This window comes from Fundicoccus sp. Sow4_D5, assembly GCF_052116365.1.
GTDB lineage: Bacteria > Bacillota > Bacilli > Lactobacillales > Aerococcaceae > Fundicoccus.
Map to the genome: position 1 here is coordinate 1 of NZ_JBQKLF010000011.1, position 57,671 is coordinate 57,671.

Below are 57,671 nucleotides of genomic sequence, written 5' to 3' on the forward strand. Positions count from 1 at the left end.
CACCCATAAACCCAAAGGTGTCACTCCATTCCACTGCGTGACGATTAAATGAAAGCACCCATGCTCTTTATCAAATCGTCCGGTCCGATAGGAGCGGACACCTTTATCTTTCTATACAAGCTGTGCCCGTCAACAAGCGGTTTGCTATAAACTGACCGTCTGACCATCCTACAATTCCAACAAACTTTCGAAATTTTCAATCCCCTCTCAAACTCATCTACCCATCCTAATTACTCGATCTCTCAAAGTCACCATTGTCGCACAAGCCTTCTCTTTCTCCCCTCCATCAAACATAGTCAAACTTTCACCCAGATTTGTTCGCGTCCTAAAAGCTCACTGGAGAAGGCGGGACTGGACTGGCTGGCTCTAGGCCGCTTGGCGCACATGAAGTCCTGGGAGCCAAGCGACCTAGGACTTCAGTAGACAGGCGAGTGGTAATCTCCTTGCCGGCTGCGGCGACCACCGCAGACCAACAAGAGATGAAGACGTGCCCCAGCTAGTCCAGGCACCGCCTTCGCAAGCGAGCCCGCGCCACCCAACAACACCTCAACAACACCCCACCCCTCAAAAAATAAGCTACCAAACTTCTTACAAGACACCATCATAAGGCTAGCAAACTTGACTTTTTGTGGTATGCTTATTGATACGAAAAACTGATGGAATGGAATGAGGAACGCCTATGAAGCAAGAAGCTAAACGTAATACGACCCACTTGTCGCGCTATGTGCCAGACCTTGAGCCGGAAGCACTCCAGGCTCAATTGAAGATTGACCATGCGCCGGTTCGTCTATCGATGAATGAAAATGTCTACGGCCCATCGCCCAAAGTGGCTGAAGCCATCCAGGCATGGACGGGCGCCCATGCCCACCGTTACCCGGATACGCGCTTGACTCAACTGCGCGAGGCGCTGGCGACTTATCACGGCGTAGATCCTGATGCTCTGGTGTTCACCAACGGCTTGGACGAGATGATTCAAATCTTGCCGCGTACTTATATAGAACCGGGCGATGAAGTTCTGGTCCATACGCCAACTTTCCCGGAATATGCCAGCCAAGCGCGCGTCGATGGCGCAAGCATTATCGAGGTGCCGGACAAGCAACTTGCGGTAGATTGGCCGGGCATGAAGGCTGCCATTAGTGAGCGCACCAAGTTAATTTACTTATGTAACCCGAATAATCCGACCGGTAATATGGAGCCCTTGGACCAAATTGAAGCCTTTCTGGATCAAGTTCCAGCCAACATCCTGGTCGTTCTGGACGAGGCTTACTTCCAATATAGTGGTCTAGCAGAGACGCAATCTGGCTTCTCAATTTTTGCTGATTACCCGAACTTGATGATTATGCGTACTTTCTCGAAAGCTTATGGCTTGGCTAATATTCGCTGTGGTTATACGGTTTTACATCCGCAGGCGGCTGAAATTGTTGATGCCACGCGCACACCCTTCAACGTGTCGGGCTTAACTGAAATTGCAGCTCTCGCTGGTTTCCAGGACCATGATTATCTTGCGGAAATTGTCGAGGCGAACCGCCAGGAGCGTGAGTTGTGGCTGGCTTTCTTTGAGGAGCTGGGCCTGACTCATTATCCAAGTTATACGAACTTTGTGATGTTTGAAGTCGACGACGCAACTACTTTAATCAGAATATTCCGTCAAGCCGGTTATATGGTCAGCACCCATAGCTTCCCGAACTGGATTCGTCTAACGATTCCAGAAGCAGGCGATGGTGCCCGCCTACGGACACTGATGCGCCAAGCCCTCTCGTAAGCGAGGGTTTTTTGTGTTAGAATAATGAACGAGAAAATATTCCCATAAGTTGTGTTGAAATATTTTGTGAGGATGTTGAAAAAAGATTTGGGCGTTAGCTACAAGTCACAAGAAATAGGTGAAGAGATTGAAATATTTGGCGATTGATAGTTCAACCAAGGCTTTAAGTTTGGCCTTGCTTGACGATGAGACAGTGCTAGCGGAAAACACGCTACTAGCCGAGCAACAACACGGCGTCCTATTAGTACCAGCGGTGGCTCAATTGATGGAACAATTAAATTGGAAAACGAGTGACCTGGACGGCTTGATTACCGGGATTGGACCAGGCTCTTATACAGGTTTACGTGTAGGAGTGACTTTCGCGAAAACATGGGCGAACTCTAAAAAGCTGCCATTATATACCGTGTCTTCGCTCGCCTTGATGGCAGCGGCGGCGATTGATACGCAAGTCGACACACTGATACCGGTAATGGATGCAAGACGTTTGTCAGCCTACACGGCGGTTTACACGGCACGTGAGGGGCAACTGGAAGTCGTTGTGCCGGATGCTCATGTGGATTGGCGCGAATGGCTACAAGCAGTGGCGGACCAATTGGGCGACGAGGTTGTCTTGGTGGGAGCCGGCATTGATGAGTTTGTTGAAGCTTTCTTGGAGGACTTTCCAGACAAGAAGGTTCGAAAGTTGGATGATTGGTCTACTTGGCCACATGCTAGTAAGGCCCTATTGTGTCCGTGGTCTCGTGTGAGTGAGGCGACGTTGTTGGCGCCGAATTATGCGCATGCGACGTTGGCGGAGCGTGAGTGGGCGCAGAAAAATAATACGACTATTGCGAGTGAAGGCGATCATGAAGAATTTATTGAACATTTTACGTAATCAGGAAGTTTATCAAATGGCGACACAGGCGGTGCATTCTTTGAATTATGAGTTGACGGGTGAGGCGGCGCGTAAGGCGTCTGATGGTGTGAAGCATCCTGTTATGGCGCGGATTGCGGCTAAGTTGGAGGGTGAGTCGGATGTGCGTCTGGCGCGTGAGGGTGAGTCGGATTATGTGATTCATTTGCGTGTGGCGACGGCGGCCGATATTGAGGCGATTACTGCTTTGGAGTTGGACGGTTATGATGGTTATTTGGCTTGGGAGCAGGAGGATTTTGAGCGTGATTGGCGGACGAATCCTTATGCGGTCTATTTGTTGTTGGAGCATCATTCGGTAAATGATGAGGATGTGGCTTTGGTTGGTATGGTCACTGGGCGTTTTCTGGCCAAGAAGGCGCATGTGTCGCATTTGATTGTGCATCCTGATTTTCAAGGGCATGGTCTGGGCAGTTATTTATTGAACCAGTGGTTGACTTTGGCCAAGGACGAGAAGATTCGTCAGGCGAGTTTAGAGGTGCGTGAGTCGAATTTGACGGCGCAGATGTTGTATATGAAGCATGGTTTCACGGTGTCGCAGAAGAAGTATAATTATTATTACAATAATAACGAGACGGCGCTGTTGATGGTGCGGCCATTGAATTAGCGAGTGTGTGCTTGGAATGTTGAAGGAGAGGGGGCTGAGGAAATGAGTGGAACAGAACGTAATCGTGGTCGTGACCTGGAGCGTGAGGCGCTGGAGGAGACGGTATTGAATGTGAAGGTGGTTCCTTTTAGGGGAATCGAGTTGCCGCAAGTCCTGCGCTTACAGATAATTGTGGCCAATGAGGCGACGTTTGCTTGGTCAACGGCGATGAGTGAGGCGGATTTCGCCAACGCGCAGTCTGAGTATTATGTGATGGTGCGTGATCGTGATGAGCTGCTGGCTTATGTCAGCCTCCATCATATTCTGGATGAGGCCACGATTAACACGGTCTTTGTTGAGCCGTCTTGGCGTCAATTGGGACTGGGGCTGCATTTGTTTAACTTTGTCTTGGACCAGTTGGCGGCGCGCGACATTTTAAATTTATTTTTGGAAGTGCGGGCGAAGAATGTGCCAGCGCGTGCCTTGTACAGGGCGGCTGGTTTTGAAGAATTGGTCGTACGTCAAGGCTACTACCAGGACCCGGCCGATGATGCGGTGATTATGCAGAAGCATTTGGCGGGTGCTGGTCAGGGTGCTGGTGCGGGTGTTGTGGAGAGCGACGAAGGCCTAGAGGGCGTGAAGCAAAATCAAGAAAGAGGTGCTGGCGATGAGTCAGATTCTAGCGATTGAATCGAGCTGTGACGAAACGAGTGTCGCAGTCATTGAAAATGGTTCGCTCATAAAATCGAATATTGTGGCGTCACAAATCAAGAGCCACATGCGTTTTGGGGGCGTTGTGCCGGAAGTGGCTAGTCGTCACCACGTTGAACAAATCACGCAAGTCATCGACAAGGCCCTGGTCGGAGCTGGCTTGACCAGTGTAGACGATGTCGACGCGATTGCGGTGACGCAAGGGCCAGGACTTGTGGGGGCTTTATTGGTCGGCTTGACGGCTGCCAAAACTTTGGCTTTTGTCCACGACAAACCCTTGATTCCCGTCAACCACCTGGCTGGTCATATTTACGCAAGCCAGCTGATTCAGCCACTGAAGTTTCCTTTGCTGGCGCTGATTGCTAGCGGTGGACATACGGAACTGGTTTACATGCCGGAGGATGGCGTCTTCGAAGTCATCGGCGAGACCCAAGATGATGCGGTCGGTGAAGCTTATGACAAAATAGGGCGCATGTTGGATCTGCCTTATCCAGCGGGGAAACACATGGATCAACTAGCTCAAGAAGGTAGTGAAAGCTATCAGATCCCGCGCGCAATGTTGCATGAAGATAACTTGGACTTTAGCTTTTCAGGAATGAAGAGTGCAGTCATGAACCTGATCCATAATGCTCGCCAACGTGGCGAAACAGTGGTACCAAAGGACTTGGCGACTTCATTCCAGAACGCTGTTGTGGAAGTATTAGTCGAAAAGACGGTTCGTGCGTTGAAGGAATACGGTGGGGATGTTGCTGGTGAATCTGCTGGTTCTGATAGAGGTTCGGGCGTGCTGCCTGTGCGTCAGTTCGTTCTAGCGGGCGGCGTGGCGGCCAATTCAGGTTTACGCGAAGGCTTGACCTCGCGTCTAGCCGCTGACTTTCCTGAACTAGAAGTGTTGATTCCACCTTTATCACTGTGTGGCGACAACGCCGCTATGATTGGAGCAGCCTCTCACCATCTATATAAAGAGAAAAAGTTTAGTGATTTAATGATTAACGCCAAACCAGGCCTGATGTTATAAAAAAGACTGTAGAAGCCGCCCTTGGGCGGCTTTTTATATTTGGGAAGGTGAGGTGAGTATGGCGAAAGAAAAAGGCGTCCGACCTGGGTGGCCGGACGATTAGGGGTGACGGTGTCCGACCTGTGCGGCCGAACGATTAGGGGTGACGGTGTCCGACTTGTGCGGCCGGACGATTAGAGGGAAGGCGTCGGATTTAGGTTGCTGGATGATGTGAGGGGGCCGACTTGTCCGGCTGGCCGATTTGAGGTGAGGGTGCTTTTGTATAATCGTCACGAAACGTAGTGAAGTGACACCTTTATGTTTTTCTAGATGAAATGAATTTACACTTAGCCAAGTGGTGGCTACTAACCATTCTAATTGTTCCACTCAGACTTTGAGTGGTCACGTTAAAGGTTTAATTGTCCCACTCAGAGTTTGAGTGGGCACGTTAAAGTTTTAATTGTTCCACTCACATCTCGAGTGGAACAATTAAACCTAAAACATCACCTAATAGGTGTAATATCAAGAGGGATTATCAAGAACATTACCTTAATTCCAGACATTCCCATCATATTTCTCCCGAAACCCTTCTAATTGTCCCACTCAGAGTTTGAGTGGGCACGTTAAAGTTTTAATTGTTCCACTCACATCTCGAGTGGAACAATTAAAACTAAAACATCACCTAATAGGTGTGTCATCAAGAGGCATCATTAAGGAAATCACCTGAATTCCAGACATTTCCATCATATTTCCCCCCAAAACCATTCTAATTGTTCCACTCAAACTTTGAGTGGTCACGTTAAAGTTTTAATTGTTCCACTCACATCTCGAGTGGGACAATTAAATCTAAAACATCACCTAATAGGTGTAATAACAAGAGGGATTATCAAGAACATCACCTGAATTCCAGACATTTCCCTCATGTTTCCCCCAAAAACCATTCTAATTGTCCCACTCAGACTTTGAGTGGTCACGTTAAAGGTTTAATTGTTCCACTCACATCTCGAGTGGAACAATTAAACCAAAACATCACCTAATAGGTGTGTCATCAAGAGGCATCATTAAGGAAATCACCTGAATTCCAGACATTTCCATCATATTTCTCCCGAAACCCTTCTAATTGTCCCACTCAGACTTTGAGTGGTCACGTTAAACGTTTAATTGTCCCACTCAGATCTCGAGTGGGACAATTAAAACGACACGAACCCTAATACAAGAATGATAACTAACACAAGACCATTATTTTCCTCTACGAGGTGCTCGAATAGGCACGGTTCCATAAGGCTGACGGAAATATGGATTGATGTAGGCTGCATACTTCCCGCGGCTACTCATCTTGTAGCGGGCACCTAGAATTTGGCGAATGGTTTTGCGAGGCACCTGTCCAGCCAAAAACCACTCGATGTCTGCGACCGTCACGACAGGAGCATCGTGGAATATCTTGCAATAATCCTCGACCGCGTGCCAGATGGCCTCTCCCTTACTAAACCGATAACGCCCACATGGACACTCGAGCGACCGTTGGGTCACCAGCAGGTGGCGGCCGCCACACTCTGGACACAACAGACCTGTTTCGAGCCGCGCCAAATGGGCATCCTCAACACGCGGGGCCCAATACTTGCTCTGACTCTCCAAAGTCAGCAAGCGACTGGCCGCCCACTGAGCCCCGACACTCCCCCGGCCGTGACGACTGCCATAGGCAGCCGCTGATTCTTTCTGCAAGTCTTGCAAGGTTCGCATCACATGCGCGCGAGGGATGCAGCCAAAAGCAGCTGTATCGTCCACCGATACCAACTGATCCGAATTCATGAACATCAACATACCTTCCACAGGCAGATCCAAACCTACTCGTTTGGTCAAAGCGCGCAGACGATCCATCGAAGACTGGAAGGCCGCCAACGGATTACTCTTGGCCTCGTTCCCGCCAAAGTATGCACGCCCTTGAGCATAAGAGAAATCCACCCGATAATACTTCGCATTCAAATTATAAATGCGGTGATGCGTAATTAACAGCACATCACACTCGACCTGCTGGTCCAGCCAAACATTACGCCCGACCCAAGCCTCCTCACCAAACACTGACTTCACCATCTCCAATAACTCAGCCTCGCCGCGCGCGCCACACTCTTCCAGACCCAACTTGAACAACTCGTCCTCACTCAAAGCCCCACGACGTGCCATCGCATGATACCAATACAAATTTCCGGTCATATATTGTCCTCCTTTTTACCATCTATCTATAAATACGTAAAAAGAGACCCAATCTCACTTTAAAAATTTATTAAATTTTGAAAATATTGCAAATACTTTTCCGGCCTGTTAAACTATTCATATGAATAATTAATCATAAGTAGGTGAAAACAATGGAGAAACTGCATAAAATCAAGGAGGCCAGCCGGATATTCAAAGTATTAGCCGACCCGACCCGCCTGGCGATCTTGCGATTACTTGAAGGCAAGGAGCTTAATGTGACGGCGATTTCCGAAGGACTCGAGATGGAACAATCCGCCATCTCCCATCAACTGAAAACACTCAAAGATGCCCGCCTGGTCAAAGCGCGCCGTGATGGCAAGAGTATGATTTATAGCCAACTCGACGGGCACGTCTACGAAATCCTGGCCCAAATGTTCACGCACGTAGAGGAGAAAGACTGCGACTAGACTAATAGCCACAGCCAATACCCACCCAAGACCTAACATGATATAATGCTGAGTGAAGATAAACAGAGGAGACAACCACATGATACTACTACAAGCTAACCAAGTGAGCCGACGTTTTGCAGACGCGACCCTCTATGAGAACGTGTCCTTTAGCATCCAAACGAATGACCGCATTGCACTCGTTGGACGAAACGGTACCGGCAAATCCACCTTAATTAAACAAATCATGGGCGAGGAGCCCCTATCAGACGGCGCACTGTCACGCGCCAAAGGCCTCAAAGTCGGCTACCTAGAACAACACGTAGCCATCGACTCAGACCGGACCATCTGGGCGGAAATGTTAAACGTCTTTGATGACACACTGCGCCTAAGGGACCAGGCCCAGAAGGCGGCCGAACAATTGGCCCAAGAAGCCGAGAATACCGACTCGCCAGCTTACGAGGCGGCCTTGGAGCGCTATGACCAACTACAAGAGCGCCTTAAAGATAAGAATGCCTATGCGATCGAATCGGAAATCCGCACGGTTCTACATGGCTTTCGCTTCTATGAAGAAGATTATGAGCGTCCCGTTCAATCCCTATCGGGCGGCCAGAAGACCCGCCTGGCCTTAGCGCAAATCCTCTTAATGGATTATGACCTCTTGATATTAGACGAGCCGACCAACCACCTCGACATGGAAACGCTGGCTTGGCTAGAGACATACCTATTAGGTTACAAGGGGGCGCTCCTTATCGTATCGCATGACCGCTACTTCCTGGATAAGGTGGCTAAAGAAGTCATCGAGCTGCGCCATCATACACTACACATTTATAAAGGAAACTATTCCTATTATCTGAAAGAAAAAGAGGCCCGCTTGGAACAAGAATTCAAGCTTTATGCGCGTCAACAAGATGAAATTGCAAAACTTGAAGACTATGTCCGCCGCAATCTGGCCCGCGCCTCGACCACCAAGATGGCTCAAAGCCGCCGCAAGCGACTTGAGAAAATGGACCGCCTCGAGCGTCCTAAACAAGACGCCAAAGCGCCGCGCATCCAGTTCTCAGCCCGCAAGGATTCAGGCGAACGCGTGCTAGCTGCCGACCAACTAGCCATCGGTTATCCAAACGACAAGGCACCTATCGCGACAAACATCAACATGGACTTGCGTCGCCAAGAAGCGATCGCCATCGTTGGCCCAAACGGGGTTGGCAAGACGACCTTCCTCAAGACACTTCTGGGCCGCTTAGCTCCCAAAGCCGGCGATGTTACGACGGGCACCGGCGTCGAAGTCGGCTACTACGAGCAGAATGTTAACACACTTGACCCGAATCAGACGGTTTTGGAAACATTGTGGCAGGCCCAGGATAACACTGATGAGTGGATTGTCAGGAGTATTCTTGGCAGCTTCTTATTCAGTGGCGAAACTGTCGAGAAAAAAGTGTCCATGCTGAGTGGTGGTGAAAAGGCCCGCTTGAGTTTAGCGCTGTTGGCGACCGAGCACGATAACACCTTGCTCCTGGATGAGCCGACCAACCACCTGGACATCGACAGCAAGGAAGTCCTCGAGGAGGCCTTGATCGAGTACGACGGCACACTGCTATTCGTGTCGCATGACCGGTATTTCATCAACCGTATCGCCACCCAAGTACTGGAAATCGCAGCTGACGGCGCCACGATGTATCTGGGCGACTACGACTATTACCTGGCCAAGAAGGAAGAACTCGCCCAAATTGCCGAAATGACTCAAGGGAAAATAAGCCCTTCGAAAGGTGGCGACAAAGCAACAACCGCGTCTGCCAGTGGCGAATCTTCAAGTGGGGGCAAGGCGCAGTTGAGCTATGCCGCCACCAAGCAATTGGCGCGCGAACACCGAAAGCTAAGCCAAGCCGTGGACAAAGCTTGGGACGCCAACGAGCAACTGGATGCCCAGATTGCGAGCCTCCATCAGTCGCTTGCACAAGCGGCCGAGGCCAACGATCAAGTCCAACTGGCCGATCTCCACGATGACTTGAAGGCCGTCGAAGAAGACCAACTCCTCGCTTTAGATGCCTGGGAGAGCGCTTCCCTCGAGTTGGAAGCCTTCCTAGAAGACCACCCGGAGTTAGATAAATAAAAGTTTGATGATTTACCCTGCAAAAGCCCTCAAATCCAAGGATTCGAGGGCTTTTTGTCTAGTTAAGAATAAAGTGCTTATTTTAACGTGACGACTCACTGTTTGAGTTAGCACGTTAGATAGGTAACGAGTCGACACATTAAAGGTGATTATGAGAGAGAATCTCATAAAGTTTGAGGTTTTCGGCTCAAATCAGCGTGTTTTTTGTCATAATTTTGGCTTCATATCACGTATAAGGTGATGTTTTTATTTTAATGTGTCGACTCGCGTTTTGAGTTAGCATGTTAGATAGGTTAACGAGTCGACCAATTGGCGAGTCGACACATTAAAGGATGATTACGAGAGAGCTTCTAGTAAAACGTGATGTTTTGTAATCCCTCGATATAAAAGAAAATCTCTACCCACCAAAATATAAAGGAGTCACTCCATTGCATTTCGTGACAATCATAAAGCCACCGCTCTTAATCTAATCGTTCGACTCGCCAGAGTAGGACTCCTTTATCTCTTCTTGCAATCGCCGGCCTAACAAGTCGGCTTGGATCGTCTATCTCTCCTTTATCCTTTTCTTCTTGAAAGCTCTGTCTTAACAAGTAAGGTGGCTTATCAAGCCAATTAAAAAACAGCCTTTTTCTAAAGGCTGTGGGCGTTTCCCTACTAAATATAATGTTAATGGTTGTCGTCTTCATCGTAGCCGAGACGTTCGGAGGCGTCGTGGGCGGCTTCTTTCATAATTTTGATGAATTGTTCAAGCTTGCCTTTGTTGACGCGTGATAAGGGGCCGACAACTGTGATGGCACAAGCAATCTTGCCTGACATATCCCGGACTGGTACGGCAATCGAATAGTTATTCTTGGTGATTTCTTCGATACTCATCGCATAACCTTGACGGCGTACTTTTTCAAGTTCCTTCTTGAACTTGATGGGGTTAGTAATCGTGTGCTCGGTGTAAGCCTTGACACCATCTTCGAACATTTGATCAATCACCTCAGGGTCTGCCTCTGCCAAGATGACTTTTCCGGAGCTGGCTGCGTAAGCAGCATTATGGGCACCGACAGAAGTTAGAATGTTGGAATAGTAGGGGCCAGTGTTTTTGTTGAGATAGATAACATCTTGTCCCTCTAAAACCGCTACGTGTGCACTCTCACCGGTTTGAAGGACGATATTATTTAAAACGGGTGCGACTTCACGGTACAATTCGTTCGTGCTTGTCAAGGCGCCTCCTAAAGTTAAAACGGAGTAGCCGAGACGGTAGCCAGCCGTTTCAGTGTCTGGTGCTAGAAAGTCTTCTGAAACTAAGGTGCTGATTAGGCGACTGACAGTTGATTTTGACACACCGAGCTCTTCGGCTAGATCACTGACTCGCTTAACTGGTTGTGTGGTTGTAAAGCTCTTCAAAATTTTTAGCGCATTTTTAACAGATGATAATTGACCCGACCTTTTTTCACTCATCCAAATTCCTCCTACGATCTAATTTACTAACCATACAGGCAAGACTTACAAGCGACATACTCAAGCGACTTACTCAAGTGACATATTATAGTAGCTTTACCTTCCACACGATCTTTACAAGTCAGGCCCGAAAGCTAGCCGACCCCTCACTTCTCCTAGACTTTAGCGAGGTGCCAAGGTTGCGAGCTATGTGTTGGAGGGCGTATCTTGCTTCTAGCGAAACAAATGGGGAGCCCTATTTTGCCATGAAAGGAAGCGGTTTCTTTGTTAGAATACGCTTTCATGTTAACATTATTTGCGTATGTTGTAAATGTTATTTGTTTGTTGCGTCTATCGCAACAAATGGGTGCATCGGCTTTTGGGATGGGTTATTATGTAGTTGTAGCCAAGAGGTAACGCTTACAAGTTGTAAGTTGTGAAGGCCTCTGATTGAAAGGAGCATATCATGTCGAAAGTTTATGAACCTTATGTGGTTAAGTTGGCACATCACTTGTGTGAGGCCTTTAATCAGCAGGAGGGTGTGTCGCCAGTAGTTTCAGAGCATCCGGCTTTAACAGTCAAGGAGGCTTATGACATTCAATTATATAATATCAATGCTCAGCTAGCTGATGGAAAAACGATTGTTGGTAAAAAAATCGGTTTGACTTCTAAAGCGATGCAGGAGTCATTAGGCGTGGACGAGCCAGATTATGGTCACTTGTTAAATGATATGGTGATTACAAAAGAGTCGCCAGTTATTTATTCGGATCAAGTCTTACAACCTAGAGTTGAGGGTGAGTTAGCTTTTATCTTGAAGGAAGATTTAGTTGGACCTAACGTCACAGTTGAAGAGGTGCTTGCTGCTACTGAGAGTATTGTCGCAGCCATCGAGATTGTGGATAGTCGTGTCAAAGATTGGCAAATTACGTTACGTGATACAGTGGCTGACAATGGGTCATCTGCTTACTATATTCTAGGTGACAAGGCGTTTTCTCCGGCTGAGTTAGATCGTGTCGGCGTGAAGATGCAATTGTTCAAGAATGGCGCCTTCATTAACGAAGGGGATGGTTCAGCAGTTCTAGGCGATCCAGCTTACTGTGTGGCTTGGTTAGCTAACAAGTTACATCAATTTGATATTAGTCTTAAAAAAGGCGAAGTCATTCTAGCCGGTGCGTTATCAGCGGCAATCCCAGCAGAAATCGGGGATGAGTTTGAAGTTAAGTTTACAGAAGGTTTAGGTAACGTCAGCATTAAATTTGAAGAAAGGTAGAGTGAGTGAATTTGTCGAGAAAAGTTACAGCAGCAATTATCGGCCCTGGTAATATCGGTTCTGACTTAATGATGAAGTTGTTAAGATCAGATGTCATTCAACCTATCGCGATGATCGGCGTTTCAGATGATTCACGCGGTATGAAAATGGCCAGAGAAAATGGCCTAACGACAGTGCCAACTGGCATTGATGGTATTAAAGATTTAGAAGTGATTCCTGAATTAATATTCGATGCAACATCAGCTTATGCGCATGAGTATAATGCAGCGGTCGCAAAAGAATTAGGCAGTCGCATGTTTGACTTAACACCCGCCGCAATTGGTCCTTTCGTTTCACCAACGGTTAACCTTGAGGAACATATCGATGCAGAAAACGTCAACATGATTACATGTGGGGGGCAAGCAACGACACCAATCATCTCAGCAATTTCTGATGTGGCTCCGGTTGAATACGCTGAAATTGTCGCAACAATTTCAAGTAAATCAGCTGGTCCTGGAACGCGTGCTAACATTGATGAGTTTACTGAAACAACTGCTAAGGCGATTGAAGAAGTCGGTGGCGCTAAAAAAGGGAAAGCGATTATTATCTTGAACCCGGCTGAACCACCCATCTTAATGCGTGATACGATTTATACTTTGATCGAAGGCGAGTTCGAAGAAGCAGCCGTTATCGCTTCCGTAGAAAAACGCGCTAAAGAAATCCAAGCCATTGTACCGGGGTATCGTTTAAGAACAGCGCCAATTATTGATGGTCAATTGGTAACAGTCTTTGTTGAAGTAGAAGGCGCAGGCGATTACTTGCCAGTCTACTCAGGAAACTTAGATATCATGACTGCTTCTGCAGTGGGTGTTGCCGAACGTGTTGCTCGAGAAATATTAAAAAAAGAAGCATAGGAGGTGCACAAAAGAATGACTAAAAAAGTAACAGTACTAGAAGTTGCCTTACGTGATGGTTCCCATGCGGTGCGCCACCAATATACGCTCGATCAAGTAACATCGATTGTTAAAGGCCTAAATGATGCCAAAGTGCCTTACATTGAAGTCTCACATGGTGACGGTATCGGCGGATCATCTGTTCAATACGGTTTTTCACATACTTACGATATTGACTTAATTAAAGCGGCTAAAGAAGTTGCCGATTATTCCAAAATATCTGTACTCTTATTACCAGGTATTGGAACGGTTGAAGATTTGAAATTGGCGCGCGCAGCCGGTGCCGATATGGTCCGCGTTGCCACTCACTCAACGGAGGCAGATGTTTCAGCTCAACATATTAAGTACGCTAAAGAAGTACTTGGTATGGAAGTGGTTGGTTTTCTAATGATGGCTCATATGACAACGCCAGAGCGTTTAGTTGAAGAAGCCTTAAAAATGCAAAGTTATGGCGCGGACATTATTTATGTCACAGACTCAGCCGGTGCGATGTTACCTGGCGGTGTAACAGAACGTGTGACAGCTTTAGTTGCTGCACTAGATGTACCCGTTGGCTTCCATGCGCATAACAACTTGGGATTAGCGATCGGTAATACGTTAGCAGCGATTGATGCTGGTGCAAGTTTTGTCGATGGCAGTGTCAGAGCTTTAGGTGCAGGTGCAGGTAACACACAAACAGAAGTTTTAGTGGCGGCTTTAGATAAAGCTGGTATCGAAACAGGCGTAGATGTTTACGGCATTATGGATGTGGCAGAAGATTTAGTGGCACCTATTATGGAATCACCACAAATCGTTGACCGTGACAATATTGTCTTAGGTTATGCCGGCGTCTACTCAAGCTTTAGATTGTTCGCTCAAAGAGCAGGTAAGAAATACGATTTAGAGCCACGCGATATTCTGACTGAATTAGGCCGTATTGGCGTAGTCGGTGGCCAAGAAGATATGGTGGTGGATGTGGCAGCCAGAATGGCTGACGAACGCGACCAAGTTTAAAAGCTTGCCGTTCACCAAAAAGCTCGGTCATTAAAATGATTTGAGCATAGACAAGGCACGTCCTGTTGAAGAGGCAAGTTGCGTAAACTGGACGCGTCCTGTCAATTAGGATAGTTCCATAAACTAGGACTCGTCCCATAACCGGGACGCGACCCACCAAACCAGACGAGTCCACTCATCACAACGCCCATCAACAGGCGTCCGTCACACACCTCAAAATTTAATAGTCTAGAAATCGTCCCCGGGCGATTTCACTAAACTTAAGAATGAAAGCGGTCTTATCACCGCATTTAAACGAATGACTCACCGTATTTAAACGAATTTCCAGTTTAAAGGAGTTGATCAACGCTTCAAGCAAGGGTGTCAGTTGCTCAAGGTCTGTAATATCCTATTTTGTGAAAAAAGGTTGCCCCCAATCAACCTGTAAAAAAATAAAAACTTATTTAAGAGGAGAAATTTAAAATGACAGAAACTTACGTAGAAAAATTCCGTGATGTCCATCAATTAGCCCATGCTGAGTTATACACACCGGTGATCGATAAGTCGGTTGAGTTCTTTACAGAGATCTTAGGGATGACAGTGGTTCATGAAGAGAACGGGTCAGTTTACTTGCGTGCATACGAAGATACTTACAAATATTCGTTAATTTTAACGCCTCATCATGAAGCAGGCATGAAGCATACAGCTTTTCGTACGTATTCACCACAAGCTTTAGAGCGTCGTGTGGAAGCTTTAGAAGCAGCAGGTGTTAAGGGTGAGTGGATTGAAGAGAGCTATGGCCATGGTCGTGCTTATCAATTCGATGATTTAGATGGTCACCGTTTAGAGTTATTCTGGGAAGTTGAGCGTTACGAAGCGCCTGAGCATTTATCGTCACAATTACGCAACCGTCCACAACGTCGTCCATTAAGAGGGGTGCCAGTTCGTCGGATTGACCACGTAAACTTCTTAACTAACGAAGCAAAAGTACCTGAAAATGCGCAATTCTATGTTGATCAATTAGGCTTCAATATTCGTGAAGGCGTTAAGAAGCCAGATGGCGATTTCTTCGCAACATGGTTATCAGTGTCTCCATTAGTTCATGAGGTTGCTTTGATGGGTGATATGTTAAACGGCAGCGGTCGTTTCCACCACTTGGCTTTCTGGTATGGCATGCCTCAACATTTAAATGATTTATCTGATGTATGTAAAGAGTATGGTATTCCGATCGAAGCTGGTCCCCTGAAACATGGTGTTTCACAAGCTTTATGTATGTATGTGATTGAGCCAGGCGGCAACCGTATCGAATTATTCGGTGACTCAGGTTACTTAATTTTTGATCCAGATTTCCCAACGGTTGAATGGCCTGCAGAAGATACTGAATTAGCGATCATTTGGTACGGTGGTCGTTTACCTGAAACGTATTTCCGTCACGGAACGCCAGCGATCAAAGATGAAACAGATGACTTGAACGTTTACTTCGAGCCAGTATCAAACAAGATTTCTCAAGCCAAAGATGCTGAGCAAAAAGAGATGGTTGAGCGTATGACGCAAAGCTAATTTGAACACCCTGTACATATAAATGATTTGCTCTACTAAGCATCATTTAAAGTGATGGCCCGAGTCTGAGCATTTGCTTGGACTTTTGGCCATTAAACCAACATATTAACACATCACTATAACAAAATAGGACAAATAATAAGACGGTGTTCCGCTAGACGGGAATCTCACTGAAACATTATAAGATGTCCCGTATAATGAATATATCAAGCCTTAAGGAGGAATTTTAATCATGAGTAGACCAGAAATTGGTAAAAGTGTTAAAACAGGTAAATTTACAACGAACTATCTAGAAGTTGGTGAAAACGTAGGTGGCGTTCCATTACTTTTCATTCACGGTTCAGGTCCAGGTGTTTCAGCTTACGCTAACTGGCGTTTAGTGTTGCCACTTGTTGAAGAAACAAACCATGCCTATGCCATGGACATGATTGGTTTCGGTTATTCTGACAAACCAACGGGTGACGAAGTGGATTACGGTATCGACTTATGGACACAACAAATCGTTGACTTCATCGATGCCATCGGTGCAGACAAAGTAAACTTAGTAGGGAACTCTTTCGGTGGATCATTAGCCTTCTCAGTGGCTTTGAAATACCCAGAAAAAGTTAACAAAATTATCACAATGGGTGCAATGGGTACCCAAGGCGATATCCCTTACGGTCTAAATGAAGTTTGGGGCTACCAAGGAACGAAAGAACATATGGGCGAGTTAATCGACTTGTTTACATTCGACAAGACATTTGCTTCGGAAGAATTAACACAAGTTCGTTACGAAGCTTCAATGGAACCAGGATTCCACGAAGCCTTCAGTTCAATGTTTCCACACCCTCGTCAAGCATCTGTGGATGATCTATCATTCCCAGACGAAGACTTCAAGACGATTCAACATAAGACCTTATTAGTTCACGGACGTGAAGATAAAGTCGTTCCCGTTGAAAACTCGTTACGTTTAATCCACTTAATTCCTAACGCAGAGTTACATATCTTTGGCGGCTGTGGACACTGGACTCAAATCGAGAAGTCACAAGAATTTGCTGACCTAGTAAACAACTTCGCAGGTCGCGAGTAATTTAAAAGATTATACGAGCAATAGTGGACCATCCTTCGGGATGGTCTTTTTGTTTTATCGTGGGGTGTTGGTAGATGAAGTTGTTTAGATGAAGTTGGATGGTAATGGGTGCTTGTTAGGGGGAGTTTGGTTAGAAGGTGTAAAAAGATGGGGTCACTGTAGAAGCCGGCCCGGGCAATGCGAGAGGCACGCCTTCATCTCTTTCATAGTCAGCCGTCTTACTTGGCTACTGAATTCCTAGGTCGCTGTGCTTTCAGGACCTCATGTGGGCCAAGTGGCCTGATACTCGTATTGTCCAAGCCGGCTTCTACAGTGACCTGCTACTATACGCTACTTAAAGAATGATGGTAGGATGGACGGTGCTAGTGGATGATTAAAATTGACGGTGTAATCTGTGTGTTGTTAGCTAGGCAGCTGCTTTAATCGATAGGTATGGATGATGGCAATAAGGGATACTAACTATATAGTAGGGATAGAAATTAGCGGCAGTGAAAGTAGGATAAATGTCAGCGTGCAGAAAAGCGCTGCTTGTATAAAGCGATATAAACCTCCGTCCGATTCGGCCGGACGATTATATAAGAGCCGGTGGTTTTGTAAAATCGGCATGTCACTAAATGGAAGGCTGTCTTAGCGCTTTAATCAGTGAAAGAGTCACTCTATCTTATAATAGAAAGAACATCTAATTGTGGCGCTCGGATTTCCAGTGGTCATGTTAAAACTCTCATTGGGCGATTCAACTCCTCAGTAGTCACCTTAAAAGCTAACCATCCTAGACAACTTCTGACTGAGACAATCATTACCACCATCCTCTCTACTGAAAATTTACTTATCCATCACAAAGAAAGCACCTTCAAAGTTTTAGTTGACACCCGTCATCTGCTTGGAAATAAAAAAACAAGTCCGTTTAAAAGAAATATTTTGTGAAAAAAAATCATCGAAAACGCTATTAAAATAAACACTATAAAGTAAACTAATGAAAATTCGTGAAGACCGGCAACTGATTTTTTTAGTGGCTTGCTGCCAACGATTCAACTGAATTGCCCAAAAAATCTTAAAAAAGCGGTTAATGTTCGTCTTTCTGCCTAAGTAAGAAGCCAGGCTTAATCTCAATACGTCGATAATAGTCTCGAGTCCACTTGAAGTCTATAAGCTTGACTAATGCCATTATTAACATTCATTAAGTAGAAAAGTTTTTAGAATACTACTACAATGTACTTGTAAGCGTTTATCAAAGAAGTTTTTTGAGACTGTTTTAGTCAGAAGTGACTCCTTAATGACATGCTAATGATTCGTATCCACTAAAAGGCAACTCAAGTTGTCAGGGGGGATTCACTAGACTTTATTAAGGAAGCATGCAACCGATTGAAACTCATACATGATCTTTTGATCAACCCAAGTAAGACCCGTCGCACCGTTACTTTGGTTTTAGCATGAGACCGTGTCACCCGTGCCCCTAATCACGAGGTGAGACAGTAACCAGTGCTAAGAAGCAGTTTTTAGAGCGCCAGTTAGGCTAACTTGCGTTTCATCTAGTTACACCACAAAAAATATATCAACATATAAGCTAAAGGAGCTAGAAAACATGTCAACGAAATCAGAATTAGTTCAAGAATTATACCCAGAAGATTTATTCCACTATGCAGAGTTATTATCTGAAGGTGAAGTAGAAGTATTAGCGGCAGCTCGTAAAGTAATCGAAGCTGAAATTAAACCAGTTATCAATGAGCACTGGGAAAAAGCAGACTTCCCATTTGAAGCATTCTACAAATTAGCTGATGTAGGCATCATGAACAACCCTAAATTATACGTTGGTCGTGAAGGCGAACGCAAACCAAGCGAAATTTATACAGCTTTCCTATACTTAGAATTAGCCCGTGCTGATGCGTCAATCGCAACCTTCTTCACAGTACATGGTGGTTTAGGATACAACACAATCTTACTAGGTGGAAACGAACGTCAAATCGAAGAGTTTGCTCCAAAAGTAGCTAACTTCGAATGGCAAACATGTTTCGGATTAACTGAACCTGATTCAGGATCTGATATCGCTGGTGGATTATCAACAACTGCAGAACGTAAAGGCGACACATGGGTATTAAACGGAGCGAAACGTTGGATCGGTGGAGCTGATACAGCTGACATTATCCCAATCTTTGCACGTGACGTTGAAGATAACCGCATCAAATGTTTCATGGTCCGTAAAGGAGCAGCAGGTTATCACGCTGAGCCAATCAAGCATAAAGCATCATTACGTGCGATCCGTAACGGCCATATCACTTTAGAAAACGTTGAAGTACCAGAAGCAGACCGCTTAGCAAACATCAACGGCTTTAAAGATGTAGCAAGAATCTTAGTATACACTCGTACAGACGTCGCACATATCGCTATGGGTATTACAAACGGTGCATTCATTGCAGCTTTAAACTACACGAAAGAGCGTACACAATTCGGACGCCCAATCGCCCAATTCCAAATCGTTCAAGAAAAATTAGCACGCATGCAAGCGAATGCCATTTCAACATTAGGCTACTCAGTACGCGTTGCTCAATTACAAGAAGAAGGTCGCGAATTAATGCTAAACTCTTCATTAGCTAAAATGCAAAACTCACTAATGATGCGTGAAACAGTCGCATTAGCACGTGAAGTAGTCGGAGGAAACGGAATTACACTGGAAACAGACGTAGCCCGCTTCTTCGCAGATGCTGAAGCAATCTACACATACGAAGGAACACACGAAGTTAACGCCCTAATCATCGGCCGCGAAATCACTGGCTTAGGCGCATTCGTATAAAATAATCGAACGTTAAACAATTTGCCGCAGACCTAACCGTCTGCGGTTTTTTTTGATAAGACTGTTAATCTTAAGGAAATAGACATCCTAATAACCTCCACAAAAACACCCCAAACAACCCAACCTCAAAAATATCACCTCATTGACACCATACAGTAAGCAAGACGAGAATAACAACATCCCCCAGTTTCCAACCTTCTAACATTAAAAGCCTGAAAAACATGACAATTCACTATTCCAACTGACTATACAGCAAAGATGTAGTATAATTACTCTGTATAAGGACTACTTATCGCAGGAGATAGATAATTTTATATAGGAATTGAAAGGAGCAATACTTCCATGTCAATGGATATCACCCAAATGAACTATTTGATCAATATTGTGGAATGCGGTTGTAACTTATCGCTGGCAGCCAAGAAAATCCACATCAGCCAATCAGCGCTGAGTCAATTTGTATCAAATTTTGAGAATAGCGAGGAAGTTTTGTTATTCAACCGTAAGAATGGTCGATTAGAGGGCCTAACGGAAAGTGGCGAAAGAATTTTTCGTTTCGCACAAGAGATTGTTAATAAGGCGCAAGAGATGGAAGAAATTATCCAAAGAGAGTCATCACGTCAAAAGGGGACCATCCGTATCGGTTTACCATCATTGATTCTGCGTGTGTATTTCTCGAACTTTTTCCCCAACTTTTCAATCGAGAACCCGGATATCTCACTTGAAGTAACAGAAGCCGGCAGTCAGGTATTAAGAACGCTCTTATTAAATGACGACATTGATTACGCGATTATTATCGAGCCAACCAACTTAGACTTGAAATCCTTTGAACAACATGTCATCCAATTAGATGAAATGGCCGCTTTTATGGATATCAATCACCCGCTAGCCAGTAAAGAACAACTCGAATGGAAAGATTTAGATGGCTATCAATTAGCTACCTTTAGTAAAACGTTTACTACCCATCAGATTATTTCGGAAAAAATTCAGAAAACGAAAACTAAATCCGACATTGTTTACACGTCGGATTCTTGGGACTACTTAATTGAATCGACTCGTGGCAACGAAGTTGTCACTATTTTGCCTAAACCAGTGGATCAATATATCGATCGCAATGAATTCAAAGTCCTACAATTTCGTGACTTTGTACCCTTTAACTTTACACTTGTGCGTCCACACAATAAGAAATATGGTTCCATGGAAACAGAAGTCTACGAAAGAATTCTGAGATACTTCTACGAACCGGTTCAATAAAAGAAACAGAGCTGACTCTCAAGGGTCAGCTTTTTTATAACATACCAACCGCTGAAAGCGCTATAAATAAGCTGGAAGTCAATCCTTTTATACAACGAAACTCTATTAACTTAACTTATAGAGGTGTTAATTAACAGCTATTTCTATTTCACCCCGATGTCCATTAAAATAAGGACTGTAAACGCTTCGCATAAAATTGAAAATTCGAATTGGAGGAAATTATTGTGACAGAAGTTGTCATCGTAGCAGCACGTCGTTCACCACTAGGTTCTTTTGGAGGATCACTTAAAGGTATTTCAGCAGTTGATTTAGGTGCAACTGTATTGAGAGAGACATTGAAGGATATTAACTTAGACCCTAAAGAAGTAAACGAAGTAATCTTGGGTAACGTTCTAAGCGCAGGCTTAGGTCAAAACGTTGCAAGACAAGTAAGTATCAATGCAGGTCTTCCACAAGAAGTCCCAGCATTAACAATCAATAAAGTATGTGGTTCAGGACTGAAAACAATCATGTTAGGTGCACAATCAATTATGACAGGCGACAACGAAGTCGTAGTCGTTGGTGGAACTGAAAACATGAGCCGTTCAGGTTTCGTATCGAACGACGCACGTTGGGGCGCTCGTATGGGTAACTCAGAAATGGTTGATACAATGCTTAAAGATGGTTTAACAGATGCATTCTCAGGAATCCACATGGGAATTACAGCTGAAAACATCGCTGAAAAATTTGGATTCACTCGTGAACAACAAGATGAATTAGCAGCAGGCAGCCAACAAAAAGCTGAAGCAGCGGTTAAATCTGGTCGTTTCAAAGAAGAAATCGTTCCAATCGAAATTCCACAACGTCGTGGCGAGCCAGTTATCTTTGATACTGACGAATTCCCACGGTTTGGTACAACTGTCGATACATTAGGTAAATTACGTCCAGCTTTCAAAAAAGACGGTACAGTAACATCAGGTAACGCATCAGGAATCAACGATGGTGCGGCAATCTTAGTTTTAATGTCTAAAGAAAAAGCTGAAGCATTAAACATGACACCTATCGCAACAATCGCTTCTTATGCAAGTAGTGGTGTTGATCCTAAGATCATGGGTACTGGACCAATTCCTTCAACTAAAAAAGCTCTTGCTAAAGCAGGCATGACAGTTGACGACTTAGAATTAGTTGAAGCTAACGAAGCTTTCGCAGCTCAAGCTTTATCAGTGGTTCAAGAATTAGGCTTAAACATGGAAACAGTTAACGTTAACGGTGGCGCGATTGCCCTAGGACACCCAATCGGTGCATCTGGTGCGCGTGTTGCAGTCACATTATTACACGAAATGGTTAAACGCGATTCTAAAACTGGTCTAGCAACATTATGTATCGGTGGCGGACAAGGCGTATCATTAATCGTTAAACGTTAAGTTTAATTGGGTGGCATGACCATCCATTTGAAAAGCACTGGATGTCCAACCCTAACCCTCAGAAAGGAAGATTTATATGACGGCTGACTATCAAGCCCTCTTACAACAAGTACGTGAGTATGCCAAAAGTGAACTTGCAGACGTTGCCCAATATTTTGACAGCACGGAAGAATTTCCACAAACACAGCTAGATAAATTTTTAGAACTTGATATCTTCCGTCTCCTTCTTAATGAGGAAGATCAGGGTGATAGTTTGCACGCTTTTATGGAAATTATTCGATTGGTTTCTAAGGAATTTGCAGCGATGGCAAGTATTCTTTTAACGCAAGGTACGTATGCGATTTGGCCATTGCATCGTTACGGAACGAAACGACAGAAAGACGCTTACTTAGAAAAACTCGTTTCAGGTGAGATACTTGGCGCTTTTGCAAAACACGAAGCACAAGACGAAGGTGACCTAAACTTAATGCAAACGACCGCGATTGAAACATCGAGTGGTTGGATCATCAATGGTGAAAAAGAAACAGTCTCGAACGTAACTCAAGCGTCCCTGATTTTTGTGGTCGCTAAAGCTCGCAAATTAAACGGCGATGAAAGCATCGGCCTTTTCCTTGTGGAAACCAATCAGCCGGGAGTCGAAATTGGTGCACCTACTGAGAAAATGGGGATTCGCGCGCTTCCAGTCGCACCTGTCGTTTTCAAAGACGTTAAAGTCGATAAAGACGCAGTCTTAGGTGGTTTATTAGCGGGTAAAGAGCAAGTCGAGAATATTTTTACAAAAATTAAATTAGCAATCGCTATGCAAGCCTTGGGAATTTCTCAAGGGGCTCTTGAAAAAGGGTTGCACTATGCGAGTTTAAACCGAAACTTCGGGAAGCGTCTGATTGACATTGAGAACACACAATTAATTTTAGCGGAAGCTAAAGCTAAGACATTCTCAAACTGTACGATGTTAGAACATGTGATTTTAAAGCATGCTGACGATCCGATTCAAGTCGCTATGGCTAAACTGGCTGCTTCAGAAACAGCGAGTGAAGTTACAGAGGCAATCATTTCTGTCACAGGTGGCTACGGCTACATGCGCAACAATGATATTGAACGGTTTGTCCGTGATGCAAAAGTGACTAGCATTTATGGTGGCTCATCAACCTCCCAGAAAAAATTAATTGCCAAACCTTGGCTTAACAACTATTAGGAGTGAATATTCGTGAGTATTAATAAAGTAATGGTTATCGGTTCAGGACAAATGGGTAGCGGAATCGCCCAAGTTCTAGCACAAGCTGGTTATACAGTCGTTTTAAACGACATCAAACAAGCTTTCGTTGAAGGCGGCTTAGGTAAAATTGTTAAGCAATTAGACCGTGCAGTAGAAAAAGGTCGTATGACTTCAGAAGACGCCCAAGCAACTAAAGCACGTATCTCAACATCTGTTGACTATGCAGATGCAAGCGACGTGGACTTAGTGATTGAAGCAGCAACTGAAAACCGTGATATCAAATTAAGCATTTTCAAACAATTAGATGACATCACACCTGCCCATGCTATCTTAGCTTCAAACACTTCATCATTATCAATTACAGAAATCGCTGCAGCGACGAACCGTCCAAACCAAGTCGTTGGTTTACACTTCTTCAACCCAGTACCTGTAATGAAATTGATTGAAATCAACGTTGGTTTAACAACTGATGAAGCGACTGTTGCAGCAATGCGCGAAGTTGGCGATAAATTAGGTAAAACTTTAGTAGAAGTTAAAGATGCCCCTGGTTTTGTTGTTAACCGTATCTTAATTCCAATGATTAACGAAGCAATTATTGTGTTAAACGAAGGCATCTCAACAGCTGCTGAAATTGACGAAGCAATGAAAGCGGGAGCTAACCACCCAATGGGACCGCTAGCTTTAGCAGATTTAATCGGTTTAGACACTGTTTTAGCCATCATGAACGTATTATATGAAGGTTACAGCGATTCTAAATACCGTCCCGCTCAACTATTGAAGAAAAAAGTTGAAGCAGGTCACTTAGGCCGTAAAACAGGCCACGGTTTCTTCGAGTATTAATCACAGAAAAGGGAGACGATGATTATGACAGAATTTAATACAGTCTTACTAGAGAATAATGCAGGGATCGCGACTTTAACGATCAACCAACCAAAATCTTTAAACGCACTTAGCTCAGAAGTACTTTCAGATATTTCTGCAGCTGTTGATGCCGTCGCAGCTGACACATCAGCTCGCGTACTGGTTATCACCGGTGCTGGCGACAAAGCGTTCGTAGCGGGCGCTAACATCAAAGAAATGTTACCTTTATCTCCTGAAGAAGGCGAAGCCTTATCTAAGTTAGGTAACGATACTTTCTCAAAAATAGCCAACTTAGCCATCCCGTCAATCGCAGCAGTTAATGGCTTTGCTTTAGGTGGCGGTTCGGAATTAGCCTTATCAGCTGATATCCGTATCGGTTCAACAGCTGCTCGTTTAGGCCAACCAGAAGTTGGTTTAGGCATTATCCCAGGTTTCGGTGGTACACAACGTTTAAGCCGTATCGTAGGTATCGCTAAAGCTAAAGAACTTATCTACACAGGTAAAGTAATCAAAGCTGACGAAGCCTTAAGTATCGGTCTATTAAACCAAGTGGTTGAAGTGGAAGAATTAGCTGAAACAGTTGAGAAGCTGGCTAAAGCCATTATGAAACAAGCACCAAACTCAGTGGCAGCTTCAAAAGAAGCCATCGATAAAGGAATCGAAATGCCTTTAGCAGATGCGTTAACTTTAGAGGCCAAATACTTCGGTGAGCAATTCGCACACGAGAATCAAACAATTGGGATGACTGCTTTCGTAGAAAAAGGTAAACCAGAATTTAAATAAGAATCACACAGGCTGTGACATCCGGACAAATCCCTTGTCACAGCTATTTTTATGTCTTGTTTTAACTTCACTAACTATTAAACCCTATTTTGATAGGGTTGAAAACATCTTGTGAAATATGCGTTATTTGAGCGTTTATCAAGGCACTTAAATGAAAGTGCTTACTAACTTATTGAGGTGAATATAAATGGAATTATTAGGATCAATCGGCGTTCTAGTCGGAATTTTCATGATCATCTTCCTTGCAGTTAAGGAAATGAACATTATTTTAGCAGCACCTTTGGCGACATTATTCGTCATCGCCTTCAACCAAATGGACCCCATTACAACTTTATTGGGCACTGAAAAATTACAATTTATGGGCGCATTAGGTAACTACGTGATGAGTTACTTCGCCGTCTTCTTACTCGGTTCAATTTTAGCTGAGTTAATGAAAGCCAGTGGAGCAACAGTTTCCATCGCGGACTACATCTTATCCAAAGTAGGCCACGATAATCCTTACCGTGTAATGGTCGCTATCTTTGCGATTGCTTCGATTCTAACTTACGGCGGAATCAGTTTATTCGTTGCCATGTTCGCGATTATTCCATTAGCGCGTGACCTATTTAAGAAATTAGATATTTCATGGAGCTTAATCCAAACACCTGTTTGGTTAGGAATCGCAACAATTACAATGACAATGTTACCAGGAACACCGGCTATTCAAAACGTTATTCCAATTCAATACTTAGGCACCTCTTTAACAGCAGCCGCTATTCCATCTATCTTGGGTGCGATCGCAACGACAATTTGGGGTCTATGGTATATGAAGTTCATCTTAAACCGTTCAATCGCCAAAGGTGAAACGTATGCAACGCATACAAATGAAGAAGAAGTCGTTGTATTAGACCGTGAGTTACCTTCATTTGCGGCTTCAATCACTCCTTTAGCAGTGTTAGTAACGATTGCCATTTTAGGTTCAGTGTTCGGTAACGCCTTCTGGAAAACAAACGTTATCTATTTCGCATTAATCGTAGGTATTCTATTAGCGATTGTTTTATTCCGTAACTTCGTTCCGAAAACAATGCAATCATTAAGCCTTGGTGCTCAAGGATCGATCGGACCACTATTCTCGACTGCTTCAGCGGTAGCGTTTGGTGCAGTTGTAATGGCAGCTCCAGGCTTCGTCTTATTCTCTGAATTATTATTAGGCATCCCTGGTGGACCAGAAGTACAATTAACAGTATTAACGGCAGCAATGTCAGGGATCACTGGGTCAACATCAGGTGCTTTAGGAATCGTATTACCTACTTATGGTCAATACTTCGTAGATGCTGGGATGCATCCAGAAATGGTTCACCGAATTGCTTCAGTTGCCGCCAACATCTTAACAGACGTTCCTCACGGTGGTGCGGTTATTACGTTCTTAACTTTAACTAAATTAAACTACAAGAATGGTTTCAAAGACCTATTCACAGTGGTTACAATTGGTGCCATCATTTCAGTTATCGTGATCATCGCTTCAGGCGCTATCCTTTACTAAACAGTAGCGCCCAACTAAACACCAAACGGACGGGGCGCATGCTCCGTCTGTTTTGGAATAAACGGCTGGGAGGACGGTGGGACAGTGAGATGGCGGTAGGTGGTAGGGTAATTAGTAGGTTTGGTGGTTTGGAGAGGGCTGGGAGGGTGTGTGAAGGCGGCGCAATGAGTTGAGGCGTAGTGGCTTGAAGTAAAGTGGCTTGAAGGGGCGCGTAGAGGATGGGCCAATAGGTCTGTTGGTTCCTGGCTATAGGATATAATGGAGTCGCGGGCAGTGGCTTAGCTTTTTCGCTAGCCTGTAACCCTTGGCTAGATGCAAGCTACGCGTTTCATGTATTAAAGAGACAGGCGGAGTAGCGAGTTGTAACTCGCCACGATTTTAGGTCTTGTGGGTCTAATTTAATCGTCGTGAACTGCAGGGAACGACACCGCTAGGGTGTGTGGAAATCTATTACATAAGGACGCTGTGCAAGTAAAGTCAGTATGCTTGTGCGTAAAAGTAAATTTGTAGGAGTTCACATCGTGGCGAAGTGAGCCATAATGTGTAAGACTCTCTAGCATTCGTCACTCCCGGTGCCGTGATGTGACCGATGAAAGTCCATAATAGACCGCTCACTTTCATGGGCTTGCTTGGCTAGTCGGTGGTTCATGACAATCGACAGGCGTAAGTGTCTTAATAATAGCTTGTCACGAAGGTTCGACTCGTTCAGTTGAATATTGAGCCGCTACTCACACCGGTTCATCTGGTGAAGACAGGCGCCTTAGCCACTCCTCACACCGACTCAGCTGTAAAAATAATAAACAGGCCAACATGATACCCACCAGAAAAACTTAAGTCATGTTACAATATAACCAACAGAGTCGAAGGGTACAAGCTAAACTCTCAAATGAATCAGTACTATTTTGATCAAAAACTTAAAACTGAAAGGGGCAACTAATTTGCTACAATACACATTTCACGAGATGACACTTACTTGGTTGGAAGGGATGCGTTATAAGTTACAAGACGGAGGGACGTTATTTGGTCCAGTACCTAAGGCTGTTTGGCAACGATTTTTCCCGGTTAACGAACACAACCAAATTCCAGAAATCTTGGCGCCAATCTTGATTCAATATCAAGGTAAAAATTATTTGATTGATACCGGCTTAGGTACAGACAAATTAGATGACAAACAAAAGCGTAATCTAGGCGTTCATAGTGATAACAAAATAGAGGAATCACTCGCCCAACTTGGTTTAAAACTAACCGATATCCATGTCGTCTTGATGACCCATATGCATAATGATCATGCCGGTGGTTTAACCCGTTACAACGAAGCAGGCGACTTAGTTTCGACCTTCCCTAATGCGACCATCTACATGACCGGAACCGAGTGGCAAGAAGTTCGCCATCCTAATGACCGTACGAAAGGCACTTACTTGAAAGAAAACTGGCAAGCGGTGCAAGACCAAGTAACGACTTTTGGTGATAAGTTGCAAGTCGCACCTGGCATTACCATGATTCATACAGGTGGCCATTCAAACGGCTTAGCAATAATCAAGCTGGACCAAGCAGGCGAAACCATGATTCACATGTCTGACTTGATGTTGACGCATGCGCACAAGAATCCTTTATGGGTAGGTGCTGTCGATGATTATCCAATGGACTCTGTAGCGGCCAAGCAAGCCTTCTTACCGGAAGCTTTCAAGAACAATTGGAAGTTTTTCTTCTACCATGATCCTTACTATGCGGTGTTACAGTACGATGAATCAGGTCAAAATATTGTGTATCACTTAGATCATGAAGTGGAGCCATTGACAACGTGGAGTGACTTGCAAGACAAGCGCATTCCTTTTGTAGACTAGAACGCCACTAATAAAAAATAAATAAAAAAAACAACATACTGAAGCCACTTGCTCATCACATGTGGCTTCAGTATGTGAATGTGTGAATGTAAGTGCCAGCATTCGATAAACACTTTAATTAAGGCTATAACTTTTACTTATCAATGAGTACATTATTGAGCAAACTATCAAGACACCTTGACGCAGCACTTAAAATTTGCAAGATGGCTTAATGTCATATTTTGTGAAGTGAAGTAAAATTAATCCGCTTTCAAGGCTAGACAAATAACCCTCATCAAGTTAAACTAATAGCAAGGATTGTGAAAAAATGCTATAATCTACTTGAAATGATTAAAAAATTTGTTAGTCTAGTTAACTTGTGAAAGAAGGAATAAATCATGCATAAAGATATACCCAGAGCGACAGCGAAACGTCTGCCGATTTATCACCGCTATTTAAGATTTCTGCACAATGCAGGAAAAAAAAGAATCTCATCAACTGAATTAAGTGATGCTGTTAAAGTCGATAGCGCGACGATCCGTCGTGACTTCTCATACTTTGGGGCGCTAGGAAAACGTGGCTACGGCTACGATGTGGATTACCTATTGGACTTTTTCAGCAAAACGCTGAACCAGGACCGTTTAACGTCGGTTGCCTTGGTTGGGGTCGGGCATTTAGGAAATGCGCTACTGAATTACAACTTCCGTAAAAACAACAACGTGCGTATCGGCGCAGGATTTGATATTAACCCGGATATCGTGGGAACGATTCGCTCGGGCGTGCCAGTTTACCACATGGACGAATTGGAGGAGCAAATCCAACAACAAGCGATTGAAATTGTCATCTTGACCGTGCCACAAGCATCGGCTAACGACATCGTCGACCGTCTGATCGACTCAGGCATCAAAGGGATTCTAAACTTTACGCCACTGCGCTACGACGTACCCAAACACGTCCGCGTCCAAAACGTCGACTTAACGAATGAATTACAAACATTAATCTACTTCATCGACAGCAACTTGGACGAAAGCGACGACCTAGAGTCAGAATTTACTTAATTAGGGAAAATAAGCATAGTAGTAAGATAATGAAACAGGCTCCTCGGTAAAACGAGCGGCCTGTTTTTGTGTAGATTGAAAAGGGTTGGGTCATTGGGGCGGGAGTTACATTAGTGACAATAGGGGGCTAAGCGACCGACGAACTCTCGCACCTTTTGGGTGAGTGGGAGTGGAAAATAAGGAACAGGTTTGGGTGCTGACATGTCAAGACCTTTGAAGAATAGTTACCGCGCAGTCGGCACTAGCCACCTGTTATCCTGCCGACTCTTTTGTAAGATCGGCACTATCCACGCGTAATCCTGCCGAGTCTATTGTAAGGTCGGCACTATCCACCTGTTATCCTGCCGACTCTATTGTAAGGTCGGCACTAGCCACCTGTTATCCTGCCGAGTCTTTTGTAAGGTCGGCACTAGCCACGCGTAATCCTGCCGACTCTATTGTAAGGTCGGCACTATCCACCTGTTATCCTGCCGACTCTATTGTAAGGTCGGCACTAGCCACCTGTTATCCTGCCGACTCTATTGTAAGGTCGGCACTATCCACGCGTAATCCTGCCGACTCTTATGTAAGGTCGGCACTATCCACGCGTAATCCTGCCGACTCTTATGTAAGGTCGGCACTAGCCACGCGTAATCCTGCCGACTCTTTTGTAAGGTCGGCACTAGACACGCGTAATCCTGCCGACTCTATTGTAAGGTCGGCACTAGCCACGCGTAATCCTGCCGACTCTTATGTAAGGTCGGCACTATCCACGCGTAATCCTGCCGACTCTTATGTAAGGTCGGCACTAGACACCTGTTATCCTGCCGACTCTTATGTAAGGGCGGCACTAGCCACGCGTAATCCTGCCGAGTCTATTGTAAGGTCGGCACTAGCCACCTGTTATCCTGCCGACTCTTTTGTAAGGTCGGCACTATCCACCTGTTATCCTGCCGACTCTATTGTAAGGTCGGCACTATCCACGCGTAATCCTGCCGACTCTATTGTAAGGTCGGCACTATCCACGCGTAATCCTGCCGACTCTATTGTAAGGTCGGCACTAGCCACCTGTTATCCTGCCGACTCTTTTGTAAGGTCGGCACTATCCACGCGTAATCCTGCCGACTCTATTGTAAGGTCGGCACTATCCACGCGTAATCCTGCCGAGTCTTTTGTAAGGTCGGCACTATCCACGCGTAATCCTGCCGAGTCTTTTGTAAGGTCGGCACTATCCACGCGTAATCCTGCCGACTCTTATGTAAGGTCGGCACTAGACACCTGTTATCCTGCCGACTCTATTGTAAGGTCGGCACTATCCACGCGTAATCCTGCCGACTCTTTTGTAAGGTCGGCACAGAATTCACTATAAATAACATTATAAAGAAATAAGAAATTTTATGTTAGGAAATGGAAAAACATAGAAAATTAGAATTCCCAAAGTTTACTTTATGTATCTATTAATACTGGATGACATCTGATACAACGAGATTTACTACGCACTCATTTTTTATACAATTTCTTGTATCTTATTGTGTAAACTAGTGACTAATTCAGGTGTTTTAAAAGGGTTATTTCTAGTAATCCAACCACCGGCTCATTAGTTTCTGAAACAGGGAAAATTGTAATGATATCACCATCAAAATCATTATCTAAAGATTTAGCAATTTCTGATGTTAACTCTATTCCACCAACATTCAACATTCACGATAGATCCCACTCGCTCAAATTGTACATCTTTCAATGAAAGACCTTGGTATTAAAAATTTCTAATGATACCCTTCTGATACAGTGAATTCTTTGTAAAGTGTCTATGTTTACTGACATTCACACTATCGTTAAGTTTATATAAGCAATGATCCTCTATTGGATTAAAGTTAAAAGTTTGAATTAGTTGTAACAATAAGAAAATATCTGGATATTCTGTTTGCAAACTTGGGAAAGAATCTTTCATAAACTTATTGAAAGACTGTTCTTTTTTATGAGAAGAAGAGTTTACTTTTCTTTGAGCTTGTTTGATAGAACTTTCAGATTTATTTTTATTGGTCATTTTAAGATACGTATAAATCATGAGCAATGTAATCTAGAGCCGATTCAATATCGGAAGAAACATACCGTATTGACTTACTTATTTCTAAATGGAGAGGTTGATTATTGGGTAAATGCTTCTCTATGGTAAGGATTTCGTCTACCTGTTCTTTGGCACTCTCTAATAGTAAAAAATAAGCTGCTATCATAATTTTATACCAGCTCTCTTATAAGGAGTATATCAAGGATAGTCGAATGCGCTAGTTAATAAAAATATTGTCACTTCTAAAATATACCCACCTAAATCACTAGGCGCCTGTTGTTTCATCTATAATTCATAAGCAATTTACTATATATCCGCCACACAAGCCTTGTACTCAAAAATGATAATTTATATAATGGATAGAAACACTCACACTAACAGACAAAACCAGTCTGTCAAAATTCCCACACATAACCCAAGAAAGGAGCATTCTGACATGATGCGCGCCTACATGTTACCAATCCTAACCGCCGTTTTCCTATTCCCAGTCCTAGCCGCACTGGCCGTTCTACCCTACGCGATCCATCAATACCGCAAGTTCGGCTCAATCTCTAAATTTAAAACATTCATAGTTTTTAGCTTTGGTTTTTATTTACTCTGCGCTTACTTTTTAGTCATTCTACCACTTCCTAGCATTGAAGAAGTCGCCCAAATGACTAGCCCGCGCACCTTGCTAGAACCGCTGAGAGTCGTCCGCCAATTCAGACAATACTCAGTCCTAAACCTCACAGACCCAACAAGCTACATTCCAGCACTTAAACAACAAGTATTCCTACAACCCTTTTTCAACATTATGTTGACACTACCATTCGGCGTTTACTTACGTTATTTAACTAAAATCAACGCCAAACAGGCCCTCTTAGCGGGCTTGGCACTATCGCTCTTTTTCGAACTAACGCAATTATCCGGCCTGTATTTTATTTACCCAAGACCCTACCGACTGTTTGAAGTCGATGATCTGATTACCAACACTCTAGGGGCCGGCCTCGGTTATGCGGTAGAACCCCTGTTGTCGTTCGTCATACCGTCCGTCACCCAACTCAACCAAAGTGCCAGGACTACAAGCCAACACGTCAGTTTCACCCGCCGCCTAGCAGCTTACGCCCTTGACTGGCTAATACTAGCAACGACCGTCCAATTCCTTAGCATCGGCTGGCCAGCACTTACGCTCGCTAACTATACACATTATTTAATCGTTTCAACCAACTATTTCGTCTTAATCCCAATCATTTGGCAAGGCTCGACGCCAGGCAAAGCCCTCGTCAAAATCCGCATCATCCACCAAGAAAGCGGCAGAGCGACAATCCCATCCCTGGCTATCCGTCAACTTTTACTCAACTCACTACTACTGGCCAACCCACTATTCTACCTCCCCGCCACACTCGTCGCCACCCAAAGTCAAACAGGCACCGACATAATCCTACCACTCGGCGGCCTCCTGGTCACCAGCACCGCCCAACTCCTCTTCCTCCTCGACATCGGCTTTACCCTCATCGGCAAAAGCCACCAACTCTTCTACGAACGCCTCACCCATTTAAAACAAACAACCTACTAAAGTCAGGGAAAATAAGCAAATCATGGCCCCACGGGGCTTTTTTGTGCGTCAATAACAGTTAACCATTGTCTCCTAGAATGCTCACCAGTCACAAAAGAATGACCAAGAACAGCCTAAACGAAGACCGAACACTCCCACTTAAAAACTATTCGTCAAAAATGATGGAAACGATTACAAAACCAAGCGGTTTAGCTTATAATAGAAGATGAATAAAACAAATAAGGAGAGGTGGATTTTATGACCAGTGTACTGTTCAATGAGACAGTGTTACGGGATGCGCATCAAAGTTTGATGGCCACTCGCATGTCAACGGCCGATATGCTCCCCATTGTGGAAACAATGGATCAAGCAGGCTATTATGCCCTTGAATGTTGGGGTGGGGCGACTTATGATGCTGCCATACGTTTCTTAGATGAAGATCCCTGGGAAAGGCTACGTGAGATACGCAAGCGGACGCCGAATACCAAACTGATGATGTTGTTGCGCGGACAAAACTTAATTGGCTATCGACATTATGCGGATGATATTGTTGATAAGTTTGTCGAAAAAGCCGTTGAAAACGGCATTGATATCTTCCGGATATTTGACGCCTTGAATGACCCTCGTAATTTGGAGGCCTCGCTCAAAGCTGTCCACAAATACCAAGCTCATGCCCAATTGGCGATTTGTTATACGATTAGTGATGTGCATACGATCGATTATTATACAGACTTGGCCAAGCAATATTTGGCGATGGGCGCAGATTCAATTTGTATTAAAGATATGGCAGGCATTCTAACGCCTGCTGTTGCTCGTCAATTAATCCCTGCGATCAAGGCGGTGATTGATGTTCCCCTTAACCTACATACGCATGCGACTAGTGGCATTTCTCAGATGACTTATCTCGTGGCAGTTGAACATGGCGTCGATATCATTGATACCGCCATATCTCCCTTTGCTGAAGGCACCAGCCAACCTCCAACCGAATCAATGGCTTTAACTTTTGAAGAACTCCAGATTGACACTCATTTAAACATAGATATTTTAGAAACTATTGCAGATTACTTTAAAGGCATTCGTGATAAGTATTTAGCGGACGATACATTAGATAGTAAGATGATGTTTGTCGACCCTAAAGCGTTGATTTACCAGGTGCCAGGTGGTATGTTATCGAATTTGTATTCGCAATTGCGCCAAGCCGGTTCGCTCGACAAATATGATGCGGTCTTGAACGAAGTGCCGTCGGTGCGGGCAGATATGGGATTTCCACCACTGGTTACTCCGCTGAGCCAAATGGTAGGAACTCAGGCTGTTTTCAATGTTTTAACGGGCGAGCGTTATAAAGTCGTACCTAATGAAATCAAAGATTATTTGAAAGGGCATTACGGAAAATCTCCCGCTCCCATCACTCCAGCTTTTAGGCAGTCGATTATCGGCGATGCGGCTGTGATGGAAAGTCGTCCTGCTGATCATTTAGAGTCAGAATTTGACAGTTTGAAGCTTGAATTAGGCGACCTGGCGAAAACGGATGAGGATATTTTGACCTATGCCTTGTTCCCGCAAGTGGGCCGGCAATATTTGGAGCGTAAGTATCAAGCGGAAGCAGTCATCAAAATTCAAGCGCGCTACTCGAATGCACTATAAGCTATAGGCCAAGAAGGAGGAAATTCGATGGAAACAATCAGTATTATGGACGGCTTAGCCTTAACGGTCGTCTCAATGCTCGTTGTATTTGCAGTTTTAACCGCACTCTGGGGCATTACCGAATGGACAGCCAAGTTGGTGGGTAAAGATACCCCGCCAGTGGCCGCTCCCCAAAAGAATCAGACACCTGTCGCGACTCAAGCCTCGCAGTTAGTGGCCAATCCCAAACATCAATTGGTTGCTGAACTGATGGCCTTGACATTAGCTTCGCAGGATCAGCCAAATAAAAAGTTGGAAATTCATGAATCAATTCGCATTAAATAATGGGAGGATGATCAGTATGAAAAAATATGAAATTGAAATTAACAATGAGGTTTACCGCGTGACGGTCAAAGAGTTACCAGCCGATACCGACATGACGACGCCAGCACCAGCACCAGCACAAGCACAAGCAACAGAACAAGCAACCCCAGCAGCCAAGCCGACTCCGGTAACTCAGTCAGCGCAGGGCACGTCTACTACCGGTACCGAAGTTAAGGCACCAATGTCAGGGACGATTTATAAAGTCGTCGTGTCACCTGGTCAAGCGGTGTCCAAAGGGGATGTCTTAATAATTTTAGAAGCAATGAAAATGGAGAATGAAATCGTGGCACCACGAGACGGTGTGGTCGGCGAGATTCATGTAAGCCCGAATGAAAGTGTTCAATCTGACCAATTACTACTGACCATTTAGGAAGGTGGATTAAAATGTTTGAAGCAATCAACGAATTGATCGCCAGTACAGGCTTGTTAAGTATCAGCATTCAAGAAATTATTGTCATTACCCTGTCGCTCGTCTTAATCTATCTAGCCGTTGCCAAAAACTATGAACCTTATCTACTGATTCCGATTGCCTTTGGGATGTTGCTGGCCAATCTACCTTTAGCCGGTTTAATGAACCCACCGACCGCCACAGAAAACGGCGGACTGCTTTACTATATGTACCAAGGCGTCAGTCTCGGTATTTTCCCGCCTTTGATTTTTCTCTGTTTAGGAGCAGCCACGGACTTCGGCCCACTGATTGCCAATCCTAAGACCTTATTATTAGGTGGTGCCGCCCAATTTGGAATTTTTGCTGCTTTTTTCGGTGCGCTGGCGCTCGGCATGACTCCCAATGAATCGGCCGCCGTCGGCATTATTGGCGGAGCAGATGGTCCAACCGCCATTTACCTGTCGTCCAAACTGGCGGAACATATTCTGCCAACGATTGCGATTGCTGCCTACTCTTACATGGCCCTCGTTCCAATTATTCAGCCGCCGATTATGCGCGCTCTGACGACCAAAGAGGAGCGTGAGACCGTCATGACCCAGACGCGTCCCGTTTCCAAGAAAGAAAAAATTATTTTTCCGATAGTTGTGACTCTGTTTGTCAGCCTGCTGATTCCCTCGGCCACTTCCTTAATCGGGATGTTGATGCTCGGCAACCTGATTCGCGAGAGCGGTGTCGTGCCGCTTTTGGCCAACACCTTGGAAAATTCCATGATGTACATCGTGACGATTCTCCTGGGTGTTTCAGTCGGTGCATCAGCTGATGCAGCCACCTTGTTAAGTTTAGATACGATCAAAATAGTCATCTTAGGTCTCTTTGCATTCATGGTAGGAACTGCTAGTGGTGTGTTGATGGGCAAGCTGATGTATAAATTAACCGGTGGAAAAATTAATCCACTGATCGGATCAGCCGGCGTGTCCGCCGTCCCAATGGCTGCTCGCGTCTCACAAGTCGAAGGCATCAAAGCCAACCCGAATAACTACCTCCTGATGCACGCCATGGGACCTAACGTAGCGGGTGTGATCGGCTCAGCGATTGCCGCTGGAATTTTGTTGAGTTTCTTTGGTTAGTGAGTAGTGAAAGCAAAACCGGAGCTTGACTCCGGTTTTTTGTTTGGTGACTGGGTTTATCATGGGTCAATTTAATTGCTACCGGCTGTGTGAATGAGCCAGGACGTTCTGCTGGTAGAAGGGGAGGCTTGGCTGATGAATGCTTGAAGGGTGTGGTGCCATTTGTCCCCAGAGTGTTAATTTTTGGGTTTGTGTGTTAGGTTCTCGTAAATTGTGAGTTTCTGAATGGTGCCTGTACTACACTTGATTTAGTCAGATCTTTTCCAGCCAATCGTTCTGTGTCAATAATTGATCGCATTCTGAGGAGTGGTTTGCCATGTTCGCGTTAAATATTACACGACACACAAATTTTCATCCTTATTTTCTTTTGAGCATGGGCTTTTTATGTCTTCGTTTGACTGTCGCGAAGTTGTTGCTTTTTGTTTCCCTGCCTGTTGTCGGCGTCGTTAATTTAATATTCAATAGATTCTTGGTCGAACGTGACGTTGTTCGTTAGGTGCTCTATTTGTATCTCCAGTGCATTTTTATTTAATGACTTAGAAGAAGTAGTTGAATGAATAAAATAATGTGACACTTAAGTGATCGAAAAGGTGATGAAATCAGTGGCAATTTATTGATAGAGTTGTTGATTTCTTGAGTCTTTCATTCTATACGACAAAGGTAGGTGTTTTCAGATTGAGGATGAATGTTCAGTCTACTTATGACATTCCGCCCGACCTGCAAGTGGCTGGAGGTTGCTCTGATTTGTAGGAAATGAATCAATATCTCGGTTGACCTTTCCGTTAAAAGGTTTTGAGTCCCTCTTTGATGAAATGGGCTTTTTTATTGTGCGAGTATTTGTCTAATTTATTGAGACAAAGATTACGTCTGTTTGTTATAATATACGAAAGGTGTAATTCTGGATGGAGGTGTGGAAGCTGGATGAAATAATTTTTCTTGAAGATGACTTTTTCAATAAGTTAAATACAGAGGAGGCCTATCATTTAGAGGCGAAGCATTTCGATGATTTTTGGCAAGTGTTATCGCAACAAGTTAGCACGCAAGTGGTCAATCAATTTGGGATTGGTCGTTTACTAGATTTAGGTCGCTTGGGTGATTCGGATAGTTATTCAATAGGTGGTTCTGTTAGTACGGTACATAATGCTGAGAATGACGTGTTTGTTTCGAGTGAGTATAGTTCGCGCTACAATGCCAGTTATGATCGGAGAAATTATGAAGGAAGAAAGATAAGTGAGACGCTTGATACGCGGATGTCTGTTACTAGGAAAAAGGATTTTCAACAACAGCCTGAGATTTATGATGGCTATACTGGGAAGGTTTTGCCTAAAACTGGGCAGGCACATCTTGATCATGTTGTATCTGCCAAGCGGATTCATGACAATAAGAAGGCGCGGCTCTTTCTAAGTGATGATGAGCGTAATGATCTGGCAATGAATGAAAACAACTTAACCTATACACATAGTTCACTGAATCAATCAAAAGGTGCAGAAAGCTTGAGTGATTGGCGACAGACTACGCAAAAGAAGCAGGACAAAAATAATGAAGAACGTTTTGAGGTCAAGGCAGAGTTGGCGGACAAAGTTGAAGCCAGGGCTGAAAAATTTGTGAATGTGAGGATTAACCAAGCTCAATTGCAGGAATTAAGGCAGGCCAGTATAAAGCAAGGACTGACGCAAATGAAGCGTCAGTTGGCCGGTTTAGTTTTATACAAGTTAAGTGATGTGTTTATCGCTGAAATGCAAGCCTTGATCCAACAGTGGGACTCCTTTCGAACTATGGAAGATAGAATTGACTATTTTAAGAATCGAATGCAAGTCATTAAAGAGAATGTGTTGGAGAGTTTACATCATATAAAGGATGAGTTTATCGGAACCTCTCTTAGTGGTTTTACTAGCGGCGTTGTCGGGGTGTTGATAACTACTTTGATGAATAGTTTTGTGACGACGAGTGCCCGTTTAGGGCGGCTCATTCAAGAGGGAATATCTAGCATTATTAGTGGCTTTAAATTACTCGTGACGAATCCGGATAAATTAGAAAAATCAGTTTTGATAGAAGAAGTCATAAAATTGATTGGTGTGGGGATTTCTGTTTCAATTGGCTTAATTTTAACGGACTTAGTGGATAAGAAATTGAGTACTTTCTTACCGAAAGAAATCGCCAATCCAGTAGCAACGGTTATTGGGGCAATGTTTACGGGCAGTATGAGTGCTGTCATTATTCATTTAGTGGATAATTTTCATGAAGTCATCCGCGAGGTTAATGTCCACTGGCGAAACATTAATGCTCACTTCACCATTTCAAAGCCTGAAATTATTGAAACGTACAATGAAGCGATTGCTAAAATTGATCATGAATACCAAGGTCTACTTCAAACGATTGCGCTGAAGTATCAGGAATTAGATCGCCTATCGGACTTAGCCTTTGATATTGAGTCGATGGCCAATGTTCAGTTTGAGCACAGTATCCAATATGTCAAAAAAATGCAGGTCGAGCCGACTAAACTCTTACAAACGGAAGGTGACATTGAGTCCTTTTTCTTAAGCTAATGGTGGCGACTTTGGGTTATAGGCTTGGTGTCTGTGGGATGGATTTTGGGCCTGCGGATTGTGGCTGGTAGGTTTCGGTAGTCGTGCTGCAGATTATAGCTTGCAAGTTACCGACTAAAGAAAAAGATAAATGGTTACGAGGGGGGACGCAGCTAATGTTGAATAAAGGTTTAAAGGAAGAATATACTGAAAAGTTGCAGATTGAAATGGATACGTATAATGGTATTCAAGCCGTTTTAGTCCAAAGTTCTGAAAATTTATACAAGGAAAGAAAACGTTTAGTGCGCCAGTTGAATAAAGCTTACCAGTATATCAATCGCTTAAAACATACACCAGAAGAGATCAATATTCAGATAGAGAAAATCAAATTGAATTTAGATGACTTTGAGAATTTGCTTAGTTATGCTGAAAAACATGTCAATCAAGTGAACTTAAAGCATGCCATTACTTCATCGACGAGTGTAGTAACTGGAGCAGGTGTCGCTGCTTTTGCCCCGACTGTGGCCATGAGTGTAGCGACCACTTTTGGAACAGCTTCGACGGGAACAGCTATATCTGCCTTATCAGGCGCAGCATCAACCAATGCGGCTTTGGCCTGGTTAGGTGGAGGCAGCATAGCCAGTAGTGGAGGAGGTATGGTTGCTGGGAAAGCATTGCTAGCCTTAGCAGGGCCAATTGGTTGGACTATTGGTGGCGTTGGCTTAATTGGTGGTGTCCTTTCGATTAGCGGTAATAATAAACAAGCGGCTGTGCATGCCATGTCTAACTCAGCGAAAATCAGAGGACAGTCTAAAGCTATGGCTGCGATTTCGGCTGAAATTAATAAGATGAGCGAATTAAGCCGGAAGAATAAACATGGTATTCGTGTCATGATTGATCAACTCAATGCCTTGGAAATTACTGACTATCTTTCGACAACACAAGATGAAAAATACTTACTGGGTAGCTTTGTAAATAATGTGTTTTCAACAACGGATCTATTAAATGGGATCATCGGAGAGAGTGGGAAATTTGTTAATAAAGAATTGCAGCCCTTAATCGAGGATGAAACTTCCAACCGGAAAGCAGCTGCTGTAGGGCCAGTTTTTGATCAAACGTTTTTGCTCGATCTAATCGAACGACACGCAACAGCTATTAAACAGCTGCATAATTTCGGTATGGTAAAGCCAAACGGCTTGGTTCAACATGCAATTAAGCACATGGCAGCAGATATCATTGAAGAAGATATCGTGCTACTCTACAATCAATCGCTGACTAATCGAATGGATAAAGGTTTTATTTTAACCAAAGAAGAATTAATTGTGAATCAGATGTTCGAAGCTCCCTATAGGCTAAGAATTAAAGAGATAGAAGATGTGCATCAAAATGAAACGATTTTGACAATGGTCACGAAAGATGCGAAGCCGCACACGCTAAAACTTAAGAAGAATGATGCGGACAACTTAGGTAAGCTTCTAAGTGATGTCATCGGTTATTTAAACTCAATCTGCTAAGCTAAGCCTCGGGGAACCGAGGTTTTTAGCTGTTTTAAGAGCAATTAGAAACAAACAAAAAAAGACCAGCCTCAGCCAGTCTACCTCACGAACCCACTATTCAACTTCTCCAAACCCACCTTGTAAAAGTCAACCAACTCATCCACCGCCTTTTGCAGATCCAACTCCGTATCTAAATAATATAACTTAAAAGTCACCGGATCAAACAAACGCAAACACCGCGCCGCCTCCCCGTAATTGGCCAACACCTTCTCATAAGGCATCACCGTCGCATCCACCACCATCCCACCGGCCGCCTCAACCGACCAATTCTCTAATTGCGACCGATAATCCCGGTAGAAATCCACATAGGCTTTCAGATGCAAATCACCCGACACACCGAAATAATGACGCAACTCCTTGGAATCCTTACACCAACCACGCACCTGGGCGCCAAACAAATCAGCCAACAAACCAGCCGCCAACACAAAATTCTGCGTATGCGACCAAAAAGACGTCAATCTTGCACCACCAGCCGCCGCTGACCCAGCCGACCCACTTAAATAACCATTCATCCCCTGAACCGCCTCAATCGCAAACTCACACTGACGCATCACCTCACGCACCTGCATCTGCAAAGAACCCACTTCCATCAAATTCACCTCAACTTTATAATAACAGTATACCAAATAATAGCCCTAAAGAGACTAAATATGATACGATGAACTAAAAGAAAATGGAGGCGCTACCATGTTAATCAGCACACAAAACCAGCCACACTTTCCGGACAAGTTGCACGATAAATTATCTCACATAAAAGCCCTTGGCTTTGGCGGCTACGAAATAGACGGCCAACTTCTCCTGGAGTCTCACGAAGAAGTTAAGCGAGCCATCGACTCATCCGGCCTCCTTGTCACAACCGCCTGTGGCGGCTACGAAGGACACATAGGCGACGCCGACGAAAGCCGCCGTCAGCGTGCCATCCAAGAAATTGCTGCGATTCTATCCGCCTTAAAAGAAGTCGGAGGACACGGCATGGTCGTACCAGCTGGCTGGGGCTTACATGATCAAGCTGGCACAAGAACACCCGCAGAAGACTTTGGAATACTAAGTGATTCCTTGCGTAAATTAGATGCGATAGCTGAAGCAACGGGCACATACGTGTACTTAGAACCCTTGAATAAGCAAGAAGATCATCTACTAAATACGCTCGAGCAAGCCCGTCGCTTAATCACCGAGAATAATCTAAAGAACGTCAAAATTATCGCTGACTTTTATCATATGTACCAAGAAGAAGCAGACATCGAACAAGCCTTGCGTAAAACCGGCGCTTACCTGGGTCATATTCACCTAGCAGACCATCACCGCTACCAACCTGGCACGGGTGAAATTGACTTTCCGTACTATCTAAGCGTCCTGAAGGAACTAGGCTATACGGGGGATCTCGCCTTCGAATGTAGCGTAGATGGTGCTGACCCAGACAAAGCCTTGAAAGACTCACTGACTTATCTAGGTTCTTAAGCAAAGACGTGCAGGGGCTTCCAACTGAAAAGCGAAAAGAAAACGCCCTTTAACAAGGGGCGTTTTCTTTTAATATAAAGGATAATCCATTAAAGGTTGAGCGACCAAACGATTGAATACTTGACGCTATTGTTAATTGTGGATTGACTGGACAACACGAGCCGCTTGTTCGTGAAAACTAGTTAGCTAGTATCGACTCTAGCCTCCGCGAGTGTCAGCTGTAATCCTTTCAATTGTACTAGCCGGGGCATAATTGCCGCTGGCTTGTGTCAATCCCCCTGGATCATGACGAATCATTCAGTATAGTCGTCTTGATAGTTTCGGTCAATTCAAGTTGACACATCTATAAATCGTTGTGAAATTCTAGCGAGCGACAGCTTTATCTTTCCTAAGAGAATAATCGCAGACATCGGCCTGAAGCATCTACTACAAATCTCGGCTTGTTTAGAGGGTTTTATATTCCTTCACTTGAATGAAAACTAGCCCAAACCGTGTCAAACAGACACTAATAAGCCGCGCGGGCTATCGTAGACCTCTACGGCAGTACCGTAAAGCGGGCTTAAGATTTCGGGCCGGATGATTTCTGAAGGGGGCCCGAAATGTTGAATCTGGCCAGCTTGCATGGCGCAAATGTGGTCAGAGTAGCGAGCGGCAAAGTTTAGGTCGTGTAGCACCATTACAATGGTGCGGCCTAAAGAATCAACCGCCTGACGTAAGTGATTCATCATTTGGACAGAATGCGCAATATCAAGATTGTTCAAGGGTTCGTCTAACAAGATGTAGTCGGTTTCTTGACATAAAATCATTGCCACATAAGCACGTTGGCGCTGACCACCCGAAAGTTCATCCAAGTAATAGTCAGCAAAGGGCTCTAAATTGAAGAATTCGATGTAGCGCGAGATGGCCTGACGGTCAACATCTGTCAGGCGCCCAGCCGAATGGGGGAAGCGCCCGAAACCAATCAGTTGGCGAACGGTTAGGCGAGTGACCAAATGATTATCTTGGCGTAAGATGGCTAGAACGCGCGCCAAATCGTTAGAAGGGGCATCAACCACGTTAAAATTGGCAACGTGAATGGATCCAGCATCCATCTTCAACAAGCGTCCAATCATCAGTAACATCGTAGATTTTCCGGCACCGTTTGGACCAATCAGTGATGTTAAGCCGGCCTGGGGGATGTTGAGTGTTAACGGGCCGACGCCGCGCGACTTAGTATAATATTTGGATACGGTGTTTAATTCTATCATGTTTTACCTCTTTTCATTAGGAGTGCTAAGAAGGTGAGACCGCCAACAAGTTCGATGATGAGGCTCACGACGCCTTGAGCGTTGAAAACGTGATACATCATGAAATAGGCGCCAGTCAAGATGCAATAACTCAGCAAGATGACGACAGGGAATTGGTAGCGGTGGTCAAAGGTAGGGACAATTTGATAGCTTAAGCTGGCTGCCAGGAAGCCCAAGAAAGTGATAGGACCGAGCAAGGCAGTTGAGACGCTCATCAAAATCGCAACTATCACTAGAATCTTGATGACACAATATCGATACTTGATCCCCAGGATGATAGCGATAGCAGGTTTGAGTCTCATGGTGTTCATGCAGTTGGATGATGACAAGAGCCAGCCAATGGCGGCGACAACTAAAACAATCGCAATTGGAAAGCTCTCTGGATCAGCATTGTTGACTGAACCGAACAAACGCGCTTGCAGAATGTCGAATTCAGCCGGATCCAATAAGCGGCGCATAAAGGTAGATAAACTGCGCAAGGCTGTACCTAGCACAATGCCAACTAACAATAATAATTGCAAATTTTGCCGTGCGCCACTCAAGAGACGACTATATAACACTAGCGACAGACCAATCATCAAGCCGACTTGCAGCAAGAAGGCGCCGTTGCCACTGAAAGCTAATAAAACTGGTAGGCCACCAAAGAACAAGAGCCCCGTTTGGATGAGCGAGTGGAGCGCCTCGAAACCGAGTAAGGATGGCGTGATGATGCGGTTGTTGGCGACTGTTTGAAAAAGCGAGCGTGGCCACCCCCTGGCAAACTGCCCCAATTCCCATCGCAATCAGCGCGTTCAAACGGCGCCGTTTGGAGTGGTGGAACGTTTATTTATGTGCCCAAAGGAGTGCGGTGTGATATTCCACTGCAGACTTATTTTAGAATTAATAATGAGGGATCGGGTCAATTTGAACGCACGCTGATTATTGTCGACGAGGGCGCGAGTATTCATTATGTCGAAGGCTGTACTGCGCCGACCTATACGACGGCTTCCCTACATGCGGCGATCGTCGAAATTATCGTGAATAAAGACGCTTATTGCCGCTACACCACTATTCAAAACTGGTCGAACAACGTTTATAACTTAGTGACCAAACGCGCTCATGCCTATGCTGGCGGTGTCATGGAATGGGTGGATGGCAACCTTGGGGCGCAAGTCACCATGAAATATCCGAGTGTCTTCCTTAAAGGTGAGGGGGCGCGTGGCACCATGTTGTCGGTCGCCTTTGCAGGAGCTGGCCAAATTCAAGATACCGGCGCCAAGATGATCCATCAAGCGCCCAATACGTCAAGTTCGATCGTGTCTAAATCGATTGCCAAAGATGGTGGCGAAGTCAATTACCGCGGACAGGTTTATTTTGGTGAAAATTCACAAGGGTCCATCTCGAATATTGAATGTGATACGATTATTATGGATGAATTATAGAAATCGGATACGATTCCTTATAATGAGATTCATAATGGAAACATCTCACTCGAGCACGAAGCGAAAGTCTCGCGTATTTCAGAAGAGCAACTGTTCTACCTGATGAGCCGCGGGCTATCCGAAGAAGAAGCCACTGGTATGTTGGTGATGGGCTTTGTCGAACCTTTTACCAAAGAGTTGCCAATGGAGTATGCGGTCGAACTCAACCGATTGATAGCTTATTCAATGGAAGGTTCTGTCGGTTAATCGCTAAACGTAACCGATTACTCGCCTAATAAGCCAATAAACTAGGAAACGAATGACAGCCTGTCGCACTCTGAGGAATTCTCATGGTACGACAGGCTGTTTAATATCTGCTTAAAAAAACTAAGAGCAAATATTAAGAGAATGAGTGTGATCCTTGCTAGCTAATAGTTGATAGAGAAAAGCTGCTAAACCTGTAAGCGACACGAACTGTTCATGAATGTATAATGTGCGTTAAGAAGTGAGAAAAAGAAAGAATGTCAAAAAACGTCAAAGAAATACTTGCTTTTTTTGTCTGAGTAGACTAAAATAAACAATGTAGTTAGCACTCGCTCGAAAGGAGTGCTAACCAATCAAAAAAGAATTTGGAGGGAACGTAATGTTAAAACCTTTAGGAGAACGCGTTATCATTAAAGTTGCTGAAGTTGAAGAAAAATCAGCTGGAGGCTTAGTACTTCCGAGCTCAGCAAAAGAAAAGCAACAAATTGGTGAAGTCATTGCAGTCGGACCTAGCATCGAAGCAGAAGATGGTGTAGCTGTCGGTGATCAAGTTATCTTTAAATCTTACACAGGAACTGAAGTAACGGACCAAGGTGAAACGTATTTAATTATTGAATTAGATGACCTTTTAGCAGTCTTAGCATAAATCTCAATTATATAATGTATTAACAACTAGCACAGCTAGTCAAACCAAATTTTTTTCAAGGAGTGAACGAAAGATATGGCAAAAGAATTAAAATTCTCAGAAGACGCACGTGAAGCTTTATTAAAAGGTGTCGACATATTAGCGGATACAGTGAAAGTGACATTAGGCCCTAAAGGTCGTAACGTGGTATTAGACAAAACTTACGGTTCACCACAAATCACTAACGACGGTGTCACAATCGCTCGTGAGATTGAATTAGAAGACCGTTTTGAAAACATGGGTGCTCAATTAGTCATGGAAGTTGCCTCTAAAACAAACGACGTAGCCGGAGACGGAACAACGACAGCAACCGTCCTAACACAAGCCATTGCGCGTGAAGGAATGAAAAACGTGACGTCAGGTGCTAACCCAGTTGGCATTCGCCGCGGAATCGAAAAAGCAACTAAAGTAGCAGTAGATGCACTTAAAGCACTATCTGTACCTGTTTCATCTAAAGAATCGATTGCTCAAGTAGCCGCTGTTTCATCTGGTGACGAAGCAATCGGTGAATTGATTGCTGAAGCAATGGAGAAAGTGGGGAAAGATGGCGTCATTACCATCGAAGAATCGCAATCCATCGAAACTGAACTTTCAGTGGTAGAAGGAATGCAATTTGACCGTGGTTACTTATCACAGTACATGGTAACTGATAATGAAAAAATGGTAGCTGATTTAGATAATCCGTTAATCTTGATTACAGACCGTAAAATCGTCAACATCCAAGATGTGTTACCTTTATTAGAAAACATCATGCAATCAGGCCGTCCACTATTAATTATTGCTGAAGACATTGAAGGTGAAGCATTACCAACTCTTGTCTTAAATAAACTACGCGGTACGTTAAATGTTGTGGCTGTTAAAGCACCAGGTTTCGGTGACCGTCGTAAAGCGATGCTAGAAGATATCGCGATTCTAACAGGTGCAACGGTTGTCTCTGAAGAACTAGGCTTTGAATTAAAAGACGCAACAGTTGAACACTTAGGCAATGCAGGTAAAGTAACAGTAACTAAAGACAATACAACGATTGTTGAAGGTGCTGGTGAAAAGAAAGCTATCGCAGACCGTGTCGCAATTATCCGTGCGCAAGCTGAAGAAACAACCTCTAGCTTTGACCGTGAAAAACTACAAGAACGCTTAGCTAAATTATCAGGCGGTGTGGCTGTCGTTAAAGTTGGAGCAGCTACTGAAACTGAGCAGAAAGAACGTAAATTACGTATCGAAGATGCTTTAAACGCAACGCGTGCAGCAGTTGAAGAAGGGATCGTCTCTGGTGGTGGATCTGCTTTAATCGAAGTACAAGCAGCCGTTGCTGAAACTGAAACAAGTACTGATGACGAAGCAACAGGGGTTCGCATCGTTACTCGCGCCCTTGAAGAACCATTACGTCAAATCGCAATCAACGCCGGTAAAGAAGGCGCAGTGGTCGTGAACGAAGTCAAACGTTCTGAAAAAGGCATCGGCTACAACGCTATGACAGATGTATTCGAGAACCTAATCGACGCTGGAATCGTTGACCCAACAAAAGTCACTCGTTCAGCCTTACAAAACGCCGCTTCAGTAGCAGCATTATTATTAACAACTGAAGCAGTCGTCGCAGAAATTCCAGTTCCAGAAGATCCATCAGCAGGCGCAGCCGGCATGGGTGGCATGGGCGGCATGATGTAAGACATTTAGACAGAACATGATTAATTAACCTCCACCTAGAAATGGGTGGAGGATTTTTGGATTGAACAAGCATAAAAAATTTTGAAGTATAAGACTATTACCAACTAAATAACTAAAAGATGTGATAAACCAATATGTAGGAAAGCGCATTCATTTAGAGGTGAATGATTTTACGGCTATATTAATGAACAAATGAGGCTATATAAAGGATTTTTAGTGTTGTTCCCGCATGGGCGGGGGTAATCCCAAGATAGCTTAAATGCATTAGTGGAAAATTTTGTACTCCCCGCATACGCGGGGGGATTGTCAGCTAAGCGACTAACGCCTTCAGAGTATCCCGCTGATTGAAACGTTTCCGGTTGGTCTTTGTGTTCGCTTTGAAACAGCTCAAAGAAATTTTATTCGCCATCCGCTGACCGGTGGCTTCATCTAATTTACCAATGCTTTTTTCGCCGGATATTAGGTTCTCTTAGGCATTGAGGTAGCTTCGAAGGGTAGAAGACACATAGTTGTTGCCATTAGCTTCGTTTTTATATGTGATGTGTTTGTTAGGCCAGTCTACTAATTGTCTTGCTTTCATCCTGTCACCTCTTTTCATGTATCTTATCATTACAGTAGACCCGACAGCGAAAAACAAGCTCGTCTCGTGAGTATTTCACGAGAAAGGCTGATATCATCTGCTTCTATCAACTTGTATACTATGATATTCATGGAATTGCGGCTACACCGCCATGAGGTGTGCTTTGTAAATGAATCAATGTGGGGCATTGTGACAGTCAGCTTTAAAACGGATTAATAGATCCTATCAAGGGCGTCAAAATATACATACGTTCACAAATATGTTAAAATACTTATCAAGTGATAAATGTTAATGTGAGGAGTGAAGTAAATGGAACGCTATTTAAAACTTTTTCTAACGGCTGCTGGTTATTTTTTAATTTTTGATATGTTGTGGCTATTAGTCATTTCGAAAAGCTTTTATCAGAAACATCTAGGGGAACTGATGGGCCAAGCTCGGTTAATGCCAGCGGTCGTATTCTATCTGATATATGTCGTTGGCATGATCTTTTTTGTTGTCAATCCAGCACTATTGAAGGATAGTGCGATGTATGCTGCTTTAGCCGGCGCCTTTTTGGGTTTTCTGTGTTATGCCACGTATGACTTAACCAATTTAGCGACACTGAAGGATTGGCCAGTCATTGTGACAGTCGTCGATTTAGTCTGGGGGACCAGTGTGACGGCAGCTGTTTCATGGCTAACGGTGGTAACAGCGACGTATTTTAATTGGGGGTAAGTAGTTTGGATCAAGGACTTAATCATCAGGAATATCAGCGTTTTAAGATGGCTTTTCAAGTAGGTGCCGAGCAAGTGATTGCTCACAAAAAAGAGCTCAATGCGATTAATGTGTTTCCAGTGTCTGATGGGGATACGGGGAGCAACTTGGCTTCCTTGATGCAAACGATCGTGGAACAAACGGGAGAGCAGTTGCCGTCAACTTTGGCATTTTTTGAGCGAGTGGCAGACGCTTCTTTAATTGGGGCGCGTGGCAACTCTGGTATCATATTGGCTCAGTATTTTAATGGGCTGTATGTGAATTTAATGAAAGAATCTGAGAGTGACATTGTTCAAAACTTTGCTAAAAGCGCTAAACTTGCGATTAAGGATGCCTATCAAGCCATCGAAAAGCCTGTCGAAGGCACGATGATCACGGTAATTCGCTTGTGGGGTGAGGCGCTTGAAAGCCAACAGGCTGAGACACCATTAGAAATCCGTCTGGCAAAGGCCTTAGAAGTGGCTAAAGACGCCTTAGATAAAACAACGGAACAGTTACAGATATTACGTAAAAATCAAGTGGTTGATTCTGGGGCTAAAGGCTTTTATCTGTTTATTAGAGGGTTTACCCAAAGCTTTAACCGTCAGGAAATCCCCGAGTTAATCGTAAGTGATGAACCTTCGATGACGCGTGAGTTTCATCAGCGTCAGCTAGTGAGCGAAGCACCTCAACAGCGCTACTGCACGGAAGTGTTATTGGATCAAGTCAAGGTCAGTAAAGAAGTCATTCAAAGTGCCTTATCTTCACTAGGGGATTCGATGGTGGTGGTGGTGAGTCGGGGCAAGGCGCGGGTGCATATTCATTCCAATCAGCCTTCCAAAGTGTTAGACATTTTGTCTTCTTATGGTCAACCGATTCAACAAAAGGCCGATGATATGTTATTGCAATATCATTTCAGAAATTCCCCGAAGGCTAAGATTGCCTTGGTGACGGATTCGATTGCGGATATTCCAGCAGACTATTTATTGAGCCAGCAAATTCATGTGTTGCCGACAATGATTTCAATCGGCGAGGGTAGCTATTTGGACCGTTTAACGATTCAAAACAAGCAGTTTTTCACCTTACAGCAGGAATTGGGTGAAAGAGGCTCCTCATCTCAACCCAGTCTGCATCAAACTGAAACCTTATTTAACTTTTTAGACAGTCACTATGACCAGGTCGTGGTGGTGACCGTCTCTAAAGAATTAAGTGGCACTTACCAAAGTGTAAAACGACTCGCAGAAAAAATATTACCGAGCGACCGTGTTAAAGTGATCGATTCTCGTCAGAATTCCGCAGCTCAAGGGCTGATGGTCATGCGTGTGAACCAATGGATTCAAGAAGGGCTATCCTTTGAGACCATTAGTCAGAAAGTCGATAATCTGTCTGAGCAAGTGGGTATCCTAGTCAGTGTTGATGATTTGGAACCAATGATTCAATCGGGGCGAGTGCCACAAGCGATTGGACGCATGGCACAAAAGCTCCAATTAAAACCTTTAGTGAGCTTGGAGCAAGGGCAAGGGAAGTTAAGTAATTTTTCCTTTAGCCAAGCTGGCAATGAGCGCAAGATGCTGAAGAAAATAAAGGCCTATCACAAGCAGAATCTGCTACTCAATTATGCGATTGTCTATGCGGGTTCGTCCGATCGCGCGGAACAATGGCAGGCAGAATTAACGACTAAATTAGGCTTCAAGCCCTCGTTCGTGATGCCGATTTCGACCGCCGTGGCACTCAGTGCTGGTGACGGATCCGTGGCCATTGGATTCGAATTTAAAGAAGGAGTGATGTTCAAATGATTATAGGTATCATAGCGAGTGTCGTGAGTATTTATTTCATCGGATTATTTGTTTTAGCTCAATATCTACAGGACAACTCGATTGTCGATATCGCTTGGGGCTTCGGTTTTGTGATTGTTGCCGTGACGGGCTATCTAGTCATGCCGGAAGTGACACGGGTGAGCCAATGGACTGTCTTGCTCGTGAGTATTTGGGGAATGCGTCTGGCCTTGCATTTAGCGAAACGTAATATAGGCAAAGGCGAAGATTTTCGCTATGTTAATATGCGTAAACGCTGGGGGACAGACTTTCCAAGATTAAAGGCTTTTCTAAACGTCTTTGTTTTACAAGGTGTCTTACTGATGATTGTATCGATGCCGATTCTCTTTGTCATGACGGGAACATCAAACCAGTTTTACTGGTGGAACGGTGTAGGAATTGCTTTTTGGTTGCTTGGCTTTGCTTATGAAGTCGTCGGTGATTATCAACTCGCTCAATTTAAGAAGAATCCTCAAAACAAAGGTAAATTACTGACAACGGGTCTATGGTCAACCACACGGCATCCAAATTATTTTGGTGAAGCCTGTCTTTGGTGGGGGATTTTCCTTGTCACATTGAATGAAGGACGAAATGCTTGGGGAATTATTGGGCCAATCGTGATTACTTTACTGCTATTATTTGTATCCGGCGTGCCCCTACTAGAAAAGAAATACAAAGAGCGAGCTGATTTTAAAGATTATGCTGACCAAACAGCGCTATTTGTGCCATTTATCGGCAAAAAAGGACTCAAATAAGCGATTCTAGACTGAATAGTCAATGGATTTTTATTAAATACACCATCCAAAGTCAGGCGTCTGACTGGCGGTTGATGTCATCCTAAATAAATGAGTGTCAAGTAGGGCAGGTATCAAGCATACTAGCGCATTGTAGAGGGGCCAATGGCTTGTGTCTTTATGAAAGAATGAAGAGAAATTTGACACAGCTCTACCCTAAAGGATAGTCTGTCAAGCTTTTCTTTGAAGGAATAGGCATCACGCGACTAACCCATTCGCATAGTCAGGATATTAGTGGTTAGCCAAGAATCACAATGAGGATAGTTTTAGAAATTGAATGCCCTGAATATCCTCGTAAGCAAGTTGGTAGAAGTAGATGATAATAAGCCTTTCTCGTGAAATACTCACGAGAAAGGCTTATTTTTTCGCTGTCGCGCTTATTAAACATCGTGACAGGCGACTTTTTTTGGCATTCATGATCTATTTAAACGCAAATAACCGTCGCTCAAAACGCGAAGGTCGTGAAAAGTTAGAAGAAGAAAGCACAGAAATTAATGGACTTATGATGCGTCACTGCTTAAAATACTCATAACATACTAACCATAAAGCCTTCGTGGTCAAGGGGAATAGTAAATTTTATGAAAATTTGCCATCTGCTCTTTGACGGTCGATTTCACTGTTGAGTTTCTCTCCCGGTGCAAACACACGTTCCCAATTATCAGGATTCAGTATTTTGGAAGTAAGGGGTCATAATGTACTTGCCCCTTTGGGAATAATTTACTCAGATTGGCTCAAGATAAAGGCTTAATAGAGAAAAAAGAATCGTAAGTGACCTACAGTCAATCGATGAGTGCGTCACCTTATTGGACTAAAGGAGCTTAACAGGTCGTTACTGGGTGAGTGTTTAGTCTTTGGCTTTGTCAATGATTAGGCGTAAGCTACCGAAGAGGATATTTTTTTAAGAGAGTTTCTTAAGCGATAATCGCTTGCATGCTGTCCTATAAGAAGTCGACTTTGACAAGGAAGTTGCACACCTTACCTTAAATGCTGCAAAGCTGATTAATGCTTAGGAGAGGAAAGTGAATACCTTTCTCGAGCCATTACCTTGACTGTAGCAGATACATAACGAGCGCAGCTGACTGAGTCAAACTCAAGGGTTGTGTTCTTTGTTTGTGGTGAGCTATAACAAGTTTGCTCAGCAAGAAAATCAACCAACTAAAAAAAGTTAGCTTAATTGAGCTAAAAGTCATTAGAAGCATGGATGAACTTAGCGCTTTCTCCAGTAAAGCATCGCTGACAAGAACGATTAAGTGGCATGGGTACGAAGCAATAGATTGTGAGGGGATAGTCAAGCAAAAAACTGGCGGTGTTTTTTTTAGTGCTTTTAGACTTGAAGCCCCCGCTAATCTAGGTTACACTATATCTGTCAAGACACCTTGCGATGAATTAATACAAATAGTGAGTCGATTGTCGACGAAATAAGAGAGTGTTTTCTCTAGTAAAGTGAATAAATGAACAATCAGTGGCGCAATCAGGCAAGTCTTTGCAGAAGCCTCCTGGCGATGTGTCAGAGTGTTTGTCGCTGAGAGAATTTATTTACGCGTACTATACGGTTTTTGATTAAGCAATAGGGAGTAAAAATGATTGGGAGTGTGTAAAAATGAAGAAAAGATCTAAGTTGTACTTATCGTTAGTGTTGTTAGTAGGGATGGTTGTAAATGCGGCAGGGGCGCTCACTCGTGTGCTGGCACAGACAGAAACGGATGCAACGACTGGAGCAAGTGAAGCGATGCATGACTATACTGATCCGGCCAGTTTAGAAACATCTTATGATGTGATCGTGATTGGAGCGGGTGGGGGTGGTATGGCCGCTGCCATCTCAGCCAAAGAAGCCGGAGCCAACGTGGTCATTTTTGAAAAGATGCCGATTGCTGGTGGGAACACGATGAAATCGTCAGCAGGTATGAATGCGTCTGGAACGAAGTTTCAAGAAGCAGAGGGCATTGAAGATTCAAATGACTTATTCTTCGAAGAAACCTTAGCGGGTGGTAAAGAAACAAATGACCAAGAGTTGTTACGCTTTTTCGTTGATCACTCTGCACCAGCGATTGATTGGCTCGATTCAATGGGAATTAGCCTGAGTAATTTAACCACAACCGGGGGCATGAGTGTTGAAAGAACCCACCGTCCTGCAGACGGCTCTGCTGTCGGACAATATTTGGTTGATGGCTTATTAAAGAATGTTTTTGATCATGAAATCCCTCTGTTTGTTAATGCAAATGTTCTAGAGATTCTGCAAACAGAAGGCGCAGCTTCCGGTGTATCAGTTGAAATCAATGGTGAAACCGTGGAAGTTGAAGCTAAAGCCGTGATTGTAGCAACAGGTGGGTTTGGTGCTAATTTCGACATGGTGGTCGAATATAACCCTGACTTAGAAGGCTTTGTGACAACGAACCATGACGGCGCAACTGGTAGTGGAATCGCGATGGCGCAGCTATTAGGTGCTGCCGTTGTCGATATGAAAGAAATTCAAATTCATCCGACAGTCGAACAAGAAACATCCTACCTAATTACCGAAGCCGTTCGTGGTGAAGGCGGGATTTTGGTAAATCAAAGTGGTGAACGTTTCTTTAACGAACTCGATACACGCGATAATGTATCGGCAGCGATTATCGCCTTGCCTGAGCAATATGCGTATGTCGTTGTGGACGAAGCCTTGAAAGAACGTGTCAAAGCTTTGAATCAATATGAGTCAATGGGCTTAGTCGTTAAAGGCGAGACCATCGAAGAACTAGCTGAACTAACTAGTATGCCCGCAGACGCCTTACAAGCAACACTGAGTCAGTGGAATGAAAGTGTCACAAATCAAAGTGATGAAGCCTTCGGTCGTACGACCGGTATGGCGATTGGTTTAGAACAAGCTCCTTTCTATGCAATCAAGATAGCCCCAGGCGTGCACCATACGATGGGCGGGTTGAAAATTAATACTAATGCTGAAATCTTGAATGAAGCCGGCGAAGTGATCCCTGGACTATATGCTTCTGGCGAAGCGACAGGTGGCCTACACGGGAAGAACCGTATTGGTGGAAACGCAGTAGCGGATATTATCATCTTCGGTCGTCAAGCCGGTCAAATGGCTGCAGAGTTTGTCCAAGAATAAGTCCTCTTCACTTTCCTTAGGAAGAGTCGATTGGATTAAAAGCAACATATAAGGATTATCTAACACAAGAAGCCTCTGTGGAAGGAACACGAATGCGTGTCTTCTACAGGGGTTTGTTGTTGTAAATTGTAGACAGGCGGGCGGTTCATGACTTGAACGATGTGTCGGTGTGACTAGCTTTCTTAGTTAAGCATCGCTATTTGGTAACGTTCTTGATAAGATAAGTGTCTTCCTTTTCGTGAGATTGTTCTTGCGTCATGTGAATTCATCCTTGTCTATTGAGAGTTGTCATAACGTCAATATAAGATGAAATTCACGTGGCGTTTTTTTTTTTTTGACTTCAGTTTGAGCGGGCTAACTTTATTATAGAATCCACCTTGCGTGATTGGGACAAAAAGTTAAAATCTATCAGTCACTACAAAAGTGCGGAGGTTAACGTACAATTGAAAGAAGCAGTCCTAAACAAGCGTCATTTGCTTGAATGAATGGGACGGGTTTTATTAGAATCAAACCACGAATTTAACTTAAAGCACGGATGAACAAGCGGATCTAATTAAATTTCCCTTCTCTTCTTTGCCGTTGAATCTCTTGCTTAATTTTCTCCTCGGGTGCATAGTCACGCTCCCAATGATCAGGCTTGAGTACTTTATGAGTGACCGGATCATAATGAGGTTCTCCATCCGGGAATAGCTTTCCCATATTCGCTTGGTGGATAACTTCCATTATTGGTTGAGGATTGACACCAAGTAATGAGAAGGAACCATACGTAAAGTACAGTAAGTCGCTCAGGGCATCGACTTGTTCCACTAAAGGATCGGTGACTGGACGATTTTGTGTTAGGATTTTATCCTTGGCCTTGTCAATGGTGGTGTGCAAGCTATTGACAGCTGCTTCGAATGTGTCAGGATTATTCTCGCTGATGCTGTAAATAAACTCAACAATTTCTTCAATCTTAAATGAAGCCCGGTCTATCGTTTTCTTCTGGTTAAAGGCAGTCGGTTCGTCAGGGATTGTCGGGTCAAACGTCCGATGGAATTCTTCAGTCATGTCAAATGGATTCATTAATAGCGCCTCCTTAGATTATATAGCAATACTCTTTGATTATAGTGCTTCGTCCTTAAATTGGAAAGAATGATGGAGAATTTAGCACGATTGCGAGATGTTAGTAGCTTCCTCCACTGTTTCCAAATATGAACTGTCTATTAAACGGTGAATAAAAAGTATATAAAAGGTGTTAATTTATAAAGATTAAACCATTGATTTGTGCTTACCTGTAGCGATATCAAGTGTTGTCATAATGGCAAATAGATAGGAAGAAAAGCCATAATAAAGACAAGCAAGTGTCGCTAAAGTCATCCAAGTGGTCTATTACGACATCCAGCTAATTGAGAGTCATGAAAACGCGAGCGGATGAAAGCTTCTAATGTCACTAGCCTTTATAGAGATAAGCACTTCACCAAAGAAAAAACCGCTCCAAAATCCCCCAGAACAACAGTTCTGGCTAAATACTCAAACAGAACTTTGAATTTTCTATGAAATTTACAAGTGAAATTGTTGACTACAATTGTTTCTATAGAGTAATCATGTAAAATGATTCTATAAATATATGAAATTAATACCATTTAAATAAATGGCTTGTAACGGAAAAAGCACACAAGTAAAGCAGTTCGTTGCAACTCATTTGTTTCAGACGAAGTACTCTAGAACAAATTGGAAAAAGTGAACGGCTGACGCTAATCCGGCTCAAATAAATCAGGAGAGGTCGTATAAAATGATGAAGAAAATAATAGGTGGATGTGTTGCGCTAGTAGTGTTAGGTTTAACAGTGGGCCTGCTTGGCAAGCAGTATTATGCGGAGCGTTATTATTATAATACCGAATTTGCCTCGGTAGATATTAGTCGCTTAACTCAAGCGGAGGCTAATGATAAAATCATAGAGAGTTTCTCGCAACAGGTCATCAATTTTAATGAAGCTGATAGACAGTGGGAGGCGCTGACTCCAAATGATTTAGGGCTGGCCATTCAAGCGGAAGAAGCATTGGCCTTATTAATGTCTCAGCAGCATAAGCAGAACTGGCTCTTAGGTGCGCTAACGGATACACCGGTTGACGACGACCTTCAAGCTTTAATTAGCCTTGATGACGCCCGCCTTCAAGCAGTCCTAGAGGCCAATAACCAAGCCAATGGACCTAGAAGCCTGCCAGAGGATGCGAAACTTCGCTATTCAGAATCGCAAGGTTATTTAATTGAAGCAGCCCAAACAGGAACGCAAGTCGATATATCCAGCTTGAAAAAGCAAATCATCGAAGCGATGGTCCAACAAGACACAGTCGATGTCAGTCGAGCGTACCTTCAACCGACAATCACAGCCGACGATCCAACGCTTGTCTCAGAGCTAGAACAGATTCAAGCGTTAACTTCAATGGAAATTACCCTCACCCTTGCAGGTTACGAAGAAGTAATCACACCGGAAATGATTTATAGTTGGTTGCTTTTGGATGAGGACGGCGCTTACTCTTTCGACGAAGAGATGATCTACGACTATCTTGGCACGCTGAATGATGCTTATGCGACCTATGATGACTATCGTTACTTCAACAGTACGCTGCAGGGAGAAATACAATTAGAACCTGGCACACTAGGTTGGTCGATTGACCGTGAGGTGGAAACACAGGCTATTCTGGATGATTTAGAAGCGGGTGAATCGGTGACGAGAGAGCCAGCTATTGTCGGCATCGGTTATAATGGCTCACTGGATGATATTGGTAGTAGCTACATTGAAGTCGATATGACCTATCAAATGATGTACGTGTATATTGACGGGGTGGCGGTCATTTCGACGCCGATTGTGACCGGTCAGATTGGAACTAATACAGTTCCTGGTGCTTATGCTGTTTGGAACATGGAAACCCCTTCACAGCTAACAGGCTATAATCCACGGACTGAGAAAGAATATGTTCAGCCGGTCGATTACTGGATTGCGTTTGATTATACTGGTCAAGGGGTCCATGATGCGAATTGGCAACCAACTTTCGGCGGTGACGCCTACCTAACC

The 57,671-nt window shown here is 44.0% G+C and carries 43 protein-coding genes and 2 pseudogenes (1 of these 45 running past the window's edge); 38 read left to right on the forward strand and 7 right to left on the reverse strand.

The window, feature by feature from the left end:
• The first annotated feature begins 679 nt into the window (after window positions 1-679).
• The 5 genes from hisC to tsaD all read left to right on the forward strand — a co-directional run bounded on the left by hisC (window position 680) and on the right by tsaD (window position 4,987).
• On the forward strand, window positions 680-1,762 hold the full coding sequence (gene hisC / locus ACTQ45_RS11290; protein ID WP_441763763.1) for a histidinol-phosphate transaminase: 1,083 nt from the start codon (window positions 680-682) through the stop codon (window positions 1,760-1,762).
• Between the two features lie 118 nt (window positions 1,763-1,880).
• Window positions 1,881-2,636: a tRNA (adenosine(37)-N6)-threonylcarbamoyltransferase complex dimerization subunit type 1 TsaB gene (gene tsaB / locus ACTQ45_RS11295; RefSeq protein ID WP_441763764.1), complete on the forward strand. Its 756-nt coding sequence runs from the start codon at window positions 1,881-1,883 to the stop codon at window positions 2,634-2,636.
• Complete coding sequence (gene rimI / locus ACTQ45_RS11300; RefSeq protein ID WP_441763765.1) at window positions 2,608-3,279, forward strand: ribosomal protein S18-alanine N-acetyltransferase; 672 nt, start codon at window positions 2,608-2,610, stop codon at window positions 3,277-3,279. Before tsaB ends, rimI (ACTQ45_RS11300) begins: the two co-directional genes overlap by 29 nt.
• A gap of 42 nt (window positions 3,280-3,321) precedes the next feature.
• Window positions 3,322-3,948, forward strand: a complete 627-nt coding sequence (gene rimI / locus ACTQ45_RS11305; protein WP_441763766.1) for a ribosomal protein S18-alanine N-acetyltransferase — start codon at window positions 3,322-3,324, stop codon at window positions 3,946-3,948.
• Window positions 3,926-4,987 (forward strand): tRNA (adenosine(37)-N6)-threonylcarbamoyltransferase complex transferase subunit TsaD, encoded by a 1,062-nt coding sequence (gene tsaD / locus ACTQ45_RS11310; protein ID WP_441763767.1) that lies wholly within the window; start codon window positions 3,926-3,928, stop codon window positions 4,985-4,987. Before rimI (ACTQ45_RS11305) ends, tsaD begins: the two co-directional genes overlap by 23 nt.
• Window positions 4,988-6,205: 1,218 nt before the next feature.
• Here the strand turns inward: tsaD and ACTQ45_RS11315 are convergent.
• Complete coding sequence (locus ACTQ45_RS11315; RefSeq protein ID WP_441763768.1) at window positions 6,206-7,177, reverse strand: nuclease-related domain-containing protein; 972 nt, start codon at window positions 7,175-7,177, stop codon at window positions 6,206-6,208.
• Window positions 7,178-7,329: 152 nt separating this feature from the next.
• Between ACTQ45_RS11315 and ACTQ45_RS11320 the strand changes: the two genes are divergently transcribed.
• Window positions 7,330-7,626: an ArsR/SmtB family transcription factor gene (locus ACTQ45_RS11320; protein WP_441750949.1), complete on the forward strand. Its 297-nt coding sequence runs from the start codon at window positions 7,330-7,332 to the stop codon at window positions 7,624-7,626.
• A 79-nt stretch (window positions 7,627-7,705) separates the two neighbouring features.
• A complete protein-coding gene (locus tag ACTQ45_RS11325) occupies window positions 7,706-9,718 on the forward strand; it encodes an ABC-F family ATP-binding cassette domain-containing protein (protein ID WP_441763769.1) in 2,013 nt (670 codons plus the stop codon).
• Window positions 9,719-10,384: 666 nt separating this feature from the next.
• On the opposite strand, the gene ACTQ45_RS11330 is transcribed toward ACTQ45_RS11325, so the two are convergent.
• The gene (locus tag ACTQ45_RS11330; RefSeq protein ID WP_441750945.1) at window positions 10,385-11,167 is read right to left on the reverse strand and encodes an IclR family transcriptional regulator; all 783 of its coding nucleotides are present in this window, start codon (window positions 11,165-11,167) and stop codon (window positions 10,385-10,387) included.
• Between the two features lie 264 nt (window positions 11,168-11,431).
• Here ACTQ45_RS11330 and ACTQ45_RS11335 point away from each other — a divergent pair, with 264 nt between their 5' ends.
• The 15 genes from ACTQ45_RS11335 (at window position 11,432) to ACTQ45_RS11405 (ending at window position 29,654) form a co-directional block, all read left to right on the forward strand.
• Complete coding sequence (locus tag ACTQ45_RS11335) at window positions 11,432-11,563, forward strand: hypothetical protein (protein ID WP_441750943.1); 132 nt, start codon at window positions 11,432-11,434, stop codon at window positions 11,561-11,563.
• Between the two features lie 49 nt (window positions 11,564-11,612).
• The gene (locus tag ACTQ45_RS11340) at window positions 11,613-12,416 is read left to right on the forward strand and encodes a 2-keto-4-pentenoate hydratase (RefSeq protein ID WP_441750941.1); all 804 of its coding nucleotides are present in this window, start codon (window positions 11,613-11,615) and stop codon (window positions 12,414-12,416) included.
• A gap of 5 nt (window positions 12,417-12,421) precedes the next feature.
• Window positions 12,422-13,309 carry an acetaldehyde dehydrogenase (acetylating) gene (locus tag ACTQ45_RS11345; RefSeq protein WP_441763770.1) on the forward strand — a complete coding sequence of 296 codons (888 nt, stop codon included), beginning with the start codon at window positions 12,422-12,424 and terminating at the stop codon, window positions 13,307-13,309.
• Window positions 13,310-13,324: 15 nt separating this feature from the next.
• Window positions 13,325-14,341 carry a 4-hydroxy-2-oxovalerate aldolase gene (gene dmpG / locus ACTQ45_RS11350; protein WP_441750937.1) on the forward strand — a complete coding sequence of 339 codons (1,017 nt, stop codon included), beginning with the start codon at window positions 13,325-13,327 and terminating at the stop codon, window positions 14,339-14,341.
• 462 nt (window positions 14,342-14,803) lie between these two features.
• Window positions 14,804-15,880 carry a VOC family protein gene (locus ACTQ45_RS11355; RefSeq protein WP_441763771.1) on the forward strand — a complete coding sequence of 359 codons (1,077 nt, stop codon included), beginning with the start codon at window positions 14,804-14,806 and terminating at the stop codon, window positions 15,878-15,880.
• Window positions 15,881-16,112: 232 nt separating this feature from the next.
• Window positions 16,113-16,949 carry an alpha/beta fold hydrolase gene (locus tag ACTQ45_RS11360; protein ID WP_441750933.1) on the forward strand — a complete coding sequence of 279 codons (837 nt, stop codon included), beginning with the start codon at window positions 16,113-16,115 and terminating at the stop codon, window positions 16,947-16,949.
• 1,582 nt (window positions 16,950-18,531) lie between these two features.
• Window positions 18,532-19,737, forward strand: coding sequence for an acyl-CoA dehydrogenase FadE (gene fadE / locus ACTQ45_RS11365; protein ID WP_441750931.1), 1,206 nt, complete (start codon window positions 18,532-18,534; stop codon window positions 19,735-19,737).
• A gap of 348 nt (window positions 19,738-20,085) precedes the next feature.
• Complete coding sequence (locus ACTQ45_RS11370) at window positions 20,086-20,988, forward strand: LysR family transcriptional regulator (RefSeq protein ID WP_441751318.1); 903 nt, start codon at window positions 20,086-20,088, stop codon at window positions 20,986-20,988.
• Window positions 20,989-21,212: 224 nt separating this feature from the next.
• Window positions 21,213-22,391, forward strand: coding sequence for an acetyl-CoA C-acetyltransferase (locus ACTQ45_RS11375; RefSeq protein WP_441750929.1), 1,179 nt, complete (start codon window positions 21,213-21,215; stop codon window positions 22,389-22,391).
• Window positions 22,392-22,467: 76 nt separating this feature from the next.
• The gene (locus tag ACTQ45_RS11380; RefSeq protein WP_441763772.1) at window positions 22,468-23,586 is read left to right on the forward strand and encodes an acyl-CoA dehydrogenase family protein; all 1,119 of its coding nucleotides are present in this window, start codon (window positions 22,468-22,470) and stop codon (window positions 23,584-23,586) included.
• Window positions 23,587-23,598: 12 nt separating this feature from the next.
• A complete protein-coding gene (locus ACTQ45_RS11385; protein ID WP_441750925.1) occupies window positions 23,599-24,447 on the forward strand; it encodes a 3-hydroxybutyryl-CoA dehydrogenase in 849 nt (282 codons plus the stop codon).
• A gap of 24 nt (window positions 24,448-24,471) precedes the next feature.
• Complete coding sequence (locus ACTQ45_RS11390; RefSeq protein WP_441763773.1) at window positions 24,472-25,251, forward strand: enoyl-CoA hydratase-related protein; 780 nt, start codon at window positions 24,472-24,474, stop codon at window positions 25,249-25,251.
• A gap of 187 nt (window positions 25,252-25,438) precedes the next feature.
• Window positions 25,439-26,773, forward strand: coding sequence for a GntP family permease (locus ACTQ45_RS11395; RefSeq protein ID WP_441750921.1), 1,335 nt, complete (start codon window positions 25,439-25,441; stop codon window positions 26,771-26,773).
• Between the two features lie 962 nt (window positions 26,774-27,735).
• On the forward strand, window positions 27,736-28,617 hold the full coding sequence (locus ACTQ45_RS11400) for an MBL fold metallo-hydrolase (RefSeq protein WP_441751316.1): 882 nt from the start codon (window positions 27,736-27,738) through the stop codon (window positions 28,615-28,617).
• Between the two features lie 377 nt (window positions 28,618-28,994).
• A complete protein-coding gene (locus tag ACTQ45_RS11405) occupies window positions 28,995-29,654 on the forward strand; it encodes a redox-sensing transcriptional repressor Rex (protein ID WP_441750919.1) in 660 nt (219 codons plus the stop codon).
• 1,524 nt (window positions 29,655-31,178) lie between these two features.
• Here ACTQ45_RS11405 and ACTQ45_RS11410 read toward each other — a convergent pair.
• Window positions 31,179-31,334: a hypothetical protein gene (locus tag ACTQ45_RS11410; protein WP_441763774.1), complete on the reverse strand. Its 156-nt coding sequence runs from the start codon at window positions 31,332-31,334 to the stop codon at window positions 31,179-31,181.
• Between the two features lie 803 nt (window positions 31,335-32,137).
• On the opposite strand from ACTQ45_RS11410, the gene ACTQ45_RS11415 reads away from it, so the two are divergent.
• The 7 genes and pseudogenes from ACTQ45_RS11415 to ACTQ45_RS11445 all read left to right on the forward strand — a co-directional run.
• The gene (locus ACTQ45_RS11415) at window positions 32,138-33,256 is read left to right on the forward strand and encodes a VanZ family protein (protein WP_441763775.1); all 1,119 of its coding nucleotides are present in this window, start codon (window positions 32,138-32,140) and stop codon (window positions 33,254-33,256) included.
• 237 nt (window positions 33,257-33,493) lie between these two features.
• The gene (locus ACTQ45_RS11420) at window positions 33,494-34,879 is read left to right on the forward strand and encodes an oxaloacetate decarboxylase subunit alpha (RefSeq protein WP_441763776.1); all 1,386 of its coding nucleotides are present in this window, start codon (window positions 33,494-33,496) and stop codon (window positions 34,877-34,879) included.
• A gap of 27 nt (window positions 34,880-34,906) precedes the next feature.
• Window positions 34,907-35,203, forward strand: coding sequence for an OadG family protein (locus ACTQ45_RS11425; RefSeq protein WP_441750911.1), 297 nt, complete (start codon window positions 34,907-34,909; stop codon window positions 35,201-35,203).
• Between the two features lie 16 nt (window positions 35,204-35,219).
• Window positions 35,220-35,612, forward strand: a complete 393-nt coding sequence (locus ACTQ45_RS11430) for a biotin/lipoyl-containing protein (protein WP_441763777.1) — start codon at window positions 35,220-35,222, stop codon at window positions 35,610-35,612.
• Between the two features lie 14 nt (window positions 35,613-35,626).
• The gene (locus ACTQ45_RS11435; protein WP_441763778.1) at window positions 35,627-36,757 is read left to right on the forward strand and encodes a sodium ion-translocating decarboxylase subunit beta; all 1,131 of its coding nucleotides are present in this window, start codon (window positions 35,627-35,629) and stop codon (window positions 36,755-36,757) included.
• 902 nt (window positions 36,758-37,659) lie between these two features.
• Window positions 37,660-39,303, forward strand: a complete 1,644-nt coding sequence (locus tag ACTQ45_RS11440; protein ID WP_441750905.1) for a hypothetical protein — start codon at window positions 37,660-37,662, stop codon at window positions 39,301-39,303.
• Between the two features lie 479 nt (window positions 39,304-39,782).
• Window positions 39,783-40,007, forward strand: a pseudogene (locus tag ACTQ45_RS11445) (hypothetical protein); the annotation flags it as partial.
• An 869-nt stretch (window positions 40,008-40,876) separates the two neighbouring features.
• Here ACTQ45_RS11445 and ACTQ45_RS11450 read toward each other — a convergent pair.
• The gene (locus tag ACTQ45_RS11450) at window positions 40,877-41,428 is read right to left on the reverse strand and encodes a hypothetical protein (RefSeq protein WP_441763779.1); all 552 of its coding nucleotides are present in this window, start codon (window positions 41,426-41,428) and stop codon (window positions 40,877-40,879) included.
• A gap of 97 nt (window positions 41,429-41,525) precedes the next feature.
• Between ACTQ45_RS11450 and ACTQ45_RS11455 the strand changes: the two genes are divergently transcribed.
• Window positions 41,526-42,296: a sugar phosphate isomerase/epimerase family protein gene (locus ACTQ45_RS11455; protein ID WP_441763780.1), complete on the forward strand. Its 771-nt coding sequence runs from the start codon at window positions 41,526-41,528 to the stop codon at window positions 42,294-42,296.
• A 494-nt stretch (window positions 42,297-42,790) separates the two neighbouring features.
• Here ACTQ45_RS11455 and ACTQ45_RS11460 read toward each other — a convergent pair whose 3' ends face one another.
• On the reverse strand, window positions 42,791-43,543 hold the full coding sequence (locus tag ACTQ45_RS11460; RefSeq protein WP_441750900.1) for an iron ABC transporter ATP-binding protein: 753 nt from the start codon (window positions 43,541-43,543) through the stop codon (window positions 42,791-42,793).
• On the reverse strand, window positions 43,540-44,364 hold the full coding sequence (locus tag ACTQ45_RS11465) for an iron chelate uptake ABC transporter family permease subunit (protein WP_441763781.1): 825 nt from the start codon (window positions 44,362-44,364) through the stop codon (window positions 43,540-43,542). Before ACTQ45_RS11465 ends, ACTQ45_RS11460 begins: the two co-directional genes overlap by 4 nt.
• A 9-nt stretch (window positions 44,365-44,373) precedes the next feature.
• Between ACTQ45_RS11465 and sufB the strand changes: the two are divergent.
• The 7 genes and pseudogenes from sufB to ACTQ45_RS11500 form a co-directional block, all read left to right on the forward strand.
• Window positions 44,374-45,249 (forward strand): annotated as a pseudogene (sufB, locus tag ACTQ45_RS11470) (Fe-S cluster assembly protein SufB); the annotation flags it as partial.
• Window positions 45,250-45,625: 376 nt separating this feature from the next.
• The gene (locus ACTQ45_RS11475) at window positions 45,626-45,892 is read left to right on the forward strand and encodes a co-chaperone GroES (RefSeq protein WP_441750896.1); all 267 of its coding nucleotides are present in this window, start codon (window positions 45,626-45,628) and stop codon (window positions 45,890-45,892) included.
• 75 nt (window positions 45,893-45,967) lie between these two features.
• The gene (groL, locus tag ACTQ45_RS11480; RefSeq protein WP_441750894.1) at window positions 45,968-47,596 is read left to right on the forward strand and encodes a chaperonin GroEL; all 1,629 of its coding nucleotides are present in this window, start codon (window positions 45,968-45,970) and stop codon (window positions 47,594-47,596) included.
• 889 nt (window positions 47,597-48,485) lie between these two features.
• Window positions 48,486-48,890 (forward strand): DUF2177 family protein, encoded by a 405-nt coding sequence (locus tag ACTQ45_RS11485; RefSeq protein WP_441750892.1) that lies wholly within the window; start codon window positions 48,486-48,488, stop codon window positions 48,888-48,890.
• Between the two features lie 5 nt (window positions 48,891-48,895).
• A complete protein-coding gene (locus ACTQ45_RS11490) occupies window positions 48,896-50,704 on the forward strand; it encodes a DAK2 domain-containing protein (RefSeq protein WP_441763782.1) in 1,809 nt (602 codons plus the stop codon).
• The gene (locus ACTQ45_RS11495; protein ID WP_441763783.1) at window positions 50,701-51,477 is read left to right on the forward strand and encodes a DUF1295 domain-containing protein; all 777 of its coding nucleotides are present in this window, start codon (window positions 50,701-50,703) and stop codon (window positions 51,475-51,477) included. The genes ACTQ45_RS11490 and ACTQ45_RS11495 overlap by 4 nt, the downstream gene beginning before the upstream one ends.
• Before the next feature lie 1,639 nt (window positions 51,478-53,116).
• Window positions 53,117-54,616, forward strand: coding sequence for a flavocytochrome c (locus ACTQ45_RS11500; protein WP_441763784.1), 1,500 nt, complete (start codon window positions 53,117-53,119; stop codon window positions 54,614-54,616).
• A gap of 549 nt (window positions 54,617-55,165) precedes the next feature.
• On the opposite strand, the gene ACTQ45_RS11505 is transcribed toward ACTQ45_RS11500, so the two are convergent.
• Window positions 55,166-55,678, reverse strand: coding sequence for an HAD family hydrolase (locus ACTQ45_RS11505; RefSeq protein WP_441763785.1), 513 nt, complete (start codon window positions 55,676-55,678; stop codon window positions 55,166-55,168).
• Window positions 55,679-56,387: 709 nt separating this feature from the next.
• Between ACTQ45_RS11505 and ACTQ45_RS11510 the strand changes: the two genes are divergently transcribed.
• Window positions 56,388-57,671: the 5' portion of a L,D-transpeptidase family protein gene (locus ACTQ45_RS11510; RefSeq protein WP_441763786.1), read on the forward strand. Its footprint extends 96 nt past the window's final position; 1,284 of the gene's 1,380 nt are visible here — the first part of the coding sequence; its start codon is at window positions 56,388-56,390; the stop codon falls past the right edge of the window.

Coding starts and splice junctions, on each gene's coding strand:
- hisC (WP_441763763.1), top strand. CDS start 680: ATGAAGCAAGAAGCTAAACGTAATACGACCCACTTGTCGCGCTATGTG.
- rimI (WP_441763765.1), top strand. CDS start 2,608: ATGAAGAATTTATTGAACATTTTACGTAATCAGGAAGTTTATCAAATG.
- rimI (WP_441763766.1), top strand. CDS start 3,322: ATGAGTGGAACAGAACGTAATCGTGGTCGTGACCTGGAGCGTGAGGCG.
- tsaD (WP_441763767.1), top strand. CDS start 3,926: ATGAGTCAGATTCTAGCGATTGAATCGAGCTGTGACGAAACGAGTGTC.
- ACTQ45_RS11315 (WP_441763768.1), bottom strand. CDS start 7,177: ATGACCGGAAATTTGTATTGGTATCATGCGATGGCACGTCGTGGGGCT.
- ACTQ45_RS11320 (WP_441750949.1), top strand. CDS start 7,330: ATGGAGAAACTGCATAAAATCAAGGAGGCCAGCCGGATATTCAAAGTA.
- ACTQ45_RS11325 (WP_441763769.1), top strand. CDS start 7,706: ATGATACTACTACAAGCTAACCAAGTGAGCCGACGTTTTGCAGACGCG.
- ACTQ45_RS11330 (WP_441750945.1), bottom strand. CDS start 11,167: ATGAGTGAAAAAAGGTCGGGTCAATTATCATCTGTTAAAAATGCGCTA.
- ACTQ45_RS11340 (WP_441750941.1), top strand. CDS start 11,613: ATGTCGAAAGTTTATGAACCTTATGTGGTTAAGTTGGCACATCACTTG.
- dmpG (WP_441750937.1), top strand. CDS start 13,325: ATGACTAAAAAAGTAACAGTACTAGAAGTTGCCTTACGTGATGGTTCC.
- ACTQ45_RS11355 (WP_441763771.1), top strand. CDS start 14,804: ATGACAGAAACTTACGTAGAAAAATTCCGTGATGTCCATCAATTAGCC.
- ACTQ45_RS11360 (WP_441750933.1), top strand. CDS start 16,113: ATGAGTAGACCAGAAATTGGTAAAAGTGTTAAAACAGGTAAATTTACA.
- fadE (WP_441750931.1), top strand. CDS start 18,532: ATGTCAACGAAATCAGAATTAGTTCAAGAATTATACCCAGAAGATTTA.
- ACTQ45_RS11370 (WP_441751318.1), top strand. CDS start 20,086: ATGGATATCACCCAAATGAACTATTTGATCAATATTGTGGAATGCGGT.
- ACTQ45_RS11380 (WP_441763772.1), top strand. CDS start 22,468: ATGACGGCTGACTATCAAGCCCTCTTACAACAAGTACGTGAGTATGCC.
- ACTQ45_RS11390 (WP_441763773.1), top strand. CDS start 24,472: ATGACAGAATTTAATACAGTCTTACTAGAGAATAATGCAGGGATCGCG.
- ACTQ45_RS11395 (WP_441750921.1), top strand. CDS start 25,439: ATGGAATTATTAGGATCAATCGGCGTTCTAGTCGGAATTTTCATGATC.
- ACTQ45_RS11400 (WP_441751316.1), top strand. CDS start 27,736: ATGACACTTACTTGGTTGGAAGGGATGCGTTATAAGTTACAAGACGGA.
- ACTQ45_RS11405 (WP_441750919.1), top strand. CDS start 28,995: ATGCATAAAGATATACCCAGAGCGACAGCGAAACGTCTGCCGATTTAT.
- ACTQ45_RS11410 (WP_441763774.1), bottom strand. CDS start 31,334: ATGTTGAATGTTGGTGGAATAGAGTTAACATCAGAAATTGCTAAATCT.
- ACTQ45_RS11415 (WP_441763775.1), top strand. CDS start 32,138: ATGATGCGCGCCTACATGTTACCAATCCTAACCGCCGTTTTCCTATTC.
- ACTQ45_RS11420 (WP_441763776.1), top strand. CDS start 33,494: ATGACCAGTGTACTGTTCAATGAGACAGTGTTACGGGATGCGCATCAA.
- ACTQ45_RS11425 (WP_441750911.1), top strand. CDS start 34,907: ATGGAAACAATCAGTATTATGGACGGCTTAGCCTTAACGGTCGTCTCA.
- ACTQ45_RS11430 (WP_441763777.1), top strand. CDS start 35,220: ATGAAAAAATATGAAATTGAAATTAACAATGAGGTTTACCGCGTGACG.
- ACTQ45_RS11435 (WP_441763778.1), top strand. CDS start 35,627: ATGTTTGAAGCAATCAACGAATTGATCGCCAGTACAGGCTTGTTAAGT.
- ACTQ45_RS11440 (WP_441750905.1), top strand. CDS start 37,660: ATGGAGGTGTGGAAGCTGGATGAAATAATTTTTCTTGAAGATGACTTT.
- ACTQ45_RS11450 (WP_441763779.1), bottom strand. CDS start 41,428: ATGGAAGTGGGTTCTTTGCAGATGCAGGTGCGTGAGGTGATGCGTCAG.
- ACTQ45_RS11455 (WP_441763780.1), top strand. CDS start 41,526: ATGTTAATCAGCACACAAAACCAGCCACACTTTCCGGACAAGTTGCAC.
- ACTQ45_RS11460 (WP_441750900.1), bottom strand. CDS start 43,543: ATGATAGAATTAAACACCGTATCCAAATATTATACTAAGTCGCGCGGC.
- ACTQ45_RS11475 (WP_441750896.1), top strand. CDS start 45,626: ATGTTAAAACCTTTAGGAGAACGCGTTATCATTAAAGTTGCTGAAGTT.
- groL (WP_441750894.1), top strand. CDS start 45,968: ATGGCAAAAGAATTAAAATTCTCAGAAGACGCACGTGAAGCTTTATTA.
- ACTQ45_RS11485 (WP_441750892.1), top strand. CDS start 48,486: ATGGAACGCTATTTAAAACTTTTTCTAACGGCTGCTGGTTATTTTTTA.
- ACTQ45_RS11495 (WP_441763783.1), top strand. CDS start 50,701: ATGATTATAGGTATCATAGCGAGTGTCGTGAGTATTTATTTCATCGGA.
- ACTQ45_RS11500 (WP_441763784.1), top strand. CDS start 53,117: ATGAAGAAAAGATCTAAGTTGTACTTATCGTTAGTGTTGTTAGTAGGG.
- ACTQ45_RS11505 (WP_441763785.1), bottom strand. CDS start 55,678: ATGAATCCATTTGACATGACTGAAGAATTCCATCGGACGTTTGACCCG.